Annotated in this window: 52 protein-coding genes and 3 pseudogenes (1 of these 55 only partly in view); 25 read left to right on the forward strand and 30 right to left on the reverse strand. The window is 69.8% G+C overall.

What is annotated here, in order from left to right:
• Positions 1-227 precede the first annotated feature (227 nt).
• From ACFYWS_RS17855 to ACFYWS_RS17875, 5 genes are all read left to right on the forward strand, one after another.
• Positions 228-1,673: a rhamnulokinase family protein gene (locus tag ACFYWS_RS17855; RefSeq protein WP_389276783.1), complete on the forward strand. Its 1,446-nt coding sequence runs from the start codon at positions 228-230 to the stop codon at positions 1,671-1,673.
• Positions 1,674-1,786: 113 nt separating this feature from the next.
• Positions 1,787-2,560, forward strand: a complete 774-nt coding sequence (locus ACFYWS_RS17860) for a (Fe-S)-binding protein (protein WP_389276786.1) — start codon at positions 1,787-1,789, stop codon at positions 2,558-2,560.
• Positions 2,557-4,035 carry a LutB/LldF family L-lactate oxidation iron-sulfur protein gene (locus tag ACFYWS_RS17865; protein ID WP_389276789.1) on the forward strand — a complete coding sequence of 493 codons (1,479 nt, stop codon included), beginning with the start codon at positions 2,557-2,559 and terminating at the stop codon, positions 4,033-4,035. The genes ACFYWS_RS17860 and ACFYWS_RS17865 overlap by 4 nt, the downstream gene beginning before the upstream one ends.
• Positions 4,032-4,679: a lactate utilization protein C gene (locus ACFYWS_RS17870; RefSeq protein ID WP_389276791.1), complete on the forward strand. Its 648-nt coding sequence runs from the start codon at positions 4,032-4,034 to the stop codon at positions 4,677-4,679. Before ACFYWS_RS17865 ends, ACFYWS_RS17870 begins: the two co-directional genes overlap by 4 nt.
• A 23-nt stretch (positions 4,680-4,702) precedes the next feature.
• Positions 4,703-5,866: an ABC transporter ATP-binding protein gene (locus ACFYWS_RS17875; protein ID WP_389276794.1), complete on the forward strand. Its 1,164-nt coding sequence runs from the start codon at positions 4,703-4,705 to the stop codon at positions 5,864-5,866.
• Positions 5,867-5,897: 31 nt separating this feature from the next.
• Here the strand turns inward: ACFYWS_RS17875 and ACFYWS_RS17880 are convergent, their stop codons facing one another.
• The 4 genes from ACFYWS_RS17880 to ACFYWS_RS17895 all read right to left on the reverse strand — a co-directional run bounded on the left by ACFYWS_RS17880 (position 5,898) and on the right by ACFYWS_RS17895 (position 9,466).
• Positions 5,898-7,064: an NAD(P)/FAD-dependent oxidoreductase gene (locus ACFYWS_RS17880; protein ID WP_389276797.1), complete on the reverse strand. Its 1,167-nt coding sequence runs from the start codon at positions 7,062-7,064 to the stop codon at positions 5,898-5,900.
• Positions 7,065-7,140: 76 nt separating this feature from the next.
• Entirely contained in the window at positions 7,141-8,100 is a 960-nt protein-coding gene (locus tag ACFYWS_RS17885; RefSeq protein ID WP_389276800.1) for an ABC transporter substrate-binding protein, read from the reverse strand.
• Entirely contained in the window at positions 8,097-8,774 is a 678-nt protein-coding gene (locus ACFYWS_RS17890) for an ABC transporter permease (protein ID WP_389276803.1), read from the reverse strand. Before ACFYWS_RS17890 ends, ACFYWS_RS17885 begins: the two co-directional genes overlap by 4 nt.
• Positions 8,771-9,466, reverse strand: a complete 696-nt coding sequence (locus ACFYWS_RS17895; protein WP_389276806.1) for an ABC transporter permease — start codon at positions 9,464-9,466, stop codon at positions 8,771-8,773. The genes ACFYWS_RS17890 and ACFYWS_RS17895 overlap by 4 nt, the downstream gene beginning before the upstream one ends.
• A 129-nt stretch (positions 9,467-9,595) precedes the next feature.
• On the opposite strand from ACFYWS_RS17895, the gene ACFYWS_RS17900 reads away from it, so the two are divergent.
• Both ACFYWS_RS17900 and ACFYWS_RS17905 read left to right on the forward strand, forming a co-directional pair.
• Complete coding sequence (locus tag ACFYWS_RS17900) at positions 9,596-10,561, forward strand: pirin family protein (protein ID WP_389276809.1); 966 nt, start codon at positions 9,596-9,598, stop codon at positions 10,559-10,561.
• Positions 10,562-11,025: 464 nt separating this feature from the next.
• Positions 11,026-11,898, forward strand: coding sequence for an SDR family oxidoreductase (locus ACFYWS_RS17905; protein WP_389276812.1), 873 nt, complete (start codon positions 11,026-11,028; stop codon positions 11,896-11,898).
• 12 nt (positions 11,899-11,910) lie between these two features.
• On the opposite strand, the gene ACFYWS_RS17910 is transcribed toward ACFYWS_RS17905, so the two are convergent.
• Both ACFYWS_RS17910 and ACFYWS_RS17915 read right to left on the reverse strand, forming a co-directional pair.
• Complete coding sequence (locus ACFYWS_RS17910; RefSeq protein ID WP_389276816.1) at positions 11,911-12,294, reverse strand: DUF4267 domain-containing protein; 384 nt, start codon at positions 12,292-12,294, stop codon at positions 11,911-11,913.
• Positions 12,295-12,349: 55 nt separating this feature from the next.
• Entirely contained in the window at positions 12,350-12,814 is a 465-nt protein-coding gene (locus tag ACFYWS_RS17915; RefSeq protein WP_389276819.1) for a hypothetical protein, read from the reverse strand.
• A 147-nt stretch (positions 12,815-12,961) separates the two neighbouring features.
• On the opposite strand from ACFYWS_RS17915, the gene ACFYWS_RS17920 reads away from it, so the two are divergent.
• Together ACFYWS_RS17920 and ACFYWS_RS17925 are read left to right on the forward strand one after the other, a co-directional pair.
• Entirely contained in the window at positions 12,962-13,417 is a 456-nt protein-coding gene (locus tag ACFYWS_RS17920) for an SRPBCC family protein (protein WP_389276822.1), read from the forward strand.
• 43 nt (positions 13,418-13,460) lie between these two features.
• Positions 13,461-15,083 carry a phytoene desaturase family protein gene (locus tag ACFYWS_RS17925; protein WP_389276825.1) on the forward strand — a complete coding sequence of 541 codons (1,623 nt, stop codon included), beginning with the start codon at positions 13,461-13,463 and terminating at the stop codon, positions 15,081-15,083.
• A gap of 60 nt (positions 15,084-15,143) precedes the next feature.
• Here the strand turns inward: ACFYWS_RS17925 and ACFYWS_RS17930 are convergent.
• Positions 15,144-15,299 (reverse strand): annotated as a pseudogene (locus ACFYWS_RS17930) (transposase); the annotation flags it as partial.
• 64 nt (positions 15,300-15,363) lie between these two features.
• Here ACFYWS_RS17930 and ACFYWS_RS17935 point away from each other — a divergent pair.
• On the forward strand, positions 15,364-15,801 hold the full coding sequence (locus ACFYWS_RS17935) for a glutaredoxin domain-containing protein (RefSeq protein ID WP_389276828.1): 438 nt from the start codon (positions 15,364-15,366) through the stop codon (positions 15,799-15,801).
• Between the two features lie 111 nt (positions 15,802-15,912).
• Here the strand turns inward: ACFYWS_RS17935 and ACFYWS_RS17940 are convergent, their stop codons facing one another.
• Positions 15,913-17,097: an alcohol dehydrogenase catalytic domain-containing protein gene (locus ACFYWS_RS17940; RefSeq protein WP_389276831.1), complete on the reverse strand. Its 1,185-nt coding sequence runs from the start codon at positions 17,095-17,097 to the stop codon at positions 15,913-15,915.
• Positions 17,098-17,290: 193 nt separating this feature from the next.
• Here ACFYWS_RS17940 and ACFYWS_RS17945 point away from each other — a divergent pair, with 193 nt between their 5' ends.
• Positions 17,291-17,887, forward strand: a complete 597-nt coding sequence (locus ACFYWS_RS17945; RefSeq protein WP_389276834.1) for a flavodoxin family protein — start codon at positions 17,291-17,293, stop codon at positions 17,885-17,887.
• Between the two features lie 64 nt (positions 17,888-17,951).
• Positions 17,952-18,452 (forward strand): hemerythrin domain-containing protein, encoded by a 501-nt coding sequence (locus tag ACFYWS_RS17950; RefSeq protein ID WP_389276837.1) that lies wholly within the window; start codon positions 17,952-17,954, stop codon positions 18,450-18,452.
• Between the two features lie 300 nt (positions 18,453-18,752).
• On the opposite strand, the gene ACFYWS_RS17955 is transcribed toward ACFYWS_RS17950, so the two are convergent.
• The 3 genes from ACFYWS_RS17955 to ACFYWS_RS17965 all read right to left on the reverse strand — a co-directional run bounded on the left by ACFYWS_RS17955 (position 18,753) and on the right by ACFYWS_RS17965 (position 20,616).
• A complete protein-coding gene (locus ACFYWS_RS17955; protein WP_389276840.1) occupies positions 18,753-18,947 on the reverse strand; it encodes a CsbD family protein in 195 nt (64 codons plus the stop codon).
• A 205-nt stretch (positions 18,948-19,152) separates the two neighbouring features.
• A complete protein-coding gene (locus tag ACFYWS_RS17960; protein WP_389276843.1) occupies positions 19,153-20,238 on the reverse strand; it encodes a DUF4037 domain-containing protein in 1,086 nt (361 codons plus the stop codon).
• Between the two features lie 126 nt (positions 20,239-20,364).
• Positions 20,365-20,616, reverse strand: a complete 252-nt coding sequence (locus ACFYWS_RS17965) for a hypothetical protein (RefSeq protein WP_389276846.1) — start codon at positions 20,614-20,616, stop codon at positions 20,365-20,367.
• Between the two features lie 181 nt (positions 20,617-20,797).
• Between ACFYWS_RS17965 and ACFYWS_RS17970 the strand changes: the two genes are divergently transcribed.
• The 5 genes from ACFYWS_RS17970 to ACFYWS_RS17990 all read left to right on the forward strand — a co-directional run bounded on the left by ACFYWS_RS17970 (position 20,798) and on the right by ACFYWS_RS17990 (position 27,507).
• A complete protein-coding gene (locus ACFYWS_RS17970; RefSeq protein WP_389276849.1) occupies positions 20,798-22,054 on the forward strand; it encodes a tyrosine-type recombinase/integrase in 1,257 nt (418 codons plus the stop codon).
• Positions 22,051-23,841, forward strand: a complete 1,791-nt coding sequence (locus ACFYWS_RS17975) for a site-specific integrase (RefSeq protein WP_389276852.1) — start codon at positions 22,051-22,053, stop codon at positions 23,839-23,841. The genes ACFYWS_RS17970 and ACFYWS_RS17975 overlap by 4 nt, the downstream gene beginning before the upstream one ends.
• Positions 23,842-23,910: 69 nt before the next feature.
• Positions 23,911-24,249 (forward strand): hypothetical protein, encoded by a 339-nt coding sequence (locus ACFYWS_RS17980; protein WP_389276855.1) that lies wholly within the window; start codon positions 23,911-23,913, stop codon positions 24,247-24,249.
• A 285-nt stretch (positions 24,250-24,534) separates the two neighbouring features.
• On the forward strand, positions 24,535-25,017 hold the full coding sequence (locus ACFYWS_RS17985; RefSeq protein ID WP_389276858.1) for a hypothetical protein: 483 nt from the start codon (positions 24,535-24,537) through the stop codon (positions 25,015-25,017).
• A 1,395-nt stretch (positions 25,018-26,412) separates the two neighbouring features.
• The gene (locus ACFYWS_RS17990; RefSeq protein ID WP_389276861.1) at positions 26,413-27,507 is read left to right on the forward strand and encodes a Gfo/Idh/MocA family protein; all 1,095 of its coding nucleotides are present in this window, start codon (positions 26,413-26,415) and stop codon (positions 27,505-27,507) included.
• A gap of 131 nt (positions 27,508-27,638) precedes the next feature.
• Here ACFYWS_RS17990 and ACFYWS_RS17995 read toward each other — a convergent pair.
• The 4 genes and pseudogenes from ACFYWS_RS17995 to ACFYWS_RS18010 form a co-directional block, all read right to left on the reverse strand.
• Positions 27,639-28,315: pseudogene (locus tag ACFYWS_RS17995) on the reverse strand (IS701 family transposase); the annotation flags it as partial.
• 135 nt (positions 28,316-28,450) lie between these two features.
• Complete coding sequence (locus tag ACFYWS_RS18000) at positions 28,451-29,194, reverse strand: hypothetical protein (protein WP_389276864.1); 744 nt, start codon at positions 29,192-29,194, stop codon at positions 28,451-28,453.
• Positions 29,193-29,461 (reverse strand): annotated as a pseudogene (locus ACFYWS_RS18005) (transposase); the annotation flags it as partial. The gene ACFYWS_RS18000 and the pseudogene ACFYWS_RS18005, both read right to left, overlap by 2 nt.
• Positions 29,462-29,474: 13 nt before the next feature.
• Complete coding sequence (locus ACFYWS_RS18010) at positions 29,475-29,924, reverse strand: SgcJ/EcaC family oxidoreductase (RefSeq protein WP_389276866.1); 450 nt, start codon at positions 29,922-29,924, stop codon at positions 29,475-29,477.
• 91 nt (positions 29,925-30,015) lie between these two features.
• On the opposite strand from ACFYWS_RS18010, the gene ACFYWS_RS18015 reads away from it, so the two are divergent.
• Positions 30,016-30,516 (forward strand): MarR family winged helix-turn-helix transcriptional regulator, encoded by a 501-nt coding sequence (locus ACFYWS_RS18015; RefSeq protein ID WP_389276868.1) that lies wholly within the window; start codon positions 30,016-30,018, stop codon positions 30,514-30,516.
• A gap of 91 nt (positions 30,517-30,607) precedes the next feature.
• Here ACFYWS_RS18015 and ACFYWS_RS18020 read toward each other — a convergent pair whose 3' ends face one another.
• The 11 genes from ACFYWS_RS18020 to ACFYWS_RS18070 all read right to left on the reverse strand — a co-directional run bounded on the left by ACFYWS_RS18020 (position 30,608) and on the right by ACFYWS_RS18070 (position 44,202).
• On the reverse strand, positions 30,608-32,482 hold the full coding sequence (locus ACFYWS_RS18020) for an alkyl/aryl-sulfatase (RefSeq protein WP_389276871.1): 1,875 nt from the start codon (positions 32,480-32,482) through the stop codon (positions 30,608-30,610).
• 251 nt (positions 32,483-32,733) lie between these two features.
• Positions 32,734-34,563, reverse strand: a complete 1,830-nt coding sequence (locus ACFYWS_RS18025) for an AMP-dependent synthetase/ligase (protein ID WP_389277382.1) — start codon at positions 34,561-34,563, stop codon at positions 32,734-32,736.
• Between the two features lie 135 nt (positions 34,564-34,698).
• Positions 34,699-35,550, reverse strand: a complete 852-nt coding sequence (locus tag ACFYWS_RS18030; protein ID WP_389276874.1) for an enoyl-CoA hydratase/isomerase family protein — start codon at positions 35,548-35,550, stop codon at positions 34,699-34,701.
• A 130-nt stretch (positions 35,551-35,680) separates the two neighbouring features.
• On the reverse strand, positions 35,681-37,009 hold the full coding sequence (locus ACFYWS_RS18035) for an MFS transporter (protein ID WP_389276877.1): 1,329 nt from the start codon (positions 37,007-37,009) through the stop codon (positions 35,681-35,683).
• Between the two features lie 300 nt (positions 37,010-37,309).
• Positions 37,310-38,512, reverse strand: a complete 1,203-nt coding sequence (locus ACFYWS_RS18040; protein ID WP_389276880.1) for a TetR/AcrR family transcriptional regulator — start codon at positions 38,510-38,512, stop codon at positions 37,310-37,312.
• Between the two features lie 100 nt (positions 38,513-38,612).
• Positions 38,613-39,398: an SDR family NAD(P)-dependent oxidoreductase gene (locus tag ACFYWS_RS18045; RefSeq protein WP_389276884.1), complete on the reverse strand. Its 786-nt coding sequence runs from the start codon at positions 39,396-39,398 to the stop codon at positions 38,613-38,615.
• Between the two features lie 56 nt (positions 39,399-39,454).
• Positions 39,455-40,651 carry a CaiB/BaiF CoA transferase family protein gene (locus tag ACFYWS_RS18050; protein ID WP_389276887.1) on the reverse strand — a complete coding sequence of 399 codons (1,197 nt, stop codon included), beginning with the start codon at positions 40,649-40,651 and terminating at the stop codon, positions 39,455-39,457.
• 65 nt (positions 40,652-40,716) lie between these two features.
• Entirely contained in the window at positions 40,717-41,511 is a 795-nt protein-coding gene (locus ACFYWS_RS18055) for an enoyl-CoA hydratase/isomerase family protein (RefSeq protein WP_389276890.1), read from the reverse strand.
• A gap of 53 nt (positions 41,512-41,564) precedes the next feature.
• Positions 41,565-42,755, reverse strand: coding sequence for an NAD(P)/FAD-dependent oxidoreductase (locus ACFYWS_RS18060; RefSeq protein WP_389276893.1), 1,191 nt, complete (start codon positions 42,753-42,755; stop codon positions 41,565-41,567).
• Positions 42,755-42,949 (reverse strand): ferredoxin, encoded by a 195-nt coding sequence (locus ACFYWS_RS18065; protein WP_389276895.1) that lies wholly within the window; start codon positions 42,947-42,949, stop codon positions 42,755-42,757. The genes ACFYWS_RS18060 and ACFYWS_RS18065 overlap by 1 nt, the downstream gene beginning before the upstream one ends.
• 20 nt (positions 42,950-42,969) lie before the next feature.
• Complete coding sequence (locus tag ACFYWS_RS18070) at positions 42,970-44,202, reverse strand: cytochrome P450 (RefSeq protein ID WP_389276898.1); 1,233 nt, start codon at positions 44,200-44,202, stop codon at positions 42,970-42,972.
• A gap of 238 nt (positions 44,203-44,440) precedes the next feature.
• Between ACFYWS_RS18070 and ACFYWS_RS18075 the strand changes: the two genes are divergently transcribed.
• The 4 genes from ACFYWS_RS18075 to ACFYWS_RS18090 are packed head-to-tail and all read left to right on the forward strand — an operon-like array spanning position 44,441 to position 47,312.
• Positions 44,441-45,628 carry a lipid-transfer protein gene (locus ACFYWS_RS18075; protein WP_389276901.1) on the forward strand — a complete coding sequence of 396 codons (1,188 nt, stop codon included), beginning with the start codon at positions 44,441-44,443 and terminating at the stop codon, positions 45,626-45,628.
• Positions 45,629-45,631: 3 nt separating this feature from the next.
• Positions 45,632-46,087 carry a MaoC family dehydratase N-terminal domain-containing protein gene (locus ACFYWS_RS18080; protein ID WP_389276904.1) on the forward strand — a complete coding sequence of 152 codons (456 nt, stop codon included), beginning with the start codon at positions 45,632-45,634 and terminating at the stop codon, positions 46,085-46,087.
• Entirely contained in the window at positions 46,087-46,491 is a 405-nt protein-coding gene (locus tag ACFYWS_RS18085) for a MaoC/PaaZ C-terminal domain-containing protein (protein WP_389276907.1), read from the forward strand. The genes ACFYWS_RS18080 and ACFYWS_RS18085 overlap by 1 nt, the downstream gene beginning before the upstream one ends.
• A gap of 14 nt (positions 46,492-46,505) precedes the next feature.
• Positions 46,506-47,312, forward strand: coding sequence for an SDR family NAD(P)-dependent oxidoreductase (locus ACFYWS_RS18090; protein WP_389276910.1), 807 nt, complete (start codon positions 46,506-46,508; stop codon positions 47,310-47,312).
• A gap of 75 nt (positions 47,313-47,387) precedes the next feature.
• On the opposite strand, the gene ACFYWS_RS18095 is transcribed toward ACFYWS_RS18090, so the two are convergent.
• On the reverse strand, positions 47,388-48,785 hold the full coding sequence (locus tag ACFYWS_RS18095; RefSeq protein WP_389276913.1) for an APC family permease: 1,398 nt from the start codon (positions 48,783-48,785) through the stop codon (positions 47,388-47,390).
• A gap of 15 nt (positions 48,786-48,800) precedes the next feature.
• Entirely contained in the window at positions 48,801-50,162 is a 1,362-nt protein-coding gene (locus ACFYWS_RS18100; RefSeq protein ID WP_389276916.1) for a flavin monoamine oxidase family protein, read from the reverse strand.
• Between the two features lie 193 nt (positions 50,163-50,355).
• Here ACFYWS_RS18100 and ACFYWS_RS18105 point away from each other — a divergent pair, with 193 nt between their 5' ends.
• Positions 50,356-50,979, forward strand: coding sequence for a TetR/AcrR family transcriptional regulator (locus tag ACFYWS_RS18105; RefSeq protein WP_389276919.1), 624 nt, complete (start codon positions 50,356-50,358; stop codon positions 50,977-50,979).
• Here the strand turns inward: ACFYWS_RS18105 and ACFYWS_RS18110 are convergent.
• Positions 50,943-51,536 (reverse strand): acyl-CoA thioesterase, encoded by a 594-nt coding sequence (locus tag ACFYWS_RS18110; RefSeq protein WP_389276922.1) that lies wholly within the window; start codon positions 51,534-51,536, stop codon positions 50,943-50,945. The genes ACFYWS_RS18105 and ACFYWS_RS18110 overlap by 37 nt on opposite strands.
• 19 nt (positions 51,537-51,555) lie before the next feature.
• A complete protein-coding gene (locus ACFYWS_RS18115) occupies positions 51,556-52,722 on the reverse strand; it encodes a thiolase family protein (protein ID WP_389276925.1) in 1,167 nt (388 codons plus the stop codon).
• Positions 52,723-53,132: 410 nt separating this feature from the next.
• Between ACFYWS_RS18115 and ACFYWS_RS18120 the strand changes: the two genes are divergently transcribed.
• Together ACFYWS_RS18120 and ACFYWS_RS18125 are read left to right on the forward strand one after the other, a co-directional pair.
• Complete coding sequence (locus ACFYWS_RS18120; protein ID WP_389276928.1) at positions 53,133-53,999, forward strand: acyl-CoA thioesterase; 867 nt, start codon at positions 53,133-53,135, stop codon at positions 53,997-53,999.
• Between the two features lie 124 nt (positions 54,000-54,123).
• Positions 54,124-54,947, forward strand: the 5' portion of a protein-coding gene (locus ACFYWS_RS18125; RefSeq protein ID WP_389276931.1) for an SDR family oxidoreductase. It continues 79 nt past the right edge of the window; only the first 824 of its 903 coding nucleotides appear in the window; the start codon lies at positions 54,124-54,126; its stop codon lies off the right edge, out of view.

The following is a 54,947-nucleotide window of genomic DNA, read 5'->3' on the forward strand; positions in this document are numbered from 1 at the left end:
CCCGCACGGGGCTCCGCCCCGGACCCCGCGCCTCAATCGCCGGCGGGGCTTGATGGTTGGGGGCGCGGGGAACTGCGCGCGCAACCACGTTGGGCCGCCATGTTCCGACGACGTCCCCATCCCCGGGGGTCCGGGGCTCGCCCCCGGTTTCGGGACGGGAAGGGGAGGAGGGGGCGACCTTCCTCCCCGGCCACCCACCACACCGCACACCCGCAAAGGCCAACCTCATGCCCACGACTCCCCCCTACGCCGCGATAGACCTGGGCGCCTCCAGCGGCCGGGTCATGACGGCCCACGTCACGCCGGACACCCTGACCCTGGCGGAGGCCCACCGGTTCCCGAACACGCCCGTCCGCACCCCCGACGGCCTGCACTGGGACATCCTCGGGCTGTACGCGGGCATCCTGGAAGGGCTCCGCAAGACCGGGCCGGTCCGCTCCGTCGGCATCGACAGCTGGGCCGTCGACTACGGCCTGCTCGACGCGGACCACGTCCTCCTCGGCAACCCGTACCACTACCGGGACACCCGCACGGACCACGCCGCCGAGAAGCTGTGGGCGACGATCCCGCCGGAGGAGCTGTACGCGGCCACGGGCCTCCAGTACGTCCCGTTCAACACGATCTACCAGCTCACCGCGGCCCGAGACACCGCTCAACTCGCCGCAGCCCAACGCCTGTTGATGGTCCCGGACCTCCTCACGTACTGGCTGACCGGCCGGCAGGGCACCGAGCTGACCAACGCCTCCACCACCCAGCTCATCGACCCCCGCACCGGCGACTGGGCCCACGACATCGCCGCCCGCGCCGGCATCGACGTGAACCTCTTCGCCCCGCTCCGCCGCCCCGGCGACCCCGCGGGCGAACTCCTCCCCCACGTCCTCGACGAGACGGGCCTCACAGGCCCCGTCCCGGTGACGACGGTCGCCTCGCACGACACCGCGTCGGCCGTGGCCGCGGTCCCGGCGACCGAGGAGAACTTCGCGTACATCTGCACCGGCACCTGGTCCCTCGCCGGCCTCGAACTGGACGCGCCCGTCCTCACCGAGGAGAGCCGCGCCGCGAACTTCACCAACGAGCTCGGCATCGACGGCACGGTCCGCTACCTCCGCAACATCATGGGCCTGTGGCTGCTCCAGGAATGCCAACGCACCTGGAAACAGCCGGACTTGACCGCCCTCCTCGACGAAGCCGCGAAGGCGACCCCGCTGCGCTCGGTCGTCGACGCGGGCGACCCCACGTTCCTGCCACCCGGCGGCATGCCGGACCGGATCGCCGCCGCCTGCCGCGCCACCGGCCAGCCGGAGCCCCGTACCCGCGCCGAGATCACCCGCTGCATCCTCGACTCGCTCGCCCTCGCCCACCGCCGCGCCATCGAGGACGCGGCCCGCCTCGCCGACCGCCCGGTCGACGTGGTGCACATCGTCGGCGGCGGCGCCCGGGGCGCCCTGCTGTGCCAACTCACGGCCGACGCCTGCGGACTGCCGGTCGTGGCGGGCCCCGCCGAGGGCGCCGCGCTGGGCAACGTGCTCGTTCAGGCGCGGGCCGACGGGGTCATCGGCGACCGGGCCGCGATGCGCCGGCTCGTCGCCGACACCCAGCCGCTGGCGCGCTACGAACCGAGCGGCGACCGTGGCGCGTGGGACGCGGCGGCGGCACGCGTCCGCACCCCGTGACCAACCCCCGTTCACGACGTACGCTGCACCCGTCCGATGATCACCCGTCACCCATCACTCATCACCCACAGCCCAGCCGCGCCACCCGAATCCGACCGACCGAAGGGGCCCCGATGCGTGTCGCGCTCTTCCTGACCTGTGTCAACGACACGCTCTACCCGGATACGGGCCGCGCCGTCGTCAAGCTCCTCAACCGGCTCGGCGTGGAGGTCGACTTCCCCGCCGCGCAGACCTGTTGCGGCCAGCCGCACTACAACACCGGTTACCGCCGCGAGGCCGAACCCCTGGCCACCCACTACGCCGACACCTTCGGCCCCGGCCTCGCCTCTGGTGATTACGACGCAATCATCACGCCGTCCGGATCGTGCGCGGCGATGGTGCGCGAGCTGTACCCGCGGATGGGTGAGCGGGCCCGTTCGGAGGGCCGTGGCGGACGCCTGGCGACGACGCTCGCGCCGGTGATCCCCAAGACGTACGAGCTGACCGAGTTCCTGGTCGACGTACTGAAGGTGACCGACGTCGGCGCGTACTACCCGCACACGGTGACCTATCACCCCACCTGCCACGGCCTGCGCTCCCTCGGCCTCGGCGACCGGCCCACCCAACTCCTCAGCAAAGTCAAGGGACTTGAGCTGGTGGAGCTGCCGGGTGCGGCGGAGTGCTGTGGCTTTGGTGGCACCTTCGCGGTCAAGAACGCGGACGTGTCGACGGCGATGGGCACCGACAAGGTCCGCAACGCCGAATCGACGGGCGCGGACGTGCTGTGCGCGGCCGACAACTCCTGCCTGATGCACATCGGCGGCACCATGTCCCGCCTGAAGGTCGACATGCGCCCCGTCCACATCGCCGAGATCCTGGCCGCCACTCAAGAGGAGCCCCACGTATGAGCGGCACGTACATCGGGATGCCGGCCTTCCCGAAGGCCGCGCACGACGCCGTCCGCAACACCACCCTGCGCGCCAACCTGAAACACGCCACCCACACCATCCGCGACAAACGCGAGCGCGCGGTGGCGGAGCTGGACGACTGGGCACACCTGCGCCAGGCCGGCAAGGAGATCAAGGACCACACCCTCGCCCACCTGGAGCACTACCTCCTCCAGCTGGAGGACTCGGTCACCGCCGCCGGCGGCACCGTGCACTGGGCGCGCGACGCCGACGAGGCCAACCGGATCGTCACCTCGCTGGTGCGCGAGACCGGCGAGTCGGAGGTCGTCAAGGTCAAGTCGATGGCCACCCAGGAGATCGGCCTCAACGAACACCTCGAAGCCGAAGGCATCAACGCCTACGAGACCGACCTCGCCGAACTCATCGTCCAGCTCGGCCACGACAAGCCCTCCCACATCCTGGTCCCCGCCATTCACCGCAACCGGGGCGAGATCCGCGACATCTTCCGTAAGGAGATGGGCAGTTGGGGCCGCCCGGCCCCGGAGAACCTGACCGACACCCCCGCCGAGCTGGCCGAGGCGGCACGGCTGCACCTGCGCGAGAAGTTCCTGCGCGCCAAGGTCGGCATCTCGGGCGCCAACTTCATGGTCGCCGAAACCGGCACCCTCGTGGTGGTCGAGTCCGAGGGCAACGGCCGCATGTGCCTGACGCTGCCCGAGACCCTGATCTCGGTCGTCGGCATCGAGAAGATCGTGCCGACCTGGCAGGACCTGGAGGTGTTCCTCCAGACCCTGCCGCGCTCCTCGACGGCCGAGCGCATGAACCCCTACACCTCCACCTGGACCGGCACCACCGACTCCGACGGCCCGCAGGCCTTCCACCTGGTGCTGATCGACAACGGCCGCACCGACACCCTCGCCGACGAGGTCGGCCGCCAGGCCCTGCGCTGCATCCGCTGCTCGGCCTGCCTCAATGTCTGCCCCGTCTACGAGCGGGCCGGCGGCCACGCCTACGGCTCCGTCTACCCGGGCCCCATCGGCGCCATCCTCAGCCCCCAACTGCGCGGCACCGGCAGCGACATCGACGCCTCCCTCCCCTACGCCTCCTCCCTGTGCGGGGCGTGCTACGAGGTGTGTCCCGTCGCCATCGACATCCCCGAGGTCCTCGTCCACCTGCGCGAGCGGGTCGTGGCGGGTGGTCCCGCCACCCGTAACGGCAACAAGGTCATGCTCCGCCCCGCCAAGGGCCACGCCGCCGAACGCGCCGCGATGCGCGCCGCCACCTGGACCTTCACCCACCCCGCCGCGCTCGCCACCGGCCAGCGCCTGGCCTCACGCACCCGCCGCTTCCACCCGCGCACCATGCCCGGCCCCGGCAAGGCCTGGACCGCCACCCGCGACCTGCCCACGGTGCCCGCGGAACCCTTCCGCGACTGGTGGAAACGGACCAATGGCGGCAAGGAGACGAACAAGTGAGCAGCAAAGACGTCATCCTCGGCCGGGTCCGCCGCGCCCTCGGCGGCCCCGTCGAGGCCCCCGACGCGTACGCCACCGACATCGACCGCGGCTACCTGCGCGAACACGGCACCCGCACCACCGAGCAGACGGTGGAACTCCTCGCCGAGAACCTCGCGGACTACCGGGCCATCGTGCACCGCTGCACGACTGAAGAACTGCCGGACGTGGTCATGCGGCTGCTCGCCGAACACGGGTCGCAGTCCGTCGTGGTGCCGCCCGAGCTGCCGGCGGAGTGGCTCAAGTCCGCCGACCCGGTCCGCATCCACGACCGCGCCACGGACACCCCCGCCGAACTCGACGCCGTCGACAGCGTCGTCACCGCCTGCGCCGTCGCCGTCGCCGAGACCGGCACCCTCGTCCTCGACGGCTCCCCCGACCAGGGCCGCCGCCGCATCACCCTCGTCCCCGACCATCACATCTGCGTCGTCCGCGTCCCCGACCAGGTCGTCTCCTCCGTCCCCCAGGCCCTCGAACGCCTCGACCCCACCCGGCCCCTCACCTGGATCTCCGGCCCCTCCGCCACCAGCGACATCGAACTCGACCGCGTCGAGGGCGTGCACGGACCCCGCACCCTTGAGGTCGTCCTGGTGAGCGGCGGCTGAGGGGCGAGGCTAGCGTTGGTGACATGATCCGGTTCGACCATGTCACCAAGCGGTACGCGGACGGCACGATGGCGGTGGACGACCTCTCGTTCGAGGTGAACGAGGGTGAACTGGTCACGCTCGTCGGCCCTTCCGGCTGCGGCAAGACCACCACGATGATGATGGTGAACCGGCTGATCGAGCCGACGTCGGGTCACATCCACGTCGAGGGCGAGGACATCTCCGGCGTCGACCCGGTGCGGCTGCGCCGCCGCATCGGCTACGTCATCCAGCAGGTCGGCCTCTTCCCGCACCGCACGATCCTCGACAACACGGCGACCGTTCCCGCGCTCATCGGCTGGAAGAAGGCGAAGGCCAGGGCGCGGGCCGCCGAGCTGCTCGACCTGGTCGGCCTGGACCCGTCCACGTACGGGAACCGCTATCCGGAGCAGTTGTCGGGCGGTCAGCGCCAGCGGGTCGGGGTCGCCCGCGCGCTCGCCGCCGACCCGCCCGTGCTCCTGATGGACGAGCCGTTCGGTGCGGTCGACCCGGTGGTGCGCGAGCAGTTGCAGGACGAGTTCCTGAAGATGCAGGCCGCCGTCCGCAAGACGGTCCTCCTTGTCACGCACGACATCGAGGAGGCGGTGCGGCTCGGCGACCGCATCGCGGTCTACGGGCAGGGCCGCATCGAGCAGTACGACACACCGGGCGCGGTGCTCGGCTCGCCCGCCACCCCGTACGTCGCCGAGTTCGTCGGCGCGGACCGGGGCCTGAAACGTCTGTCGGTCACCGAGATCGAGCCGGTCGACCTGGAGCAGCCGTCGGTGGCCCGCTTCGACGAGCCGCCCGCTCGCGCCGCCGCCCGCATGCGCGAGGAAGGGGTGCGGTGGGCGGTCGTCCTCGACGAGGGCGGTGACCTGCACGGCTGGATCGGCGTCGACGAGGCGTCACTCGCCGGTCCCGACGGCCGGGTCGGCGAGCTGGCCCACCGGATGCGGGCGTGGGTGCCGGTCGGCGCGCCGCTGAAGCAGGCGTTCGGTGTGATGCTCCAGCACGACGCGGGCTGGGTCGCGGTCCTCGACGGCGCCCGCTTCCTCGGCGTCCTGACACCGGCGAAGCTGCACGAGGCGCTGCGGCGGTCGGTGGACGCGGACGCGCAGGGCGTGGGGCGGGACGAGGTGGAGTTCGACTCGGTGGCGGACGCGTGACCGGGTGTTACGAACACGGGCCAACATAACCCTAAAGTTGACGTTGAGAGTCCTGTCCGTGGCGGTTCATCGCCCGCAGATTCTCGTCCTGTACATCGCCGCCGTCGATCGCCCGTCCGGGCCGGTACGCGTCCAGTTCCCCAGCCACCCGCCCGCTCGTCATCTCCTGCGCGGCGAGCCTGCCGAGCACCGGGGCGAGCGTCACCGCGCTGTGCGACACCAGGTGGTACAGGCCGGGCGCCGCATCCGCCTCGCCGACCAGCGGAAGCCCGTCCTCCGGCACGGGTCGTACGCCGATGCGCACGTCGGCGATCCGGGCCTCCCCCATGCCCGGCACGACGGTGCTCGCGCGTCGGAGCAGCTCGGAGGGCAGGCCGTCGGTGGCCGTCCCCTCCAGCCGCGCGTCGACCTCCCACGACAGGGCGAGCACACCTCCGTCCGCCGTGGGCCGCAGGTCGATGCCGGGCGCCGAGAGGATCGCGGTCAGCGGCTCCTGCGCCAGCGGCGCGCTCTCGGCGACGAGTCCGGGCACGTGCCGCAGCGGAAGGCGTGCCCCGGCGAGCGCGGCGATCTGGTCGGCGGCGGGCCCCGCACAGTTCACGACGACGTCCGCGCCCCAGTCGCGCTCCCCCGCCTCCGCCCCGACGACCCGCGCGCCGCTGCGGAGCAGGCCGGTGACGCGGGTGCCGTAGTGCGTCTCGGCGCCGTGCCTGCGTACGGCCGCGTCCAGCAGGGTGTGCACCAGGCGCGGAGCGTCGAACCAGGCGGTGCCGGTGTGTACGACGACCTCGTCGACGGTGCAGGCGGCCGGGTCGACGGCGGGTGCCAGGTCGCGCAGTACGGAGGCCGGGGCGCTGCGGCAGTCGTGGCCCCATTCCCGTACACGCGTGGCCCGTTCGTGCAGTGTGCGCTGCGTGTCGTCGCTGTCGGCCCACTGCACGAGCGGCACCGGATGCCGCCAGGTGGGCCCGTCGAGTTCCTCGGCGAGGGCGCGGTGCCCGTCGGAGCCCTGACGGTTCAGCCGGTAGTAGGTGTGCGGGGTCTTCAGGTGGGTGACGTCGGCGGCGAAGGTGGCGCGGGAGGTGCCGGACGCGGGCCCCGCCTCCTCCAGGACGACGACTTCGACGCCCGTTCGGGCGAGGTGGTAGGCGACGCAGGCGCCCAGGACGCCCGCTCCGACGACGACGGCTCGATTCATGGGGCTTCCTGTACGTGTCCAGGTCGCGGACGGTCGGTCAGTCCCCGGTTGCCCGCCGAACCGCGGCACACACCCCTCAACCGCCCTGCCGCAGCAGCCCCTTGTCCTCCAGGTAGGTCCGCGCGACGTCCTCGGGCAGTCGGCGCCAGCTGTCGACCTGCTGGTTCATGGAGGCGAGGTCGTCGGTGGTGAGCACGGAGTTGAGCGCGCCGAGCGCCCCGGCGACCTTCTTGTTGCCGGCCCGTGAGCGGTTGACGACGGGCACGAGGTAGTCGGCGTTCTGGAGCTTCTTGTCGTCGTCGAGCAGTACGAGCCCGAAGTCGCCGAGGGTGGCGTCGGTGGTCGTGGTGAGCACCATCTGGTCCTGCCCGTTCTGGACGGCGTTCTTGGCCTGCGTGGTGCCGACGCCCTTGGGGTCGATCCCGGTGACGTCGATGCCGTAGACCTTCTCCAACCCCGGCTGGCAGTAGGGCCGCTGTACGCACTCGTCGCCGGCGGCGATCCGTACCTTCAGCCCGGAGGCGCCGAGGTCGCTGAGCGTCTTGAGCTGGTGCTTCTTCGCATAGGCCGCGGTCACCGCGAACGCGTTCTGGTCGACGGCCTTCCCCGCGTCGAGCACATCGAGCCCGCGCGGCGCCGCGAGAGCCCGCAGTCTCTTCATGGTGGCGTCGAGGTCGGGTGATCCGACGGGTTTCGCGTCGGCGCCGTGGGCCTTGGCGTTGAGCCAGTCGGCGAAGGTGGCGGCGTACTCGGGCACGACGTCGATCTGCCCGGACTCCAGGGCCGGCTCGTACAGCTCGCGGTTGCCCACGGACAGCAGCTCGGTCTCGTAGCCCGCCTGCTTCAGCAGCAGCGCGTACATGTTGGCGAGCAGATCGCTCTCGGTGAATCCGGCGGACCCGATGACGAGGTGCTCGCTGTCACCGGGCGGCGCGGTCACCTCCCCCTGCTCCTCCAGGGAGGGCCCACTGGCACACCCACTGACGAGCAGCACGAGCCCCAGGAGCAGGGCCACCCGCCGCAAGATCCCGCTCATCCGGCCCTCCTCCCCCGCAGCCACCCGGGCCCGAACCGCTCGGCGAGCTCGAACAGCGCCTCGACGACGAGCGCGAAGACGGCGACGAGTACGGCGCCCGCCACCACCTGCGGCGTACTGGCGAGGTTGAACCCGGCGGTGATGATCCGACCGAGCCCACCGCCCCCAGCGATGGCGGCGATGGTGGCGGTGGCGACAAGCTGCACAGCGGCGATCCGCACACCGTTGAGGATCATCGGCAGCGCGAGCGGCACTTCGACCCGCAGCAGCATCTGCCGCCCCGTCATCCCCATGCCCCTCGCGGCCCGCACGACCTCCCGGTCGACGCCGCGCATCCCGACGTACGCGTTGGTGAGCAGCGGTGGCACCGCGAACAGCACGAGGGCGACGACGGTGGGCCCCTCGCTGTACTGCCCGAGCGGCGTGAGCAGCAACAGTACGAGCACGGCGAAGGTTGGCACGGCGCGCCCCACGTTGGCGATATTGACGGCGAGCGCGCCGCCCTTCCCGAGGTGCCCGAGAACAAGAGCGATGGGCAGCGCGATCAGGCAGCTGATGACGAGACAGACGACCGTGAGTGTGACGTGCTGGGCGAGCCGGTGCCAGACGCCGTTGTCGCCGGCCCAGTGCGCGGAGTCGGCGAGCCAGTTCCAGGAGTCGGAGAGAAGCTTCACGCGCGGCTCGCTCTCGTCCAGGGTGTGAGCACCCGCCCGATGCCAAGGAGCACCACATCGGCGACGAGCGCGATGACGACGCACAGCACGGAGGCGGTGAGCACCTGCGCCTTGAAGTACGTGTTCATGCCGCTGTAGATCAGATTCCCCAGACCTCCGTAGCCGACGATGGCGCCGACGGTCACGAGCGAGACAGCGGACACGGTGGCGATACGCAGCCCGGCGAGCGCGGCAGGCAGCGCGAGCGGCAGCTCGACGGTCAGCAGCAGCCGGATCGGCCCGTACCCCATGCCGCGCGCGGCCTGCCGTGTGTCCTCGGGAACGGACCGCAGCCCGGCGAGAATGTTGCGCACGAGCAGAGTCAGCGAGTAGAGCACGAGCCCGGCGATCACCAGCGTGGCGGACAGCCCGTACACGGGCAGCAGCAGCGAGAACATCGCGAGCGACGGGATCGTGTAGAGCACGGTGGTCAGGGCGAGCACGGGCCCGGCGGCCCACCCCCACCGCCTCGCCAGAAGCGCCAACGGCACAGCGATCACGACAGCGATGGCGACAGCCACGACAGTGATCTCCAGATGCTGCACGGTGGCGTCCACCAGCATGTGCCGACGCGTGCTCAGATACTCGCCGCAGATCCAGTCGTTGCGGGCGAGACAGTCGTCGGGCGGCGAAGTGCCGGACCCACCGTTCACGAGGCGCACCCGACCCATTCCAGTGCCTGGCCCCCGGCCCTGCGCGCCGGGTGACCCGTACGGGCGGCGCTCCGCCTTCCCCGGCCCACACACCTGACGCGGCGCGGCGCCGGGGCTAGGGTCTGCCCCATGAGCAATCTTGACCGCGAGCCAGTGCCCTCTGTGTGCGGCGGACGCGGCTTCGTCGTGTCGGAACCGGTACGCGAACTCCTCAGCCCACGCCGCGTCCGACTCGGCGGATCCACGGAGGTGCGCCGCCTCCTGCCCAACCTGGGCCGCCGCATGGTCGGCGCGTGGGCCTTCGTCGACCACTACGGCCCGGACGACATCACGGACGAGCCCGGCATGCAGGTGCCGCCGCACCCGCACATGGGCCTGCAGACGGTGAGCTGGCTGCACGAGGGCGAGGTCCTGCACCGTGACTCGACGGGCAGCCTCCAGACGATCCGCCCCCGCGAACTGGGCCTGATGACGTCGGGCCGCGCGATCTCCCACTCCGAGGAGAGCCCGCGCTCCCACGCCCGCTTCCTGCACGGCGCCCAGCTCTGGGTGGCGCTCCCCGACTCCCACCGCCACGTGGACCCGCACTTCGAGCACCACGGTGCGCTGCCGACGGTGACGGCGCCCGGCCTGACGGCCACGGTCATCCTCGGTTCACTGGACGGCGCGGCGTCCCCCGGCACGACGTACACCCCCATCGTGGGCGCGGACCTGTCCCTCGCCCACGGCACGGAAACGCGCCTCCCCCTGAACCCGGACTTCGAGTACGCGGTCCTGTCGATGTCCGGCGAGGCCCACGTCGACGACGTCTCCCTGCTCCCCGGCTCAATGCTCTACCTCGGCTGCGGCCGCACCGAACTCCCGCTGCGCGCGGCGTCGGACGCGGGTCTGATGCTGCTCGGTGGGGAGCCGTTCGAGGAGGAGTTGGTGATGTTCTGGAACTTCATCGGCCGCAACCAGGACGAGATCATGCAGGCGCGTGAGGACTGGATGAGCGGGTCGCGATTTGGGGAAGTGAAGGGGTACGACGGGGAGCGGTTGGATGCGCCGGAGCTGCCTCCTGTGCCGCTCAAACCCCGAGGCCGTGTGCGCTGAGCTGCATTTTAGGACTTGAGCAGCGCAGGCCCGGGCGAGCTTCAGGTTGCCCCCCAGCCCTCCAACCGATGCGATCACAAACACTCTTCACGGCACCCGAACGCACGCGTTCGAGTCGCGGGTTTCGCCATCTGTGAGCACGTCTAAGGCTTGTCCCGTAACGCCTGGTCACGGGACAAGCCTTAGCGCCGCTGCGGTCCCGGTGGTCATCGAGAGGATCCCGAAGAATCCTGCGACCGGCGGGATCCACAAGGTGCCGGCCGCAAGGTAGCCGGTGACGGTGGCCGCGTCGCTCCACATGCCAGCCGCGTCAGCCGGCTCCATCGAGCCGGGAGCACGGGGTGGTGCCCCTGCGGAATGCGGCCCGGCACAGTCGCTGACAGCATGCAGGAGAGCGTGGGCCACCATGCCGGATGGACGAGCGTGTTGGCTGTGATCGCCGCCCTCGGTCGTGAGGAGCCCTGATGAAGGCTGGAATGCCGCTGGCCGGCCGTACTGCCGTGGTGACCGGCGCTGCCCGTGGCGTCGGCGAAGGGGTCGCGAGGCTGCTTGCCGAACGTGGGGCCAGGCTGGCACTCGTCGGGTTCGAGGCGGACAGGCTCGCGGCGCTGGCCGATTCGCTACCGACGCCTGCGGGGTACTGGCACGCGGATGTCTCGGATGACGAGGCGATGGCGGCTGTCGCCGGGGAGGTCCGCGACCGGCTGGGGGCTGTGTCGGTGGTCGTGGCGAACGCCGGAGTCGCGGAGGGCGGCCCGTTCGTCGACTCCGACCCTGCCACGTGGCGACGCGTGATCGAGGTCAATCTCGTGGGCAGTGCCACCACGGCGCGGGTGTTTCTTCCCCAGCTGTTGCAGACCCGCGGCTACTACCTGCAGATCGCCTCACTGGCCTCGATCGGCTCCGCACCGATGATGAGCGCGTACTGCGCCTCGAAGGCGGGCGTCGAGTTCTTCGCGCACTCCCTGCGCGCCGAGCTGAACCCGCGCGGCGTGAGCGTCGGTACGGCGTATCTGAACTGGATCGACACCGACATGATCCGGGATGCCGACCGGTACGCGGTGCTGCGGGAGCTGCGGGCTCACATGCCGCGCCCCGCGCGGAAGGTCTACCCGGTCGAGCACGTGGCCGACCGGCTCGTGCACGCGGTGGAGCGGCGCGCCGCCAGTGTCTACGTCCCCGGATGGCTGCGCGGTGCGCAGGCGGTTCGCGCGGGGTTGCCGATGCTGGTCACGCGGCTGTCGCACGGGGCTGTCACGCGGTCGGACTTCACGGCGACCGGTCTGCTCGGAGCCGGAGGCGACGCCGCGCACGACCGCGTGCGCCCCGCCGAATGAAGCCCGTGGGCGTCATGGGTGCGGCTCCCGCTGAGTTCCGCGCAGACTCAGGGCGCACAGCGCGGCCCACGACAGGGCGAATCCGGCGACTTTGAGGCGTGGTTCGCGCTTGTCCAGAAGGCTGCCGAAGACCACGGCGTCGGAGACGTCAGCGGCCACCCGGCACCAGGTGACCGATCGACGGGCACGGCTGCCGGTCGCGGCGACCATGGCCAGCCCGATCGCGGTGTCCCGCGCGCCGATCGCCCGGATCAGCGCACCCGTCCCACGTGGCGTCGTGCCGTCGGGTTCCAGCGGAAGACCGCAGGGCTTGGCGAACCACTGGGGCTTGGCCATGATGGCCACGCTGTACAGCGTGGTCGCGGCGCCCAGCAGTCGATTGAGGTCTGTTCTCATCACAGTGCCAGTCCGTAGTCGGGTCGGGGCCGCCCGGGTTCCCCACGTGATCGTTTCACCCCTGTTCCGGTCCGGCCGTGTGAGCGGGATGGCCCCGGGTGCGGCGCGCCTGCTTCATCTCCGCCTCGTACAGATGCCTACGGCCCGAGGCGAGCTCCTGCCGTACCTGCGCCTCGACGTCGGTGAAGGGACGGTAGTAGGTCGCGTTGTAGGACTCGACGATCTGGTAGGTCCAGTGGTCGGGGATGACGTTTCGCCCCTCGATCTCGTTCTCGACCAGATCCGCCTGCGACGCGTGACCCGCCCTTCGCAACAGTTCGGCGGCCGTCCCCACGGCCAGGTCGGCGCTGCCTGTCAGCTGATGAAAGGCGTACAGGTGGCCACGGGCCCGCTCCACCGTCTCCAGCGCCTCCGAGAGGACACCCAGGGCTTCGACCGTGGCATCGCTGACCCCTTTGGGTCGTACGTGCTCCACGTTCGTGCGGCCGGCCTCTTCCTTGTCGCCCTTGTCGTCGCTCATGAACCGATCCTGCCCCGCCTCCTGCTCGGGCGCCGCCGCACGGGGCCGGGGATCACACGATGGTGCGCGTGGGAAAGCGGCGCGGCGTGGTCCGTTCTACGCTGGAACGCGGTCGACACTGACGCCCGACTCCCGGCTGGAGCTGCCATGGCCGTACGAAACCGGCTGGTCAGGAAGCCGCCTGCGGCGGTGTGGGCCGTCTTGGCCGACGGTTCCCGCTACGGCGAGTGGGTGGTCGGCACGGACTCCTCCCGTCAGGAAGGTGAGGCCTGGCCCGAGCTGGGCGCCACGCTCGAGTACACCGTGCGCGTCGGCCCCTGGACCGGGACCGGCAAGACCACGGTGCGGGACGTCGGCCCACCCCGTCGGATCGAGCTGGAGGCGGACAGCGGACCCCTCGGCTCCGCCCGCATCGCCATCGAGGTACGGCCCTGGGGCGATCAGACGCTCGTCATCATCAACGAACACCCCCTGCGCGGACCGGGCGCGGCCCTGCACAACGCCGCCTTCGACGTAATCCTCCAGCTCCGGCATCGCCGGATGCTGGCCCGGCTGGCCGACGTGGTCGAACGCACACAGCGGCAGACCCCTGCGGAGAGCTGACCCCCACAGGCCCCCACGGTGGCCGCAAGAACAGGAGGCGGCGATGCCGGACGCAGTGGTGATCGGCGCGGGCCCCAACGGCTTGGTCGCAGCGAACCTGTTGGCCGAGGCCGGCTGGAGCGTGGAGGTCCTTGAGGCTCAGGCCGAACCCGGTGGGGCGGTCCGCAGCGACCGCGGTGTCCACCCGGACTACGTGAGCGACCTGTGCAGCGCGTTCTATCCGCTGGCTGCCGCCTCCCCGGTCCTCGCCGGGCTGAATCTGTCGCAAGAGGGCCTCACTTGGACTCACGCCCCGCGTGTCCTTGCGCATCCGCTGTCGGACGGCAGGTGCGCCGTCCTGGAACGCCGCAGCGCCGACACCGCGGCCGGGCTCGACGCGCTGACGCCCGGCGACGGCAGGGCCTGGCTCGATCTGCACGACGTGTGGAGGCGGGTGGGCCCCGACGTCATCAGCGCGCTGTTCACCCCCTTCCCCCCGGTACTGGCGACAGCCAGGCTCGCTTCGCGGCTCAGGAGCGCCGGGGGGCTGCGGTTGGCCAGGTCGCTCGTGCTGCCGGTGCGGCGGCTTGGCGAGGAAGAGTTCCGGGGAGAGGGAGGACGACTCCTGCTCGCAGGCAACGCACTGCACGCCGATCTCGCACCAGAAACGGCGGGCAGCGGTGGGTTCGGCTGGCTCATGGCGATGTTGGGCCAGACGTACGGCTTTCCCGTGCCGGTCGGCGGCGCCGGGCAGCTGACGGCGGCGCTGGTGCGGCGCCTTCAGCGGTACGGCGGTGTGGTGCGCTGCGGGCAGGAGGTGACGGAGGTGGTCGTACGCGGCGGCCGGGCCGTTGGTGTGCGGACCGCGCAGGGTGACGCGGTGTCCGCCCACCGGGCAGTGCTCGCGGACGTGTCGGCGCCGGCGCTGTACTCAGGGCTGGTCGACGAGAAGTATCTGCCCGCACGGCTCCTGGCCGATATGCGGCGCTTCCAGTGGGACTTCGCCACGTTCAAGGTCGACTGGGCGCTTGATGGTCCGGTGCCGTGGACGGCGACGGACGCCGCGGGCGCGGGAACGGTACATCTCGCCGACGGGGTCGACGGGCTCACCCGGTTCGCCGCACAGATCGCCACGGGCCAGGTGCCCGACCGCCCGTTCCTGCTGTTCGGTCAGATGACCACGGCCGACGCCACCCGCTCCTGCGCGGGAACCGAATCCGCGTGGGCGTACACGCACGTGCCACACCACATCAAGGGGGACGCCGGGCCGGACGGCCTGAGCGGAGCCTGGGACCAGCGAGAGCAGGAAGCCATGGCGGACCGGATGGAGGAGGAGGTCGAACGGTGGGCGCCGGGGTTCCGGTCGCTGATCCGGGGCCGCCGTCTCCTCGCACCCCCGACCCTTCAGCGGCTCGACGCCAATCTGTACAACGGAGCGATCAACGGCGGCACGACCGCGTTGCATCAGCAGCTGTTCTTCCGGCCCTCGCCGGGCACGGGCCGACCCGAAACACCCGTGAAGGGCCTCTACCTCGCGTCGGCCTCCGCTCATCCCGGCGGCGGTGTCCACGGAGCCCCCGGCGCGAACGCCGCCCGCGCCGCACTGCACGGCGCATTTACCGAGAGCCTGCTCAGCCGCGCCCGGCGCACGCTCAGTCTCCGCGACAGGTCGGGCGACCGGGCGTGAGCACACCACACCGGCGGGTGATCTCACGTCTCAGCTTGCCTTTTTTTACCGGGTGTTGGGGGGGGGCGGTGCGCGGGCCGGGCAGTGCAGGTGCGGGCGAAGGTTCCGAAACCCTCGGCGGACGCGGGCGGGGGTGAGCCGTGCGGGCTCGGCCGACTTCTCCCAGGGGCGGCGGAGGTCCGCCGCGGCTTTGCGGGTGAGCCGGAGCTGAGTGTGGCGAACACCCAGGCGGACGCCCTAGTTCAAGGAGCAATTCGACTCATCGATAGCCTGCATCACCATGATGCGCTCATGGATCCTGCCGATGCTGTTTGTGTTCAGCGGCTCAGCCGTCGCGACCGGGCAGATCCCCGAGGGGAGCCCCGGCACAGCCGCAGCAATCATGCTGGCGTTCCTGGCGCTCGCCGTCGTGTACTCACCCCTGATCTTCCCGAGGTCGATCGGTGCGCAGGAGGCACAACGCCGCAGCGCGGTCGACGGCCGACCGGTCGTCTTCTGGCGGCCGGGCTGCGCGTACTGCATACGGCTGCGCATCCGGCTGAGCCGCAGCGCCCGCCAGTTGCACTGGGTCAACATCTGGCGCGACCCGGCAGCATCCGCAGCGGTGAGAGCAGCCAACGACGGCAACGAGACCGTGCCCACCGTCGTCGTGGCGGGCCAGCCACACACCAACCCCAGTCCCGAATGGGTGCGCGAACGCCTCTCCCCTTCCGCGTGATCAGAAACCATGACCTACCGGAGAGGCGCCCGCAGGCCCAAGCGCACCGAGGTCAAGAGACAAGCTCAGGGCGCCAGGACCGTCTTGGACGCCGGGCCGACGGCCTCAACCTCAGGGTGTGAGTACGGTCTTGATCATGCCGTCGTCCTTCGCCTGGAACGTGGCGTACGCCGCCGGCCCGTCTTCGAGCGGCAGGGTGTGGGTGGCGAAGTCCTCGACTCCCAGGACGTCTTCGTCGTCGAGGAGCGGCAGGATGTCATCGACCCAGCGCTTGACGTTGGCCTGTCCCATGCGCAGCTGGATCTGCTTGTCGAACATGGTGAGCATCGGGACCGGGTCCACGGCGCCCCCGTACACGCCGATGATCGACACGGTGCCGCCGCGGCGGACCACGTCGACCGCAGTGTTGAAGGCGACCATGCTGTCCACGCCGGCGCGGCTCATCACCTTCTCCCCGAGGGCATCGGGCAGCAGGCCGGCGACCCGCTGGGCCGTTCTCGTCAGCGGGGCGCCGTGTGCTTCCATGCCGACTGCCTCGATCACGGAGTCGGTGCCACGGCCGGCGGTTCTGCTGCGGATCTCGTCGCCGACTCCGTCCTCGTATTCGCGCAGGTCGAGCGTCTGCACTCCGCGCGCCGCGGCGCGGGCGAGTCGTTCGGGGACCAGGTCCACGCCGATGACCTGGCTCGCTCCGCGGTGCAGGGCGATGCGGGCGGCCATCTCTCCGATCGGCCCGAGACCGATCACGGTGACGCTTCCGCCCTGCGGGATGTCCGCGTAGGAGACGGACTGCCATGCGGTGGGCAGGACGTCGGACAGGTAGAGGTAGCGCTGATCCGGCGGCCCGTGCTCCACCTTGATCGGCAAGGTGTTGCCGAACGGGACGCGCAGCAACTCGGCCTGTCCTCCGGGTACTTGACCGTAGAGCTTGGTGAAGCCGAACAGTGAAGCACCCATGCCCTGTTCGGTCACCTGGGATGTCTCGCACTGCGAGTGCAGGCCCCGGCCGCACATCCAGCACGTACCGCAGGAGATGTTGAAGGGCACGACCACACGGTCCCCGGCTGATACGGCGGTGACCCGGGACCCGACCTCCTCGACGATGCCCATGGGCTCGTGGCCGAGGATGTCACCAGGGTCGAGGAAGGGCCCGAGAACCTCGTACAGATGCAGGTCCGACCCGCAGATACCCGACGATGTGATCCGCACGATGATGTCGGTCGGGTCGACGATTCTCGGGTCGGGGACGGTGTCCACCCGGACGTCGCGCCTTCCGTGCCAGGTCAGAGCCCTCATCGCCATCTCCTGTGGTTGACCCCCACTCCTTCAGCCTGGGGCACGCCACGCGACGGTGCCAGCGGTCCTCCGTTGAGCTGGTGTCCGGCACGAAACCTGGGTGGCGGGGGACGGTATTGAGGAGTGAGGTGGGGGTAGTCGTCACGGGCCCTGCCCCGGGCCGCAACCCACCGCACCCTCAGGAGGCTAGTGAATGACTCGCGCTCTCGCCGTCGTGTGCACCCTCACCCAGTCACCCGCCCGTTCAAGCAGCCAGCTTCTCGCCGACCAGGTCATGACCGAGCTGCAGGCGCTTGGAGTGGAGGGGGACACCCTCCGTGTCGCGGACTTCGACGTACGTCCCGGAGTCGCCGTGGACCTGGGGGACGACTGGCCCCAATTGCGCGAGAAGGTGCTCGCCGCGGACATTCTGCTGCTCGCCACGCCCATCTGGCTCGGCCACCCCTCCAGCCTGTGTCAGCGGGTGCTGGAACGGCTGAACGCCGACATCTCCGAGACCGACGAACAGGGCAGGCAACTGCCCTCCGGCAAGGTCGCCGCATTGGCTGTGGTCGGCAACGAGGACGGCGCACACAAAGTGAGCGCCGATGTCTTCCAGGGCCTGAACGACCTCGGGTTCTCGCTGGCGCCAGGCGCGGTCACGTACTGGGTGGGAGAGGCCCAGCACGGCACGGACTACCAGGACCTGGACAACACACCGGAGAGCGTCGCGAAGAACACCCGCACGCTGGCGGCCAACGCAGCCCACCTCGCACGGACCCTCCGAGTGTCGCCCTATCCACCGAACTAGCCGCCGCCCCGACGCCCCGACAACGTCGGCGACAGCACCGTCCGACTGAAAAGGGAGCCACCGCATGCCGGACAGGGCAGCGTCCACTGATGTCGTAGAACTCATCCTCGACGACCACCGGCGGATGGAGGAGCTGTTCCGCCGGATGCGCAGCGTAGAGGCCGAACGTGCTGAAGCGCTCAGGGAGTTCGCCGACCTCCTGGTGGCGCACGCACTCGCGGAGGAGCACGAGGTCTATCCGGCACTCAAACGCTTCCGGGACGTCGACAACGACGAGGTCGACCACGGCGTCCACGAGCACGAGGACGGCAACAAGGCACTGTTGGCCCTCCTTGCGGTGGACGAAGTCGGTGGCGAGGACTGGGACGAGAAGCTGGAGGAGCTCGTCGAGGCTGTCACCCACCACACCGATGAGGAAGAACGGACCATCCTCAACGGCGCCCGCGAGAACGTGCCCATGGAACGCCGCGAAGAACTGGGCGCCGCCTTCACCGAGAGCCGCGCCAAGCACCTCAAAGCGGACTGCGGACACATCGACAACGTCCGCCGCCTCGTCCACCCCTAAGAGGTGCTGACAGAGGCGTTGGACATGGAGGCGTGACCGGGCGGGCGGCGAGACCGAGGAAGGCTTCGAGGGTGTCGTCGCGTCGTTCCCAGCAGTTGCGGGCGGCGTAAGCCATGCAGCGAGGCGATCGTCCGTTTCGCGACCCAGCGCAAGATGCCCGGGCCGGTGTCGTGCGGCCGGCCGCGTTCCGCGATCACCGGACGGATACCAGGCATTGTTGCTGGCCACACCGACAATCGGGCCGTGTCCGGCCGCATGCGTGTGCCCTCCCGCTAGCGGGAGGGCACAGTGCGAGACCGGTTACTGGTCGTCGTCGTTGCGCAGGGAGTCGCGGGCGCCTTTGGCCTTGTCGCGGACGTTCTTGACGCCTTCCTTGGCCTTGCCGCGGGCTTGGTCGGTCTGCCCTTCGGTCTTCATCCGGTCGTTGCCGGTGGCCTTGCCGGTCATTTCCTTGGCTTTGCCCTTGGCCTTGTCCATGGCGCTGTTGTCGCCCATGACTGCTCCTTGCGTGGTGGAGGTGGGGATTGCTGCAACGCTATGGGGGCGTGGCAGGGGGCGCATCTGGAGTGGTTGCTGAGAGTGCCGGAGGGGCTCGACCTGTCTAGGCTGGGGTTTCTCGGGGCCGCCGATGGAAGGCCGCGCCATTCCCCGCCCCGTCTGGTCCGGAGCGATCAGCTTCGGCCTGGTCACGTCTCTGAACTTAAGTCTTGGTAGGTGAAGCGGGCAGTCCCGGCCCGGCGATGTAGCGGATGCGGCGGTCAGTGTGGTTCCGGTCGGTGATTTCGGTGCTGTCGACGTATTGGTCGATCGTGCCGACTGGTGGCAGTGCGCGGAGGGCTGGATCGCTGATCGTGCTGATGAGGGCATCGGTGAAGCGGTGGGCATCCAGGACCAGAAACGGTCTGGTGTGGAAGTGGCGAACGTGCACCTCAAGAGGTTCGGTGAGCCCGAGGTCGTTGTGCATGGCGGCGGCGAGCTCGTAGGCCGGCGACAGGTACTGCTCTCGCTCCTGCCAGCTTCGCGCTGACAACGCGTTCGAAAGCAGCGGGGCGAGCGTCGGGGCGCACGGCAGTGTGGTGAATGCCGTGCCCAGCCACTTGCTGTAGGGCGGATAGACCCGGTGCATCAGCAGGCACAGCTTCGTCAGGTCGCGCACCTGCCGGGCTGCGACCACCGCGGAGCCCAGGTCGTCACCGACCTCACCGCAGCGCCCGACGAACGGTTCTTCCTGCGACAGGCGCATCCACTGGCAGGCCAGTACGTAGCGCCACACGTCGTTGGGGTACCAGGCCAGGGCATTGCGGTAGGACTCGAGCAGGCCGAGGCCGTCGTGGAAGACCGCGCCGCCGGTCAGCTCCCGTAGCAGCTGCGTCGGGATCATCAGCCACTCGCGTGCCGACAACCCCTGGGCGGGGTCGGCGCCGAGCTGATCGGTGAAGAAGGCCCGCAGATCGTTGACGTGTACCCAGTGCCGGGGTGGTGTGTTGTCGGGAAAGGGAAACCGGACCGGATAGCCGTGGAACTGCGTCGGCAGCTGCCGGTCTAGATCCGCCTCCAGTTGCTGCGCGAGAGCCTGGAAGTCTTCGTTGGCGAGGAAGACCTGTACGCGCGGTCCCCAGGCGTGGTCGGTGGAGCGGACGGTGTCAAAACCCTGGACCTCCGAGCCGTAGCCAATCAGCGCCGCGGCGTACGGCACGTCCTGCAGCGTGGTGTCCAGGATCGGGGCGACAACCTGCCTGTAGAACAGCTGGGCGAGCTCGAGTCCGGGTAGAAAGTGGCGCGTCACGCCCGTCACCCTGGCAGATCCATCTGGACGGCAGCCAGCTGTTATTCGTGCGTCCGCGGTCAGCTCACCGGCCGTCATGAGTTGGTCCATGTGCGTTCGCGCGGCGAGTGATCCAAAAGGTTCTGGTCACGGGTGGTCGGCGGTTGAGGTACGTCCGGCGAGGTTGGCAAAGGAGGGCATCCCCAGGTCGACGGTCCGCCGTGTGCGGGCTTGCTCCGCATCGAGCAGGGCGAGTTTGTCCTGGGCTCCGGCGAGGCTGATCTCGAGTCCTTCGATCTCGCCCAGCCATTCTTCGCGTTCGGCTTCGGTGATCCGGGCGAGAAGGTTTTCGCGGATCTCCGTCAGGCGGGCGCGTTGGGCAGGGTCGGGGCGGAGCATGGAGCAGCGGATGTCCCGTTGACCGAACTGAGTTGGACGTCTCCTGGGCTCATGCTGAAGTCAACGCATAGTGATCGCAAGGACGTTGTAGCTGCTTCTGGAGCTCCATGGTGACTGCGTGTGTCCGGGCGAATTTGGTCTCATCGCGTGTCGTCGAGTCGGTCGGCCCGTGGAGGTACGGATGCCAGAGCACAGCACGACGGTCCGGGATGTGGCGGCACTGAGAGTGGCGCGGATCGGACGCGTTGAGAAGAGTGGTGACCCGCTGCGACCGTTCCGGCTCGTGGACGCCGATGGCTCCGAGGTAGTGGCGGTCAGTGAGTTTCTGCACCACATGCTTGCTGACGACGCGAGTCCGGCGTCGCTGCGGTCCTACGCCTACGAGCTGTTGGCGTGGGTCCGGTTCTTACACGCGGTGGACGTGCCCTGGTATCTCGCGAGCCGGGTCGAGGCCCGCGACTTCGCACTGTGGCTGAAGACCACAAAGAAGCCTCCGCGGCAGCGCCGTCCCGACGCGCCTCCACCGGGGTCGGTAAACCCGATCACGGGGAAGGCCGCGCCCGGCGAGAACTATGCCGCTCGGACCAGGCGGCACGCTCGCGCGGTGATCCGGTCGTTCTACGAGTACCACCGAGAGACGCACGGCCGACCGCTGATCAATCCGTTCCCTCAGGGCGGTGCCGCCGAGGAAAGCAGTCCCAACGCGCACCACAACCCGATGCAGCCCTTCCGGCGCCCCGCCCGCCGGGGCACGTATCAACCCAAGGAACCCAAGCCGACCCCTCGGATCATTCCTGACCAGGCGTTCAACGACCTGTTCGTCGCGTTGAAGTGCAACCGGGACAGGGCCCTGATCGCGTTCTACATCTCCACCGGCGCCCGCGCCTCTGAGCTGCTCGGCGTCGAGCAGGGCCTGGTCGCGCCCGAGGACCAGACGATCGGCGTGGTCCGCAAGGGCAGCCAGCCCCTCCAGCACCTTCCGGCCTCCGCGGACGCGTTCGTGTGGTTGCGGCTCTACCAGCAGGAACTCCGCGGCACGGTCCCCAAGGGCCTGTCGGAGCCGTTGTGGTGGACACTTCGCCGGCCTTTTCGCCCGCTGGAGTACGACGCGGCCCGGATGGTCTTCACCCGCGCCAACCAGTTGCTCGGCGCGAACTGGACCCTGCACGACCTGGGGCACAGCGCGGCCAAAAGGATGGTCCGTGATCCGAATCTGACCCTCGCCGACGTGCAGTGGGTCCTTGGTCACGCCCACATCACCACCACGGAGATCTATATCGCTCCCACTCCCGACGAGGTCGTCGCCCAGGTCCTGGCCCACCATGAACGGCAGCGCACCGAGCTGGCCAAACCGCCGGCCCCGCCGGCGCCCGGCTACCGCCCCGAGGTGCTGGCAGCATTGTTCGGCACGTCGACCGCCAACGGGGATCGCCGGTGAATCCAATCGCGCAGGCCGCCGTTGTCGCCACGCCCGTCGAGTCGCCGGAGGAGGACAAGCCGCTGGAGTGGGAACCGCGGGTGTGCGAAGCGAGCTGGTGGCAGACCCGTCAGAGCCGGGAGAGCCTGGTCGAACGGCTACTGGGATTGTTCACCGACCCCAGCGCCAGCCTCGCCCGCGACAAGACGCGGCGGCGGGGCCTGAGCAAGGCACTGGACTGGCTCGAAGGTCAGCCGGGAGAGACCTGGCAGGACCGCTGGATGGCCAGCGGAGCGGACGCCGCCGGCTTCGAGTGGACCGCTTTGTCACTGAAAGGACGCGGTGCAACCAAGCGCCACCAGCGCGATGAGCTGGCCACAGGACTGGCGCTCCTGGTCGCAGGGCAGGCGATCCGCCCCAGCTACGTGTGGCTGCTGCGGCAACGCCTGACAGTGATGCTCACCGAAACCCGGGCCGCCAGCGACCCCGACGCCTTCCGGCGGCTCGACCAACTGGCTCAGCACGCGACAGCCTCGGCCAGGTCCGACGCCCTGAACAAGCTCACCTGGATCGTGATCCGCAAGGGCGGCCGGGTCAGCGACATCACCGTCGGCGACTGCATCGAGCTGACAGCCGCGCTGGAGGAACACCACTTCCGCGGCAGCGCGGGCCGGCCGCTGTTCTACGCCCTACTCAAGGAGACCGGCGTGCTCCCGGCCAGCGCACCACCGCGGCTGCGAGTGCTTCGGATCGAGGGCCGTCGCAGCGTCGAGCAGATCGTCGACGGGTACGGCATCGAGTGCCGGGCAGTCCGCGATCTGCTGGTCGAGTACTTCACCGAGCGGGCTCCCGAGCTCGACCACGTCTCGCTGCGTTCCATCGCCCGCAATCTGTGTCGGCTGTTCTGGCGCGACCTGGAGATCCACCATCCGGGCATCGACTCGCTGCGACTGGCGCCGGAGGTCGCGCAGGCGTGGAAGGAACGTCTGGCACACATTCGTGACGCCGAGGGCCACCCGGTGCGGCCGCGGGTGAACTTCCGCAGCGAGCTGGTGTTCGTCCGGGCGTTCTACCAGGACATCGCCCGCTGGGCAGCCGACGATCCGGCGCGGTGGGCCCCCTGGGTGGCGCCGTGTCCGATCAAGGCGAGCGAGTGCGCGACGAAGAAGTCCAGGTCCCGGGTGAAGTCCCGGATGGACCAGCGGGCCAGGACCCAGCTGCCACTGCTGCCTGCCCTGCTACGCGCCGTCGACCGGCAGCGCAAGGACGCCGAGGCTCGCATCACCGCGGCTCGCGCGACGTCGGCCGGTGGACGGTTCCTCATTGCCGGGGAGGAGTTCGAGCGCTCCCGGTCCGGGCAGGCCGGCCGCGTCTATGCCACCGCGGTGGCCACCGACAGGCGGCGGAATCTGACGCACGAGGAGGAGGCGGCTTTCTGGTCCTGGGCGACGGTGGAGGTGTTGCGGCACACCGGCATCCGGATCGAGGAGATGCTGGAGCTCACCCACCACAGCTTCATCGCCTACAGACTGCCCATCACCGGCGAGGTGGTGCCGATGCTGCAGGTCACCCCGTCCAAGACCGATGCGGAGCGCCGGCTGCTGGTCTCCCCGGAGCTGGCTGAGGTACTGACCGCGATCATCTTCCGGGTTCGGGCCGGGAGCGCCGCCCTTCCTTTGGTGTCGGCATACGACGTGTTCGAGCAGACCTGGAGCCCGCCCATGCCGCTTCTGTTCCAACGCCGGTACGGAACCGAGGACCGGCCGCTGACCCGCAGCTACATCCGCGAGTGCCTGGTCGCGACCTAGCAGTCCGCTCAGATCACCGTGGCCGGCGATCCACTCGAATGGCGCCCCCACGACTTCAGAAGGATCTTCGTGACCGATGCCATCCGCTCCGGACTGCCCCCGCACATCGCCGCGAAGATCTGCGGCCACGCCGCTCTGGACACGACCATGGGCTATGCCGCGATCTACCCGGAAGATGTGATCTCCCATCACCGGGCCTTCATCGCCCGCCGCAGAACCGAGCGACCCAGCGAGGAGTACCGCGAGCTCACCGCCACCGAGTGGGACGAGTTCCTTTCGCACTTCGAACTCCGAAAGGTCGCCCTGGGAACCTGCGGCCGTGACTACGCGACCCCCTGCCAGCATGAAAACGCCTGTGTCAGGTGTCCCCTACTTCTCGTGGACCCGGCCCAGATGCCACGCCTTTAGGAGATCCACGGCAACCTCCTCGACCGGCTCCAGGAGGCCAAGGACCAGGGCTGGCTCGGTGAGGTCGCCGCGATCGAGACCACTCTGGCCGCTGCCGCGCAGAAGCTGGAGGCCATGCGCGACCGTGCAGCACAACCGTCCACCGTCCATCTCGGTATGCCCTACATCCGCCGCGATGCCGGACGAAGCAGCACCAACTCCGAGCACTGAGCGCCGACGCGCTCTCGAGCGTCAGCCAGCGAAATGCCAGTCCCCTCATGGAGTGGGGCCTGGCAGGATGCCCGGATGCAGATCTTGGAGGAAATCGCGCCGTTGCTGCGTTCGCTGGCTGCATCGAGTCATGTCTACGCCAGTTGGGGCGCGATATCGAAGGCCACCGTCGCGGAGGAGGTGTTCGCCCTCGTCATGGTCGCGCAGGACGACTGGGCGCATCAGGCTGTCGCGGGCGCGGTCGGTCCCGCGTCTGCCCGCGAGATCGAGGCAGCGTTTCGGCCCGTGGACGCGGAGGGAGCGATCGAGTTGATGACCAACCTGTCAGCCTTCGATCTCGTCTACTCTCGGAGCCTTCTCCGGGACCGCGATCACGCGGAGCGGGCGGCCACGCGAGTGGCGAAGCTGCTCGGTCGGGGCACGAGCTGGGTCACGAACACGGAGGGCATGGGCAACGGCCGCGCGTGGACGCCCGTCACCCGGCACGGCATCGATGTCGTCGTTGCCGGAACCACCGCAGAGCACTTCGTGATCCTCCTCGCCCTGGGCGACGACTAACGAGGGCCGGGGCATCTCAGAGTGTGACCTCTCATTCTGGCCAATACCTCGGCCGGCCGAAGAGCTCCCTCCTCCATCGTGTCGCCCCCCGCCGCGGCCTCACCGACCCGGACTACGTCGCTCTCAACGAGTGGTTGCACCAGATTCACGGGACAACCCACCCGCATAGCGCTGCTTGAATGCCCGAGCACCAGGCCGCCCGCGACACGAACATGGGCCGTCCCGCTGGCCATCAGTAGCGTCTGTCGAGAGCTTCAACGAGGCAGCGGAGTTCACGTGCCCGCCGTCGGGACATCGCCAGAATCACCGCTTCGAGGTACTCGCGGGCCCGCCACGGGTCTCCGCAACATGCCCACTCCGTGCAGCCGTCGCTCTCGTAGTCCCACAGACGTCGGTTCGGCTGGTGGACGAAGCTACTCCAGCGCACCATGGCCGACCCGATCGAGCCCGGCCACAGGTACTTCTTCTGACGTTCTATCCGTCGAACTTCAGCGAGAGCTGCCGAGGAGAGGCCATGGATGATCGTGAGGTCGTCCTGCATCCGGGGCCGGCGGGGAAGCTCGGCACGGACACGGCCAGGCCGTCTACGCGGCATCGGCCTTTCTGATGATCGTCATGCTGGTCATCATCCCACCAACTGGCACCATCCGACCAGACCAAAGATCGGTCTCATAGTCCTACGGACACGCCCTGGCATCTGTCAGCGGTGCACAAGATGCCCCACGCGCCCCCGCTGGAGTCCTTCGCAACCACTACTCACAGTGAAGAAGGTGCTGGCGACTCCACCCACAAGACTCCGCTGGACAAGTTCGGATAAGCCGGCGTGTTCGTGGATGCATGCGGTGCCGAAGGCGCGGGCGCAGGTTCCGACGGAGAGCTTGCGTCGTTCGAAGTGGCCGAGGAAGGTGTTCCATTCCTCGGAGGTGGGGGTGCGGTATTCCTCGATGGGGCGCGCTCTCCGATACGCATGTGGCCCTCCTCGCGTGACGCCCTGGGCCTCCGGGCTTGACCTTGACACTAATGTCAAGGTTCAAGGATAGGGCCATGACGCACCTACGATCATCCGGCTTCGCGGCATCACCTGGCGCGAGGAACCGGGAGAGGGCGGGGGCGGGTAGCCCTCAGCCGTCCGGACCTGGCAGGCCGGCATCGGCGCCGTCGGCGGGCTCCTCCTCAGCGGCTCTGGCGCGTCATCGCTGACCTGAGGAACTCTCGTCATCCTCCGCATCGCCCTGGACGTGGCCTGCGGCGCACGCAGCCACGGCTTTGCCCGTCCCGGCGCCCGGATGAAGCGCGGCCGGGAAGCGTGTACCGCCCGGCCGCGCCCAGAGCAGCGCACACCCACTGGGCCCGACGATGGGGCCCATACCCACCCACACGTGAAGGAGCAGGGACATGACCACGCAGGCAATCCGGGTCGGGCTCATCGGAGCGGGCGGCTGGGCGAGTTACGGACACATCCCCGCGCTGCGGACGCTGCCGGAGTTCGAGGTGGCCGCCGTGTCCGCGCGCCGCAAGGAGTCCGCGCAGAAAGCGGCCGAGAAGTTCGGCATTCCGCACGCCTATGACGACCCCCACGAGCTGATCAACGACCCGGACGTCGACCTGGTGGCGGTGGTGACGCCCTCCCCCGGCCACGCGCCGCTCGTGCGGGCCGCCATCGAGGCCGGCAAGGACGTCTACAGCGAGTGGCCGCTGACCCTGAGCACCGCGGACTCGGAAGAACTCCTCGCGCTGGCCGAGGCCAAGGGCGTGCGGCACATCGTCGGCCTCCAGCGCCGCCTGGGGCCCGCCAACCGCTACGCGCGCGACCTTCTCGCACGGGGGTACGTGGGACAGGTGCGGGCCGCCCGCATGTCGGTCGGCGTGGACGCGTTCGGACCCGTCATGGCGGACAGGGTCGCGTGGACCATCGACGCCGGCAACTTCACCCACGTGCTCTCCGTCTACGGCGGGCACTTCCTCGACGTGCTGTTCCAGCTCGTCGGCCCGCCCAAGGACGTCACCGCCGTCACCGAGAACCAGTTCCCCGAGGTCACTCTCGCGGAGAGCGGCGAGGCTGTTGTCTCCGTCAAGCCCGATGAGGCCATGGCCATCGGCACCCTGGAGAGCGGCGGCCTGTTCTCGGTCCAGCTGGAGGGCGGCCAGACGTTCCCCACGGGCCTGCAGATCGACATCACCGGCACCGAGGGCGTCCTGCGGATCACCAACGCACGCGCCTTCGAGAACACCGAGGACAACACCATCCACGGCGTCAACGCCGACAGCGCTCCCGGGTCGGCGCCCGCCGTGCTGCCCGTCCCCGAGGCGTACCGCTCCCTCCCGGACACCTCGCTGGACGAGAGCGTCCAGGACCTCGCCCACCTGTACGCCGCGTTCGCCCGCGACAAGGCGACTGGCACCCACGAGGCCACCACCTTCGCCGACGCCGTCAACCAGCACCGCCTCATCGACCGCATCCAGCAGTCGTCCGAGACGTTCCCGGCGTAACCGGGCCTGCGCAGAGCCCTCTGATCACCTTCAGGACACAAGGAACACCCACCATGAATCGCCTCGGCCGGGGCCTGTGCGAACAGACCCTCGATGCGAGGACAGCCCACGGTGAACTGGGACTTGGGCACGGCCAGCACATAGCCGACGCCCGACTGCTCCAGCAACCGACGGAAGCGACTCTCCTGCCCGTAGGCGGAATCCGATGTGACCCAGGCGATGGGCAGCGGTGAGGCGAGGGCACGCAGCACCATGCGCCGCGCCAGTTCGCCCTTGGTGGCGAACGCCGCGCGGCAACGTTCACGGTCCTCGGCCCAGGACTTGGGCAGATACAACTCCCGGTCCACCAAGGCGCGTCCGCGGCCGGAGGCGTAGGCGGCAAAGACGCCGATCTGGCAGTTCTCGGTGCGGCCGGCAGTTCCGGAGTATTGGCGCTGAACCCCGGCGGATGTGGTGCCCTTCTTGACGAAGCCGGTGTCGTCGATGATCAGGACCCCGCTGTCCTCACCGAGCTTGTCGGCGACGTATGGCTGCAGGTCGTCGCGGATGTCGTCGGGCTCCCACTTCGCGTCGGCGAGCAGGTGCTGCAGACCATCGGGGGGTGGCGTGGCCTGCCTGTTCGGCCAGCTGCCAGCTGTTCTTTCGGGCCACCGGGGCGAGCAGTCCGCGTACGTAGTCACGCATGCGGTCGAAGTTCCACACGGCCGAAACGATGGCCGATGGTCACGAAGAGGTCGTCCAGTTCAAGGTCCCACTGCTCGGCAGCGCTCTCGAAGATCACGTGGGGAGCTTTCCCACCCGCTGTCATTAGGTCGCGGCCCACGCGGGCTTCGGTGCAGCCGTATTCCTGCGCCAGCATCTCTCGGCGGCGGTCGGCGCCTCCCCGACCGCCGACCGGTGGGCCTTGACGGGCGTTCTGCCGCTGGTCTGACGGTCGCGGGTCTCAGGCGTCGATGCGTAGCCAGGTACGGCCGGCTCGGAGCCATAGGGTTCCGTCGCGGCCCTGGCCGCAGTTCATGACCACCCGCCCGGGCACCCGCACGCGCTCCTGGCAGGTGGCGACGCACACGTCGCCGACCAGCTCCCCGCGGGTCACGGTGGTGCTGCGCTTGTAGTGGTCGCGGCTGGTCAGAACCATCCGCGTGCCACACACTGCGAACCCGTCCGGGGCCTTTACCGGGCTGCGATAGCTCGTGACTTCGCCGGTGGAGGGTGTGATCCGGGTGAGGAAGGTTCCTTTGGGGCTATACCAGACCAGCCACACCGACTCGCCTTCCGTGGCGGCCGTGCAACCCTCCAGTGGCCAGTCGGGAAGTCTCCCCTCCGGTGTCCACGTGGCGACACCCCGGGTGTTCCAGCCTGCCAGGCCGGCCCCGGACTCCGGGTGGTTGCCGTAGATGCCCTCGTCACCGTAGGCGATCCAGACGCCCCCGCTGCGGTCGGTGACCAGGGCCTGGATGTGGTTGCCGTAGATGCCCTCGTCACCGTAGGCGATCCAGACGCCCCCGCTGCGGTCGGTGACCAGGGCCTGAATGTCGTCACCGATACAGAAGGCCCCCTCCGGCCGGCCCTCTGGGGAGCACACGACGGCGTTCTTCCACCAGGCTCCCTGCGCGTCCCTGCGGGTACGGTCCGACGCCAGCAGGAACCGGGAACCTGGCAGCAGAGCAAGGTGGCTGGGCCGCATGCCGATCCCTTCGACCGTGACCTTCGGCCGTGGGCTTGAGTCCCTCGCTGTCGTGGACGTTGCCGGCCGAGATCTCGACGAGGAGGGGCCGTCCCGTTCGGATCCGACAGGATGTGCATCTTGGTACCCGGCTTGCGCCGGTCCACGGGGCTCGGGCCTGCGTGTTCGCCCCCCCCTGGCGCGGACGTGAGCGGTGTCGAGCACGACGCGGGTGACGTCGATGAGGTCGGCGTCGTCGAGTTGGTGGAGCACGGCCTCGTGTAGCCGGCAGCTTCACCGGTCAATTCTGGGATGCCGGGACGAGAGCGGGCGCGACCTTGAAGGAGATGGCCTCCATCAGCGGCTTGCGCTTGGTGTTGTGAAAGGCCGCGATGCGCCACTGGCCGTCCGGCTCCCGGACCAGGGTGTATGTCTGGACCTTGGTCAGTTTCCTTGGCCTGCTGCCCTTGTAACTGTCGCCGCGGCCGGTGATCACGGCGGTGTCCGGACCGTAGAAGCGGATGTCCAGGATCTCGTCGGCGAGCTGCGTGCCCTTGAGGAATTTGGCGAACAGCGTGCGGTGGCTGTCGATGATGTCGCGGCGGCCCTGGTAGTACGTGCCGACGAAGGTGACGTAGGTGGCGTCCTGCGTGAACTGCGCACCGTACGCGTCGGCGTCGTGGCGACGCCAGGCGTCGACGAGCGAGTCGATCACTGTAGTGACGGCATTCCGGTCGTCCGTGGTGGGCATGGAATCCTCCAGGTAGTTACACTGGTGCAGATATTGCAGATAGACATTATCTGCATACGTGCAGCTAATTACGCAAGGGGCACCCAGGGACATGACAGACCCGACGCCGGCAGACGAACACGTGGTCTTCCGTCAGTACCTCGACGCTGTGGGACTCCACGGCATGGCCGGGGCGGAGGCGGTGGGGCTCAGTGCCTCGGAGTGGTATGCGCTCAGCCAGATCGCTTTGGAAGGCACGCTCACCTCGGGAGAACTGGCCGCACGTACCGGTCTCACTACCGGGGCGACCACTCGCCTGATCGACCGCCTGGAGCGAGCCGGATTCGTCCGCCGGGCTGCCGATCCGAACGACCGGCGCAAGGTCATCGTCGAGCCGGTGGCCGACTCCCTCGACCAGATCGAGAAGCTGGTCGGGCCTGCCCGGCGCCAGATCGCCGAGGTTCTCGGCCGATACAGGCCGGACCAACGCGCCGTTCTCTTCGACTACTTCGCTCACGCCGCCCCGGCCTTCCGTGCGGCCACCGAGGAGATCCGGGACGCAGCAGCACACGGTCGTCAGCGCAAGGGAGGCGCGGCGGCCCGCCGCCCATGAGGGTGGCGGGCAGGCTAGTCGGAACCGGCAGGTATCAGATGGACTTGGCGGTCACTTCGGCTCGGCGCACGCCAGCAGAAGGGGAAGGATGTCATGGCAGCGCGACCGCGAAGGTGGCAATCGGCTGCTCCAGCAGCGACTCGAAGGTGGCCAGGGCCCCGACGTCACCGACCAGTTCGAGGGCGCCGACGGCGACGGAATCGGTGAACGAGGATCGCCCCGACACGATCCGGTCGAGCGCGCTGCGGGCCAGCCGGAGCGTCACTTGCGGCTTCTCGCCGTCGGGCGCGTCCCCGTGCAACGGGGTGAGGACACCGTTGCACAGAAGCAGCGTCCACGTGTCGTCCGGGCCGGTGAACTCCCAGCGCAGGAGCAGACGTTGGGCCGCTGCGCGCGGGCCGTCCACGCACACGGCCAGGCTCTTGAACACCTGCGCGGTCGTGAGCGCGGAGATCATGTCGACGCTCCCGAGGGAGAAGCCGGGGCGCGGCCGGCTCTGTTCCTTCGCCCGCAGCTCCTGGGCTCCGGTGAGATAGAAATTGCGCCAGGTGCCGTTCTCCTGGGCGTAGGCCAACTGCTGGTAGGTCGTGGCCAGGAGCTCACGAGCCTCCGTGTGTGCGGGGTCGGCGAAGACGACGTGGCTGACCACCTCGGCGACCCAGCGCAAGTCGCCCTCCTCGTACGAGACCCGCGCCTTGGCGAGTACTGCGTCGGCGCCGCCCATGTACGCCAAGTACCGCTTGGCCTGTTCAATCGGCGGGTGCTGCCACAGGTGGGCCGGGTTGCCGTCGAACCACCCCATGTAGCGCTGGTAGACGGCCTTGACGTTGTGGCTGAGGGATCCGTAATAGCCGCGCACGCTCCAGGCGCGGCCGAGTTCGCCCGGGAACTCTGTGAGTTCCTCGGCGATCTCCGCTCCAGTGAGTCCGCGGTTCATGAGGCGGACGGTTTGGTCGTGGAGGTAGGCGTAGGCGTCACGCTGTTCCGTGAGGAACCGGTGGATGTTGTCGCGGCCCCAGGTCGGCCAGTGGTGGGAGCCGATGAGGATCTCCGCCTCACCGAAGAGCTGGAGCGACTCGGTGAGGGAGGCCGCCCAGGCGTGAGCGTCGCGCACCAGGGCGCCGCGCAGGGTGAGGACGTTGTGCAGGGTGTGGCTGGCGTTTTCGGCGATCAGCAGGACCTTGTGGTCAGGGAAGAAGAAGTTCATCTCGCTGGGCGCCTCGGTGTCGGGCGTGACCTGGAAGACGAACGGCACTCCGTCGAAGACGAGTCGCTGTCCGGTGTGCTCCACTGTGACCGTAGGCGGGATGAGGCCGAAGGTGCCCTGGGACATTCCCTGGGCGAGTCCGAATCCGACCATGCCCTCGGGCCCGGCGGGCAGCGTCGCGCCGTACATGTAGGCGGCGCGGCGACGCATGGCCGGGCCGGCGAAGACGTTCTCGCCGACAGCGTGTTCCATGAACGCGGCGGGTGCCACGATCGCGCACTCCCCCGCGCCGACCGCGTCCGGATCGGTGACGCCATAAACGCCGCCGAAGTGGTCGCCGTGGCTGTGGGTGTAGACGACGGCCTTGACCGAGCGGCCACCGCGGTGTCGCCGGTACAGCCCGAGAGCTGTCTCGGCGGTCTCCTTCGAACAGAGCGGGTCGACGACCACCACACCGGTGTCGCCCTCGACCAGCGTCATGTTGGAACCGTCCAGGCCACGTACCTGGTACATCCCGGGTACGACTTCGAACAGCCCCTGCAGTGTGTTCAGTTGCCCGATGCGCCACAGACTCGGATGGACCGTGCTCGGGCGGTCCTGCGCCAGGAAGGCCCAGCGGTCGTTGTCCCAGACCGGCCTGCCCCTGCTGTTGCGGACCACGCATGGGTCCAGCGACTCGACCAGCCCACGGGTGGCGTCGGCGAAGTCGTCGCGCTCGTCCGGGCCGAGTCCCGTCGAAGTGGGGTCAGCGCGGTTCATGTGTTCCCTCCTACTGGGCGGGCGTCATGGGATTGTGGGCGGCAGCGACCCACTCGGGGTCGAGGAACTGCCGCTATCCGGCAGCTCGTTCCGCCGAGCAGAGCGGTCACTCCAGCAGAGCAAAGGCGCACGACGGCCGTGCTCGCGGGCGGAAGGCCGGACCGAGGGCGGTCGTCGGACGCGCGGCTGCGGGGCTCTTTGGTGCGATGTGTCGGCTCCTGATGGCGCAGGAGCCGCCGTGGAACCCGAAGCTACCGGGCCACGACGATGTCGCGCTGCTCGGGGCGCGCGTACAGGGCCTCGATCTCCTTGGCGTACTTCTCGGTGACAACCTTGCGCCGCACCTTCATGGTGGCCGTCAGTTCGTCGCCGTTGGCCTCCCAGAAGACGGGCAGGACGGTGAAGTTCCGGACCTGCTCCACGCGGGCGAGCCGGCTGTTGCCGCGGGCGACGCCGTCCGCGACGGCGGCACGGACCTCGGGGTGCCGGGCCAGCTCCTCGGGGCCGATTTCGGTGAGGCCTTGCGCGGCGGCAAAGGCACGCGCCTCCTCGGGGTCGAGGGTGATGAGGGCGGTGACGTGGGGGCGGGTGTCGCCGATCGCGACGATGGATCCGATCAGCGGGCAGGCGAGCTTGACGGAGTTCTCGATGTGGGAGGGCGCCATGTTCTTGCCGGACGAGTTGATGATCACGTCCTTCTTGCGGTCCACGATGCGCACGTATCCCTCGGCATCGATGGTGGCGACGTCGCCGGTGTGCAGCCAGCCGTCGGCGTCGACCGCCTCAGCCGTCTTCTCGGGTTCGTTGCGGTAGCCGCGCATGACACCCGGGCTGCGCAGCAGGAGTTCACCGTCGTCGGCGATCCGCACCTGGACTCCGTGGCGGGCCCGGCCGACGGTGCCGGGGCGTCGGGCGCCCGGCATGTTGGCCAGACCGGCGGCCGCGGTCTCGGTCATGCCCCAGACCTCGCACAGCGGAACGCCGAGCGCCATGAAGAACTCCAGGGCCTCCGGGGCGATCGGGGCCCCGCCCGACGTGGTGACCCACATCTTGTCGAGTCCGAACTCCTCCCGGATCGGGCCGAGTACGTATGTGTCTGCATGGGCCAGCCGCTGCCGGTCCGCCAAGGGCAGCTCCACGCCGGTCACTTCCGCGCGAGCGCCGGCGGTGCCCAGTCGGAAGGCCTCGTCGAACTCGGTGCGGGCCCTTTCGGTCCTGGCCTCGATCGCCTGCTCGATCCGCGCCTTGATCTTGTACCAGATCATGGGGACGCCCATGAATCCGGTCGGATGCACCTCGCGCAGCACCTCTGTGACGGTCTTGCCGTCGCGCACGGTGGTGACGGCGGATCCGGTCGCGATGGGGCCGTAGTGGGCGGACCAGCGGTTGGCGAGGTTGGCGTCGGGGAGGTAGGACACCATGCTGCCGCGCAGGTCGGTGCTCGCGGTGATCTCCTCCTGGGCAGTCATGTTGCTGCTGAGGGAGAAGAGCAGGTTGCCGTGGGTCAGTTCCACGCCCTTGGGGGCGCCGGTGGTGCCCGAGGTGAAGATGAGGGTGAGCAGGTCGTCGTGTGTCACCGCCTGCCATGCGGCGTCGAAGTCGAAGCCGGGGTGCTCGCGACCTTCGAGCGCGTCGAGACCGATGACTTCGTCCGCCTCGGCATCGACGCACACGACGGTGCCCACGCCGGCTTGCCGGCCCGCGTCGAGGACCTTGTCGAGGAACTGCTCCTCGCAGACGATGAGTTGGTTCTCCGCGACGGAGAAGAGATACGCGATCTGGTCGGCCGGATACGTGTTGTAGATCGAGAACGTCGCGGCACCGAGGTGCATCGCGGCCGCGTCGACCAGGTGGAACTCGGGGCGGTTGGTGAGCATCAGCGCCACCGTGCTGCCACGGCCCACGCCCAGTGCGGCGAGGCCGGCCGCGATGCGGCGGACGCGGGCGTCGTACTGGCTCCAGGTCAGGCTCACGGCGCCGTCCGACGAGCGCAGGGCGGGCGCGTCGGGGCCGGCTGCGACCGTGGCCTGGAAGACGTGGCACAGGCTCGCCGCCTCGGCGACCTGTGCGGGCGACATCATGTCGGTCACGTTCTGTTCTCTCCGTTCGATGGACGTCCGGCGAATGGCCGCCCGGTCGATGGATGTCTTGTCGATGGCCGCCCTGACGATGGGTGACCCGTCTATGGCTGTCCGGTCGATGGCCGTCCGGCGCGGTCAGGCGGACGTCTTGGTCAGGGCTTCGTCGGCTGCGGCCCGCTGGGCAGCCTTGGCGGCCTTGGCCTCCGCGTGGGCTTTGCGGAAGGCGTCGACGGCGCGCTGGTGGTCGCCCGACGCGAAGCACTCCTTCTCGGTGGCGAGGGCCGCGTCGAGAGTGAGGTTGGCGGTGTCGAGCCAGATCCGGTTCAGCGCCTGCTTGGTGCCCTGGATCGCCCGGACCGTGGTGCCGGCCAGGCGGGCGGCGAGGGCCTGCGCCTCGTCGAGGAGCAGTTCCGGCTCGACGACGCGGTTCACGAGGCCGATCCGCTCCGCCTCAGCGGCGTCGAGCTTGTCGCCGGTGAGCAGGTACTCCTTGGCCCGCGCCATTCCGACGAGCCAGGGCCAGGCGACCAGGCCGCCGTCGCCCGCGACGACGCCCACGGTCACGTGCGGGTCGGAGATGACGGCGGTGCGGGACATGAGGGTGATGTCGCAGAGCAGCGCCAGGGTCGCCCCGAGGCCGACGGCCGGGCCGTTGATCGCCGCGATGACCGGCTGCGGAACCTCCAGCAAGTCGGTGACGATCTTGCGGGCGTCCTTGAAGAAGGCGTCGAGCACCGGACCGGCCCCCGGCCGGGGGCCCTTGAGGACATTGCCTCCCGCGGAGAACGCCTTGCCCCGTCCGGTGAGCACCACGGCCCGTACGTCGTCGTCCTTGCGGATCTGCGCGAAGACCCGGGCCAGCTCGCTGTGCAGCGGGATGTGGATCGCGTTGTAGTCGTCGGGGCGGTTGAGTTCCACCGTGAGGACGTGTCCGTCCTGGTGCAAGGCGAGGTGTTCGTAGTCGCGGTAGCGCTCGGTGCCGTTCATGCTGTCCTCTTCCAGGGAGCGGGCCAAGCCGATCACTCACGACAGACAGTCGAATTTCAGTGAACTTGTTGCGTCTTCAGGCTTGGCGTTGTGAGCTTCAACTTCTCTACGCACCCTAATGACGGTTAACCTACGCGTCAACGGTCGCTTGCTCCCGACCGGAGGCCGACGCGTAGGCCGCCACGTCCCTTGCGGGCCTGATCAGCCAGATCGCGACCAGCGCCGCGACCAGGAGCAGGCCGCCGAGCCCGGCGAAACCCGTCCGGTAGCCGCCCAGCGGATCCGACGCGCCGTTCACCAAGCCGCCGAGGACCAGGGGCGCGACGACGCCTCCCAGGCTGTAGCAACTGACCATCACGCCCATGACGGTGCCGCGCTGCGCGGCGGGAGTGACGTCGGAGACGAGCGCCCAGGCCACGCCCTGCGCGCCCACGCACAAACTGGCGCCGACCACGAGGACGAGGATCTGCAGCGGCCCGCGGTCGAGGGACGGCCAGGCGATCGTGCACAGCCCGGCCACCGCGACCAGTACGCAGGACAGCACTCCACGGGAGGCGCGAACTCCCGCTCCCCGCAGGGTCATCGCACGGGAGACGGCGCCGAAGAAGATCATGAGCACGCCGCCGCTTCCGTAGGTCAGCGCCACCAGCCACCCAGTGGTGGTCGCGTCGTACCCGAGCCCCTGACGCAGGGCGAGCGGCAGCCAGCTGACCTTGACCGCGACGCTCGCGTACGTAGCGAAGAAGAGCACGGTGAGCCCGATGACGGTGCCGGACGTCAGCAGCCGCCGATAGGGCACGCGCTCCGGGAGTTCAGCGAAGGTTCCTTCCGCGCGTCCGGCCCCCTCGGGGCCGCCGCGTCCGATGAACAGCCAGACGACGACCCACACGAGTCCCGCGACGGCCGTCACGGCGAACGCCGCGTGCCAGTCGAAACGCGCTACCACCGCGGTGATCACCGGAGCGGCGACCAGGGGCCCGAAGGAGGCACCGGCGACGACGAACGACGTGGGCAGCGCGCGCCGGGCAGCGGGGAACCAACTGTGCGCCACACCAAGGGCCATGGCGGCCGACGGCCCCTCCGCGAACCCCAGCAGCATGCGGCTGACCAGGAGAACGGTGAAGCTGGTGCTCCACACCATCGGCAGCAGGCAGAGCACCCACAGCAGGGCGATCCCGCCAAGCAGCCAGCGGGCGGGGACCCGGCCGACGAGGAAGCCGCCGACGATGGCCCCAGCCGCGTACAGCCAGAAGAAGCCGCTCTGCACGACGCCGAACTCGCTCGCGTCGATGTCGAGGTCGCGGAGCAGGTCGACGCCGACGAGACCGACGACGGCCTTGTCCGCGTAGTTCAGGAGCATGAAGGCCAGGAGCAGCGCCACCATGAGCCAGGCCCGACGCCCGGCGGGCGGACGGCGGGTCTCGGTGGAGGCAGTCAGAGGTAGGGATTCGGCAGCCATGGACGACCTTCTTCGGTGGAGGCAGGTCGTGGGTCGAGGGGACACCCACACGGAATCCGCGGCTTCGGTCGTCGCTGAGATGCGCGTCACAGACCGGCCGCTGCCCAGGCAGTGAACCACCACACGAAGACCGAGACAACACTTCTGTCTATCTGCCGATAACTTGCAGACATTTGGCCTACTGGAATGTGGCTGTGACTTCCGATTTACCAGTCACTTGTCGGCCCAGGACGGCAGGCATGGCAACGGGCCCGGCCTTCACCGGGAAGGACCGGGCCCGTTGGTGGGTCTTCGGTGGCGTCAGTCCGCCGGAGGCGCGTCGACGGGGAGGCCGAGCACCGTGCGGCCGAGGGCGACGATGTCCTGGCGCCTGGCACGACTCGTCCAGATCTCGTCCACCTGACTGAGCGTCGTCACCACGCTGTGCGCCGTGTGCACCAGCAACTCGGCCTCGGCGGCAGAGAGTTCGGGCCGGTGACCGGAGAGCAGCGCCGTCCACTCGGCCACATAGTCGTGCTGCATCCGGCGGACGGCCTGCCGGTCCTCGGCCGGTACGTTCACGATCTCGTGGAGCAGGGCTCTCATGGCGTCACCGTGCTGAATGCTGATCCGTACGAAGGAGTACAGGGCCGCGTCGAGTGCCTGCCCGGGTTCCTCCGCGTACTCCAGGGCTGCCGAGAGGTCGAAGAGCATCGCCTCCAGACACCGCGTCAGCGCTGCCACGAGGATGGCCGGCTTGCCCGAGAAGTGGTGGTAGAGGCTGGGTCCGGCCATGCCGGCCGCGGCCGCCGCGATGTCCTCCATCCCGACCGCCTCGTAACCGCGCTCGGCGAACAGCCTGGTGGCGGCGACCAGGACCGCCTCGCGCCGTGAGACCGGCAGCAGCCGCCCGCGCGGCACCGGCCGTCCGCCGTCCGCCGCGCCGTCGCCGGATTCCAGTCCCCGGAACTCGCACAGGAGGACGGCCAGATCGGTCATCATCGGCCGGGCCCGCGCCGGATCGACCTTGCCCGCGTGCTGGCTCATGGCGGCGAACACGGCGATGATCGCGCGCAGCAGTACTTCGACGGCGCCTGCCGTCAGATCCGGGCGGGAGGCGGCGATCGCGGTGCGCAGCGGCTCTATCGTCGCGACATAGCGCGCCCGCAGTTCCTGTCGCTGCTCCGGCGGCAGGTGGGCCAGTTCGCGTTCCCACAGCACGCCTGTGTGCCGTCGCTCCAGGGTGCCCGCGGCGACGGCGTCGAGCAGTTCGCGCAGGTCGGCGTACTCTCCGTGGAACGACTCGGTGTTCTTGTCGATCGCGTCGGCGAGGGTGGCGTGCAGCAGTTCCTGCTTGCCGCGGAAGTGGCGGTAGACGGCGGGGCCGGAGATGCCGACCGCCTCGGCGATGTCGGAGATGCCGACGTTGTGGAAGCCGGACGCGCGGAACTGTTCGGAGGCGGCAGCGATGATCTGCTGCTTGCGGTCCCGGGGGCGCGTGCTCCTCGGCCGGGCTTCGGTCATCGGGTTCGCAACTCCACTGTTCAGTTCCCTGCGTCGGAAACCCGATGGTATCGGCCCGGCCTGCCGGTCGTTCCGTCGACCGGGCCGTCGTGCGTGCGTGTCAGCGGTACAGGTGCAGGATGTGTCCCGACATGAACTGCGACTGCGGCGTGGCCAGATAGCGGACCGCGTTGGCCACGTCCGTCTCGGTGCCGACCCGCGACATCAACTCCTCGGCGCGCGGGGCGTCCCGTTCGGCGATCTCCCGGGCCCGCATCCGCAGTCGGCCCGTCGCAACGGGTCCGGGCGCCACGCAGTTGGCGCGGACCTGCTGCCCGGCGAGGTCGGCCGCGAGATAGCGGGTGTAGTGCATGACCGCCGCCTTACTGACCCCGTAGTGGGTGTAGGAGCCCGTCTCGTTGGGCTGGACGCCGGTCACCGAGCCCATGGTGACGATGGCGGGCCGGTCCGCGCCGAGCATGGCGGGCAGGGCGGCCTGCACCGTCGTGATGGTGCCGAAGAGGTTGCGGTGCATGACCTCGTCGAGCTGCTCCAGGTCGATAGCCGAACCCCGGTTGCTGTCCAACGGGCCCGAACCGCCACCCGCGTTGCAGACCAGGGCGTTCAGGCCGCCCCACTCGCGGGTGATGCGTGCGACGACCTCCTCCAGGGCCGGCGCGTCGAGGGTCGAGGCCTCGGCGGAGATCACTCTGGCGCCCTCGGACTCCAGCTCCGCCGTGACGGGCTGCTTCTGGTCGTCGTCGTAAGCCTGGTAGCCGTCGAAGTCGATGTCGACGACGGCCACATCGTGGCCGTCGCGTGCGAGGTCCAGTGCGACGGCGCGGCCGATGCCGCGTGCGGCGCCGGTGACCAGCGCGGTCCTTCTCCTGCTGTGGGGCTCCTGCATGGGATCTCCCGGGATGCGTGGGTGGGTGTGGCCGGGCGGGGGTTCGCCGGGCCGGGTCAGCGGACGATGCCCTCGGCGCGCAGCCGGGCGATGGCCTGCGGGCCGTAACCGGCCCGGGCGAGGACCTCGTCGGTGTGGGCGCCGACGACCGGAGCGGGCCCCGGGTCGGCGGCGGGTGTGCCCGAGAAGCGGGGTACGGGTGCGGGCTCGATGCCGCCGTCCGCACCGGTACGGAACGTGCCACGGGCCGTGTTGTGGGGGTGCTCGGGCGCCTCGGCCAGCGAGAGCACCGGGCTCACACAGGCGCCCCGCCCCTCGAAGACCTTCGCCCACTCGTCTCGGCTGCGCCCGGCGAAGACGTCCGTGAGCGTCCCGCGCATGGCGGGCCACGCCGCACGGTCGTACTGGTCCGCGAAGGCCGGGTCACCGTCGAGGGCGAGGACCTCGACCAGGGCGGCGTACGAGCGCCGGTCACCGATGCCGAGAGCCACGTGCCGGTCGTCGGAGCAGCGGTACACGCCGTACCAGGGGCAGCCCCCGTCGATGGTGTTGGCCGCGCGCTCGTCGCGCCAGCGCCCCTGGGCGAGGAAGCCGTGGACCATGGCAAGGAGTGAGGCCGAGCCGTCGGACATGGCGGCGTCGACGACCTGGCCGGCGCCCCTGGCGCGGGCGGTGACCAGGGCGCTGACGACACCGAAGGCGAGCAGCAGGCCGCCGCCGCCCATGTCGCCGAGCAGGTTGAGCGGGACGGTCGGGGTGTCGGCCGGTCCGATGGCGTGCAGTGCGCCGGTGAGGGCGATGAAGTTGATGTCGTGTCCGGGCTCCTGGGCCAGCGGCCCGTCCTGGCCCCAGCCCGTCATGCGGCCGTAGACGAGTGCGGGGTTGCGGGCGAGCAGCGTATCGGGCCCGACGCCGAGGCGTTCGGCCACGCCGGGGCGGAAGCCTTCGATCACGATGTCCGTGTCGGCGGCGAGGGCCCGCACGATCCCGGTGCTGTCCGGGTGTTTGAGGTCGAGGGTGAGGGATCGCCGGCCGCGGTGCAGGACTGGTGCGGGGTTGTCCAGGCCGGCGTCCTGCGGCCGGTCGACGCGGATCACGTGCGCGCCGAGGTCGCCGAGCAGCATGCCCGCGTACGGTGCGGGGCCGATGCCGCCGAGTTCCAGGACACGGACGCCGGTCAGCGGTCCGGCGGTGTGTGATTCACCAGTGTGTGATCCGGCGGTGTCATGTCCCGTCCGGGTCGGGGAGTTCATGGATACGGTTCCTCGTTCCGTGGGGCCCGGTCCCCGCCAGTCGTCGGCGGGCGGAAGTCGGGTGGTCAGGCGGTCGCCCCGAACCGCGGGGCACGCTTCTCGATGAACGCCGCGCGCGCCTCCTCGGCGTCGGGCGACGCGGCGCACGACGCGTACGTCTCGGCCTCCAGCGGCAGGTAGTCGCCCAGCGACAGCGTCTGCGCCGCCTGGAGGTTGCGCCGGGTCGAGGCGACCGCGTGCGGGGACAGCGCCGCCAGCCGCAGCGCGGTGTCACGGACCTTCGCGGTCAACTCCTCAGGCGGCAGCACCTCGTTGACCAGGCCCCAGTCGGCGATCTCACGGCCCCTCAGTTTCGGGGAGAGCAGCATGAGTTCCTTGGCTTTGGTGGGTCCGACCAGCCTGGTCAGGTGCCAGCAGGAGCCGAGGTCGCCAGCGAAGGCGACTTTGACGAACGCGGTGCTCATGACGGCGCTCGTGTCGGCGTACCGGAAGTCGCATCCCATCGCGAAGGAGAGGTGCGCGCCCGCGCAGCCACCGCGGATCTCCGCGATCGTCGGGGTGTTCATGTCGTACATGAAGTGAACGAGACGCGTGTAGTGCAGCAGCGCTGTGCGGCCCTTGAGGTGGTCGCCCGGCGGATACGGGGGCGGTGCGGTGTCGGCGTTGTCCCGGCCGACGCCCCAGTGGGCCCCCGTACTCGTGAGGACGACCGCGCGGACCGCCGGATCGTTCTCCGCGCGTTCCAGTGAGTCGAGCAGGCCGTCGGCCATCTCGACGGTGAAGGAGTTCCGGCGCTCGGGGCGGTTCATCGCGATGGTGGCGACGCCGTCGGTGACGGTGAGGACGACGGTGTCCGTCATGGTGTGTCTCTCTGTTCGAAGGACGCGGGCACACGGCCGGGGCACGGGGATGCTCAGGCGTGCGCTACCGCGGGGCGCGGCCAGGGCTCGCGCTCCAGGACCTGGGCCCGCAGGGCGCGGGCCTGGCGGGGCATGTTCCAGGTGACGGCGGCGGTGGTCCTGCCGTCCTGTGCGTAGACCGCGGCGAAGGGGCCTTGGTCCGGGTCGCCGTCCACGACGGTGAAGTCGGCGTCGGCGGACGGGCGTCCGTATGCCTGGATCTTCACGTCGTACTGGTCGGTCCAGAAGTACGGCACGGGGGCGAACGGTTGACGTCGGCCGAGCAGGGTGCGGGCGGCCGCCATGCCCTGCTCCGTGGCGTTCATCCGGTGCTCCACGCGGATCCGGCCGTGGTCGGGGTGGAGCCAGGAAGCGACGTCGCCCGCCGCCACGATGCCCGGCGCTGCCTCGCAGAACGCGTCGCAGAGCAGCCCGTCGCCGACCGGCAGTCCGCTGTCGCGCAGCCAGTCGACCGCGGGCACGGAGCCGATCGCCACCAGGACCACCTCGGCGGCGAGCTCCGAGCCGTCACCGAGGCGGACTCCGGCGACCCGGCCCCGGTTCTCGCTGAAGCCGACGACTCCGGTGTCGCAGCGCACGTCGACGCCGTGGGCCGTGTGCAGCGCGGCCACGCGGGCGGCGACCGCGCTCCCCAACTGCCGCACCATGGGCGCTTCGAGGGGGTCGACGAGGGAGACGGAGCAGCCGAGTTCACGTGCTACGGCCGCGGCCTCGGCGCCGAGGAAACCTGCCCCGACGACCGTCACGGAGCCCGCGGAGCGCAGGGCGTCGCGCAGCGCCAGGGCGTCGTCCAGATCGCGCAGTACGTGCACACCGGTGAGGTCGTGGGCGAACGGGAGGCGGCGCGGGCGCACCCCGGTGGCGACGACGAGTCCGTCGAAGGCGACCCGGGAACCGTCCGCCAGAGCGACGGTGCGCCCGGCGACGTCCAGGCCGACGGCCTCGCGGCCGAGCAGCCACTCGGCGTCCAGGTCGTCGAGCGCCGCGGAGGTGCGGAGCGCGAGCCGCTCCGGTTCCCACTCCCCCTTGAGGACCTGCTTCGACAGGGGCGGCCGATCGTAGGGCAGGTACCGCTCCTCGCCGATGAGGGTCAGCCGTCCGGTGTACCCCTCGCGCCGCAGGGTCTCGGCCGCGGTCAGGCCGGCCGCCGAGGCACCGACCACGACGACCTCGGACAGCGTCATCAGCCGTCCACCTCGATGGCCAGCGCGGGGCACAGGAGCGCCGCCTCGCGGACCGAGGCGTGCAGCTCGGGTCCGGGGTCGTCGACGAGCAGGAAGGCCACGCCGTCCTCGTCGCGCTGGTCGAAGACGTCGGGCGACGCGACCACGCACTGCCCTCCGCCGACGCACTTGCCCTCGTCGATGTGGATCTTCATGAGCAGGGGTCCTCTCGGTGTTACCAGGTCACCAGGAGCGAGTGCGCTCCGTAGATCGACATGTCGTTCTTGAAATCGATGTCGCTCAGCGGCTGGGCGAGCGCCAGGGTGGGGATGCGCCGGAAGAGCGTGCCGAAGACGACCTGCAGCTCCACGCGGGCCAGTTGCTGCCCCAGGCACTGGTGCACGCCGAAGCTGAAGGCGAGGTGGTGGCGGGCGGGACGGGTGATGTCCAGGTCGTCCGCCGGGAGCGTGCCGTCGGTCTCGAACGCCGCGGCGTCCCGGTTGGCGGCATCGATCGCGCAGACGATGCCCTCGCCCTTGCGGATGAGCTGCCCGCCGATCTCCATGTCCGCCCCGGCCACGCGCCGCAACCCGCTGTGCACGACGGTCAGATAGCGCAGCAGTTCCTCGACGGTGTCGGCGATCAGCGCCGGGTCGTCTGCGGTCCGCACCTTCTCCAGCTGTTCCGGGTGGGTCAGCAGGGCCGCCGTACCCAGCGCGATCATGTTCGCGGAGGTCTCGTGGCCGGCCGTGAGCAGCAGGAGCGCCATCTTGGCGAGCTCGTCGCGTGAGCGGATGCCGGGCTTCAACTGCTCCTGTGCCAGGCGGCTCAGCAGGTCGTCGGCGGGTTCGGTGACCTTCTTCTCGAGCAACCCGCCGAGCAGTTCCAGCAGTTGATCGGTGGCGGCGACGGTGTCCTCAGGGGTGGAGGAGCGGTCGACGAACGCCGTGGTGAGGCGGTGGAAGCCGGCCTGCTCGCTGAACGGGACACCGAGCAGCTCGCAGATCATCAGCGAGGGCACGGGAAGGGCGAACGCCTCCACGAGGTCGACCGGCTTCGGCCCGGCCAGCATGTCGTCGATGAGCGTGTCGGTGATCCCCTGGATGCGGTCGCTGAGCGCCTGCATCCGGCGCGCGGTGAAGTCCCGGGCGAGAACGCGTCGGGGCTCGTCGTGCTCGACGGGCCCGTCGCTGTTGAAGAAGCTCTTCGCGCGCTGGCGGCGGGCCTGAATCGCGGCCGACTGGTGCGGGAAATCCGGGTTGTCCGTGTCGGAGCTGATCGCGGGGTGGCTGAGCACCGCGCGGATGTCCTCGTGGCGGGTGACGAGCCATGGCTCACCGCCGTTCCAGATGCGGACCCGGGTGACGGGCCCGCTCTCCTGGACGCCGCGGAGGGCCGGCGGCGGATCGAAGGGGCAGCGGGCATCGCGTTCCATCGGGAACGCGGGAGCCGCGGGGGTGTCGGCCATGGGATCTCCCTGGAGTCACGAGCGGAGCACCGCCCCTCTCGATCACTACCTACGTTCGAACCATAATTAACTTAATGCTGTGGATGTCAACCCCTTCAAGGGTCACCCGCCCCTGCGGGGTCAAGCCCATCTAATGACAAATCACATGTGACACCCCCTCCAGACCCGCCGACCCCTTGACGCGGACACCCTCGCGAGCTGAAAGTTAACAGCGATTAGACACGATCGAGGAGGTCTCGTGAGTCGCAGAGTGCTGGTGGCGGGCGTCGGCATGGCGTCGTTCGCCAAGCCGAGCGTCGCCAAGTCGTACGATGAATTGGGGGCAGATGCCGTCAGATCGGCGCTCCAGGACGCCGGTCTCCCGTACGCCGGGATCCAGCAGGTGTACGCGGGCTATGTGTACGGCGATTCGACCTGTGGACAACGGGTGGTCTACCGCTTCGGCAAGACCCGGGTGCCCGTACTCAACGTCAACAACAACTGCGCCTCGGGCTCCTCCGCACTGTGGCTGGCCCGCCAGGCGGTCGAGAGCGGAGCGGTCGACTGCGCCCTCGCCGTCGGCTTCGAGCAGATGCCGCCCGGCGCGCTCGGCGCCAAGTGGGCCGACCGGCCGGCCCCGTTGACCGACTTCGCGAGCGCGCTCGGCGACCTCTACGCCGTCGATCCCGAACTGCCGATGACACCGCAGTACTTCGCCGCCGCCGGGGCGGAGTACATGGACCGGTACGGGATGGCCCCCGAGACCTTCGCGAAGGTCTCGGTCAAGGCACGCGCCCACGCCGCGAACAATCCGAACGCCGTCTTCCGCGACCCCGTCACGCTCGACGACGTACTCGGTTCACCCACCGTCGCCGGCATGCTGACCAGGTTCCAGTGCTGCCCGCCCACCTGCGGCGCTGCGGCTGCGATCGTCTGCTCGCAGGAGTTCGCCCGCGCCCACGGCCTGCGCTCCGACGTCGCGATCGCCGCTCAGAGCCTGCAGTCCGACGCGGATGACCTCTTCGACAAGAAGAGCGCCATGTCCCTGGTCGGCACGGACGTCACGCGCGCCGCGGCCACCGAGGTGTACGAGAAGGCCGGGGTCGACCCGCGCGACATCAAGGTCGTCGAACTGCACGACTGCTTCACCGTCAACGAGGTCCTGTCCTACGAGGGCCTGGGCCTGTGCGAGGAGGGCGGCGCGGAGGAGTTCATCCTCGCCGGCGAGCACACCTACGGAGGGCGTGTCGTCACCAATCCCTCGGGCGGCCTGCTCTCCAAGGGCCACCCGCTGGGCGCGACGGGCCTGGCGCAGACCGCCGAGATCACCTGGCAACTGCGCGGTGAGGCGGGCGCACGCCAGGTCGAGAACGTCTTGCTGGGCCTCCAGCACAACCTCGGTCTCGGCACTGCCGGAGTCGTCACCCTCTTCGAGAAGGTCTCCTGATCCATGCCCATCGACCGCACCATCATCGGTAGCCGTACACCCGCGTTCTCCACCGTCGCCGAACGCGGCAGGCTGCGCTTCTTCGCCGACGCCACCGGGCAGGAGGACCCGGTCTACAGCGACGTGGACGCCGCCGAGGCGTCCGGCCACCGCGATCTGCCGATACCGCCGACCTTCCTTTTCTGCCTGGAGATGGACGACCCGGACCGGGGCTCGTTCCTCACCGGGCTGGGCATCGACATGCGCACGATCCTGCACGGGGGCCAGCGGTTCGACTTCCACGCGCAGGCGTACGCCGGGGACGCACTGACGTTCAGCACCGAGGTCAAGGACGTGTACGCGAAGAAGGGCGGCGCGCTGGAGTTCATCGTCCGCGCCACCCACGTGACCCGGGACGACACACCGATCGCGACCCTGACCAGCACCATCGTCGTGCGCGACCCGAAGGCGGGCCAGTGATGACCACCCTGACGCCGGGCGCCACGCTCACCCTGGAGTGCCCGCGGATCACCCGTACCACGCTCGCGCTGTACGCGGGCGCCTCGGGAGACCACAACCCCGTGCACATCGACATCGACGCCTGCCGGGCCGTCGGCATCGACGACGTCTTCGCCCACGGCATGCTCTCCATGGCGTACCTGGGACGCCTGTTGACCGAAGCGGTGCCGCAGGAACGCATCGCCTCGTATGACGTGCGCTTCACGTCGATCACCCCGGTCAACGCCACCCCCACCTGCACCGGCACGGTCACCCGGGTCGAGGACGGCCTCGCCCACCTCGACCTCATCGTGTCCCTGCCCGACGGCACCGTGACCCTCCGGGGCTCCGCCGTCCTCACCACCGACGTCCCCACCACCGACTGAGAAGGAACCACAGCATGGGAACCCTGGACGGCAAGGTCGCCCTCGTCTCCGGATCCGGCCGCGGCATCGGCCGCGAGGTCGCCCTCAAACTCGCCTCCGCAGGCGCGGCGGTCGTCATCAACGACCTCGACAAGGAGCCCGCCGAGGAGACCGTCGCGGACATCGAGGCCGCCGGCGGCAAGGCCGTCGCCTGCGTCGGCTCGGTCGTCGACGAGGACTTCGCCACGCGGTTCGTGAACACCGCCGTCGACTCCTTCGGCGGGCTCGACATCATCGTCAACAACGCCGGTTACACCTGGGACACCGTCATCCAGAAGATGTCGGACGAGCAGTGGGACGCGATCCTCGACGTGCATCTCAAGGCGCCGTTCCGGATCCTGCGCGCCGCCCAGCCGTACATCAAGGCGAACCCGACCGAGTACCACCGCAAGGTCGTCAACGTCTCGTCGGTCTCGGGCGTCTACGGCAACCCTGGACAGATCAACTACGCCTCCGCCAAGGCGGGCGTCATCGGCCTGACCAAGACCATGGCCAAGGAGTGGGGCCGCTACAAGGTCAATGTCAACGCCGTGGCCTTCGGCTTCATCCTCACCCGCATGACCGAGGCCGTCGCGACGGACGGGGACACCACGGTCGAGATCGAGGGGCGCCGGATCAAGGTCGGCGTCAGCCAGGCGGCGATGGACTCGGTCAAGCGCACCAACCCCCTGGGCAGGCCGGGCACTCCGGCCGAGGCGGCCGGCGCGGTCTACCTGTTCTGCACCCAGGACTCGAACTACGTCTCCGGACAGGTGCTGACCGTCGACGCAGGCAGCCGCTGACACAGGGAACCACGCCCGACGGCCCGCCTCCTCGTCGAAGGGGCGGACCGTCGGGACGTGCCCCTCAGCGTGGGGCTAGGACGCGGAACGGTCCGCGCGGAGCCGCAGGACGCGTCCGAGGCCGGCGCACACGGCGACCGGGATCAGCAGGGGCAGCGAGTTGACCACCGGGGAGTCGGTGCCGGTCAGATCGGCGTAGTGGACGATGACCAGCACGATCGCCCCGCCCAGTCCGCACAGGGCGAGGACGGGCGCGAGCGCGGTGCGCCACCAGTGACGTCCGGCGGGATCACGGGCGAAGAAGATCGTCACGGCCAGCGAGGTGGCCGCCAGCAGGACCATGATCCCGACGGTGCCCAGGGTGATCAGGCTGATGCCCACGGTGGTGTAGGGATCCAGGCCGGCGACGACGGAACCGGCGATCACCACCACGGCGAGCAGGCTCTGTACGGCGCTCGCACGGTGGGGCGAGTGGTACCGGGGATGGGTGGCCCCCAGGGAGCGGGGCAGCAGGCCCTCGCGGCCCAGGGCGTGGAGGTAGCGGCTGGTGGCGTTGTGGAGAGCCACGACGGAGGCCAGCACACTGGTGAGCATGAGCAGGGCCATGACCCCGGCGACCCACTCGGCCGTGTACCGGACGGTGAGGTGGAAGACCAGATCTCCCAGCTCCTGCGCGGCCCGCTCACGGACCTGGTCGGGGCCAACGCCTCCGACCGCGATCCAGCTGGTCAGACCGTAGAAGAGGGTGACGATGCCGACGGCCCAGTACGCGGCGAGGGCCACCGCCCTGCGGGGGTCTCGCGCCTCCTGCGCATACAGCGCCGCGGACTCGATCCCGGCGAACGAGGTGAAGGCGAAGGAGAGCGCGACGCCGAGCCCCGCGCCCAGGGCGACGCGGGGCTCGAAGGAGACGGCAGGCAGCGCCGCGATCCCCTTGTGCGCGACGACTCCGGCGTCCATCACGAACAGCACGGCGACCTCGGCGATCATGAGGACGCCCAACACCCTTGCGGAGAGGTCGATCTGACGGCGTCCCAGGAAGGCCGTGAGCGCGATCCCCGCGGCGGTGTACCAGTGCCAGCTCGGGCCGCCCAGCACGAGGTGGGTGAAGTAGCCGAGGGCCGCGAACAGGCCGATGGTCAGAGCGTTGTACGACAGGACCGCGACGTAGGCGGCCGCGGCGCCCGGCATCCGTCCGAGGCCGACGCGGATGTACGCGTACAGCGCGCCCGCGTCGGTGATCCGGCGGCTCATCGCGGCGTATCCGGCGACGAAGCAGAACATGATCAGCCCGGCGATGACGTAGGCGGCGGGAACGCCGGCGCCGGTGCCGAGGGCGAAGCCGTAGGGCACGCTGCCGACCATCGCGGCCAGGGGCGCCGTCGCGGCGATGATGAAGAAGGTGATCCTGGGCGCCGTGAGGGTGCCTCTGACGGGCGGCGCCTCGACGTGCGAGGTGGAGGTGTCCGGCATGGCGGGGTCTCCCTGTCAGCGGGTGTCGGCGGTGAAGGCGGTGTGGATCTCGTCGGCGGCCCGGTGGCCCGAGCGCACAGCGCCGTCCATGTAGCCGTTCCAGACGGCCGCGGTCTCGGCCCCGGCCCAGTGCACGAGGCCGACCGGCTCGCGCAGCTGCGGACCGTACGCCGTCCAGACGCCCGCGCCGAGCCGGCCGCCGTAGCAGCCACGGCTGAACTCCTCGGCGCTCCAGTCGAGTTCGAGGTACTCGAGCGGCTCCCCGGCCTCCGGCCCGAAGTAGTCCACCAGGCACTCCAGAGCGGCGGCGCGGCGCTCCCGCGGGCTCAGCGCGCCGAAGCGGCGGGCGTGGGTGCCCTCGAAGAAGCCGACCAGCACGCCGTACCCGGCCCCCTCGGGGGTGTTGTCGGCGACGGCGGACAGCGGACGGTCGGGGGCGGAGACCAGGCCGCTGAAGCCGGCCGCGCGCCAGAACGGCCGGCCGTAGCGGACGTTGACCTTGATGACCGAGCCCATCGGCACCTGCTGGGTGAGCTGGTCGCGCAGAGCGGGCATGGCCGGGGCGTAACGCAGGCGTCCGGCCAGGGTCGGGGGCAGGGCGACCACCACCCGACGGGCCGACACCTCGCCGTGGTCGTGACGGACCACGACGCCCTGGTCCCCCTGCTCGATCGTGTGCACGGGAGACGAGAGCCGGACGGCGTCCCCGAGCGTCGTCGCCAGCGCCTCGGCGATCAGATGGGCGCCGCCGGCGACGCGGCGGTCCTGGGCGCAGCCCTCCAGGCCGAGCAGCGTGTCGAGCGTTCCGCCGGAGGCGGTGTAGAAAAGGAAGTGGAGCAGCGACATCTCGCTCGCCTCGGCGGCGAAGACGCCGGGCACGACGAACCGCCAGAAGGCGAGGGCCCCTTCGTCACGGGTGGCGGCCCGTAGATGGCCGTGGAGGGTGATCGCGTCCCATTCGGCGGCGTCCGGCGCGGCCCACGGCTCGTTCAGGTCCAGCGTGGCGGCCATCTTCTCGAGTTCCGTCTTAGTGCGGAGGAACTCGGCGGCCGACTCCGGTGCGAGCCGAGCCTCGCCCTTGCCGTACCGGCGGACCTCGCCTTCCCAGGTGAAGACGTGGTCGCCGGTCCCGTACTGCGGATAGGTCCGCAGGCCGTGGGTTTCGCAGAGTGCGAGCACCGCGTCCTGGGTCGGCCCCAGCCACTGGCCGCCCATCTCGATGGTCCGCCCGTCGGCCAGCACCCCTCCTGCCGTCCGGCCGCCCACCCGGTCCCGCGCCTCCAGGACGACGACCCGATGGCCGTGGTCCACCAGGTCCGCCGCGGCGGTCAGGCCGGCCAGCCCCGCACCGACGACAACAACGTCACAACGTTCCATGGTCAAACTCCTCGTGAGATCGAGAGAAATCCAGGGGGAACCGCGGGGGTCCGCAGGCAGGAGGGAGTCCGCAGAAGAAGAGGGACGGACCAATTTTCGGTCGGACGTCCGACTTTCGAGAGACTGGCACGACTCCGTTCCACCCGACAAGAGGTGTGCCGGATAATCTGCGACGACGGAGGGAAGACGGCCTGTGACGACGGTGTACGTGAAGGCGGAGGAGCGACGACGACAACTGGTCGCCGCGGCGCGGCTGGTGCTCGCACGCTCGGGGGTGGCGGGCAGCACGCTGCGCGCCGTCGCCACCGAGGCGGGGGTCGCGCTGGGAACGGTGCACTACGCCTTCCCGAGCAAGGAGCAGCTTTTGCGCGCGGTGCTTGAGGATGTCGTCGAGGAGATCTCCACCGTGGTCCGCGAGGCATCGGACACCGCGGACCACCTTCAGGGCGCCGTCCTCGGAGCCGCCCGGACGGTCTGGTCCCGGGTGGCTGAGGCCGAGCCCGAGGAACAGCTGATGCAGTACGAGCTCTCGCTGTGGGCCCTACGGACGGAGGGCATGGCGGAACTGGCACAGTGGCAGTACGAGCGCTATCTGGACCTGCTGGACGAGCACTGGCGGCGGGCGGCCGCGCGCACGGGCGTCACCCTGTCCGTCCCCGCCCGCCAACTCGCCCGCCTGCAACTCGCCGCGCTCGACGGCCTGTTGCTCCAGCACCTCACCTCGCGCGATCTCGACCGGACCCTGGCCGACGTCGAAGCACTGCTCCTCCAGCTGGTCCGCTACGCCGATCCGCGGCCGGCCGCGACGGGGCCGTGATGTTCCCGGCCCGGGGCGAGACCGACCCGGCCGCGGAAGACGGGCCGCGGACCGGTGTACCGGCCGAGGACCTCCCGGGCCGCTCCGTCCATGGGCCACGGCCGGCCGGTGCCGGAGGCCAGCAGGACGGCGCCGGACTCGGCCACGACGGCGGGATCGTCGTATCCGTCCTCGAAGATGGCGGCGGCCAGCGCCAGACTGCTGCTCCCCAGCACGGGGACCCACAGCCGCACCAGGAGCGAGCGGACAGGGGGCCGGACCTCCCGGCGATACTCGACGACGTGCTGGCCGATGACCAGCCGGGCACGACCGCCGAGCACGTCCAGGATGCCGCCCCCTCGCCCCGCGGGGCCCGGTCCGAGGAGCCGACTGCGCGCCTCGTCGAGCAGACGCAGGTGGGCGACGTTGTTCACGTGTCCGTCGGGTCCAAGGTCGGAAACCCGGACGTCCAGACGGACGGCGAGTCCGGTGGGCGCCATATCGCTCACCGGAAGGCTTCCTGACCGGTCAACAGCGCGGCGGGCCTCGTACTCCTCGGTGTGGACGGCGCGCTTCATCGGGTGCCTCCCCTCGGTGCTACAGCAGTTCCAGGACCGTGGCGTTGGCCATGCCGCCGCCCTCGCACATCGACTGGAGGCCGTAGCGGATGCCGTTGTCCCGCATGTGGTGGACGAGCGTGGTCATGATGCGGGCGCCGGAGCCGCCGATCGGATGTCCGATGGCCATGGCGCCTCCGTTGGGGTTCATCCGTGCAGGATCGGCGCCGGTCTCGCGCAGCCAGGCGAGGGTCACGGAGGCGAAGGCCTCGTTGATCTCGTAGACACCGATGTCGTCGAGGGGCAGGCCGGCCTTCTTCAGCGCCTTGGCGGTCGCCGGGATCGGCCCCTTGAGCATGGTCACCGGATCGGTGCCGGTGACCACCGCGGTGTGGATGCGTGCCATCGGGGCCCAGCCGCGGGCCTTCGCGTACTCGCTGGTGGTGATCAGCAGCGCTCCGGTGCCGTCGGAGATCTGGGAGGCGTTGCCGGCGGTGATGGAGCCGCCTTCCTGGAAGGCAGGCTTCAATGCGGCCAGCTTCTCCAGCGTGGACCCGCGGCGTACCCCTTCGTCGGTGTCGAAGACGCGCTCCGTACCGTCGGGGTCCATGACGGTGATCGGCGCGATCTGCCCCTTGAAGCGGCCCTCGTCGATGGTGCGGGCGGCCCGAGCATGGGAGTCCAGGCCGTGCTGGTCCAGCTCGGTCCGGGTGATGCCGTACTCGTCGGCGATCATTTGGGCGCCTACGCCCTGGTGGAAGCGGACGCCGTCGTAGCGCTCCCACACGTCCGGGCCGTGCGGCTCGCCGTACCTGCCGTCGAGGGCGGTCAGGCTCGGCGGGACGGCGCTCATCATCTCCACGCCGCCGGCGACCGCCACGTCGTACTGCCCCGACACGACACCCATCGCGGCGAAGTGGACGGCCTGCTGGGAGGAACCGCACTGCCGGTCAATGGTGACTCCGGGCACGGATTCCGGCCAGCCGGCGGCCAGTACGGCGGACCGGCCGATGCAGCCGGTCTGCATGCCGACCGGGGCCGCACAGCCCCAGATGACGTCGTCGACGTCGACCGGGTCGAGGCCGGTGCGCTCAGCCAGCGCCTTGAGGACGTGGGCGGACAGCGAGGCCGAGTGCAGCCTCGCCAGCGCCCCTCCCCGCTTTCCTACGGCGGTACGGACGGCGTCAACGATCACTGCGTCTCGCATGGTTGCTCCTTGCTGGAGGTGAGGGGGACCACGGAGAAGCTAAGTTAATTACAATTAGCCCTTGTGTCTACGGGGTGAGGGGTGCGCCATTCACGAAAGTCGACGGACCAACAGGCGTGAGCCATGCCGTCGAACGGCGCGACACCCCCCGAACAATACGTCAATCAACACCAAGGAAAACCATTCCCACCTGGTCTTTTACCGATCACTTCACGCCCGTGTGACTACCGAACCACACACCAAGCCACCCCACAGGCCACCGTCCACCTCTCAACGCCAGGGGGTAGACAGTTACCCTATTGGCAATTAACTTAATGGCGTCCGGGTAGCACCATCCCCGGCGAGCGAAGGGTCTGTGAACCGTGTACCTGACCGGGTCTCCCCCCAGTGGAGGCGAGTCCTCCGACACCATGCCGACGTACGCCTCGCGCGCTCTCGTCGACTTCCTCAGCCTCGATCCAGCGGATGCTCCGGACGTCTTCCTCGGGCGGTGCCACGCCGGGGTCCCCCGGCAGGCGTTCGGCGGCCAGGTCGTCGCGCAGGCGCTGGCCGCCGCGGGGCGCACGGTCGAGCCCGACCGGCCGGCGCACTCCCTGCACGGCTACTTCCTGCGCGGTGCGAAACCGACCGAGCCCGTCGCGTACCGGGTCGAGCGGCTGCGCGACGGCCGGCGGTACAGCTCCCGGCGGGTCACGGCCACCCAGGACGGCACGATCGTGTTCACGCTGTCCGCGTCCTTCAAGTACCCGGAGAAGGACGAGCCGGAGCGCCGGCCGGTCATGCCGGACGTGCCGCCGCCCGAGGAGGTGCCGGACGCCTTCGAGCAGTGGGCGCGGCACGACCCGGTGCGGCATCGCGAGGCGGGCCATGCGCAGGTGGTGTCGATGCGCGTCGTCGCGGACCCGCCGGACCAGACCAGCGCGAACGGCCAGAGCGTCTGGTTCCGTCCGCACCGGCCACTGCCCGATGATTCGCTGCTGCACTTCTGCGCCCTGACCTACGTCTCGGACCTCACGCTGGGGTCGACCTCGGCGTTGGACTTCGAGACCCTCTACCCCCTGCGGCGAGGACCGTCACAGGCGGTCCTGGCCTCTGTCGACCACGCGCTCTGGTTCCACCGTCCGTTCCGCGCGGACGACTGGCTGCTCTTCACCCAGCGCAGCCCCTCCGCGAGCGACGGACGCGGGTTCAACACCGGCGAGTTCTGGACCCGGGACGGCGAGCTGATCGCCTCCGTGGCGCAGGAGACCGTCCTGCGCCGCGTCGAGCCCCGCTGACACCGGCTCCGCCACACCCTCTTGCCGGACGCCACCAACACCCGCCCGCCGAGCGGGCCTTCCCCCACCACAGATCGCGGCCAGGGACTCCCCGCGCCCCGGCCCCGTACGAAAGCGAGCACTCATGGGACAGCTGGACGGACGCACCGCGGTAATCACCGGGGCCGGTGGCGGTCTCGGCCGTGAGCACGCGCTGCTGCTCGCCGCCGAGGGCGCGAACGTCGTCGTCAACGACCTGCACGGCGCCGCGGCGGTGGTCGAGGAGATCACTGCAGCGGGCGGCGAGGCCGTGGCCGTCGAGGGCAGCGTCGCGGACCTGAAGGTCGGTCGTCGGCTGGTGTCCGCCGCGGTCGATTCCTTCGGCGACCTGCACATCGTGGTGAACAACGCGGGCGTCGTCCGCGACGCCATGCTCTGGAACATGACGGAGGACGACTTCGACCTGGTCCTCGACGTCCACCTCAAGGGAGCGTTCTCGGTCTCCCAGGCCGCCGCCCGGCACTGGCGGGCACGCGCCAAGGAGGGGGCGGCCGCCGACCGGTCGATCGTCAACACCACCTCCTCCGCCGGTCTGCACGGCAACGTCGGTCAGTGGAACTACGCGGCGGCCAAGGCGGGCCTCACCGCCCAGACACTCACCGCCGCCCTGGAGCTGGGGCGTTACGGCGTGCGCGCCAACGCCATCGCGCCGATGGCCCGTACGTCCATGCTCGCCGGCAACCCGGGCTTCAGCGCCGCGGTCGCCGCGCCCGAGCGGGAGGACCTCCTGGACCGCTACCACCCCAAGCACGTCGCTCCGCTGGTCGGCTATCTCGCCACCGCCGACTGCCCGTTCACCGGTCAGGTCTTCTCGGTGACCGGCGGCCACGTCGGCCTGTACACAGGCTGGTCGCTCACCCACCAGATCGACGCCGACCGGCAGTGGACCGTGCGGGAACTGGCCGACGA

The organism is Streptomyces sp. NPDC002795, from assembly GCF_042888725.1.
GTDB lineage: Bacteria > Actinomycetota > Actinomycetes > Streptomycetales > Streptomycetaceae > Streptomyces.

Excerpts from the sequence above, each read along its gene's own strand:
- ACFYWS_RS17880 (WP_389276797.1), bottom strand. The coding sequence starts at position 7,064 with ATGAATCGAGCCGTCGTCGTCGGAGCGGGCGTCCTGGGCGCCTGCGTC.
- ACFYWS_RS18100 (WP_389276916.1), bottom strand. The coding sequence starts at position 50,162 with ATGGAACGTTGTGACGTTGTTGTCGTCGGTGCGGGGCTGGCCGGCCTG.
- ACFYWS_RS17925 (WP_389276825.1), top strand. The coding sequence starts at position 13,461 with ATGCCGGACGCAGTGGTGATCGGCGCGGGCCCCAACGGCTTGGTCGCA.
- ACFYWS_RS17885 (WP_389276800.1), bottom strand. The coding sequence starts at position 8,100 with ATGAGCGGGATCTTGCGGCGGGTGGCCCTGCTCCTGGGGCTCGTGCTG.
- ACFYWS_RS17860 (WP_389276786.1), top strand. The coding sequence starts at position 1,787 with ATGCGTGTCGCGCTCTTCCTGACCTGTGTCAACGACACGCTCTACCCG.
- ACFYWS_RS18035 (WP_389276877.1), bottom strand. The coding sequence starts at position 37,009 with ATGGCTGCCGAATCCCTACCTCTGACTGCCTCCACCGAGACCCGCCGT.
- ACFYWS_RS17915 (WP_389276819.1), bottom strand. The coding sequence starts at position 12,814 with ATGAGCGACGACAAGGGCGACAAGGAAGAGGCCGGCCGCACGAACGTG.
- ACFYWS_RS17935 (WP_389276828.1), top strand. The coding sequence starts at position 15,364 with ATGATGCGCTCATGGATCCTGCCGATGCTGTTTGTGTTCAGCGGCTCA.
- ACFYWS_RS18095 (WP_389276913.1), bottom strand. The coding sequence starts at position 48,785 with ATGCCGGACACCTCCACCTCGCACGTCGAGGCGCCGCCCGTCAGAGGC.
- ACFYWS_RS18010 (WP_389276866.1), bottom strand. The coding sequence starts at position 29,924 with ATGCCCACCACGGACGACCGGAATGCCGTCACTACAGTGATCGACTCG.
- ACFYWS_RS17900 (WP_389276809.1), top strand. The coding sequence starts at position 9,596 with ATGAGCAATCTTGACCGCGAGCCAGTGCCCTCTGTGTGCGGCGGACGC.
- ACFYWS_RS17940 (WP_389276831.1), bottom strand. The coding sequence starts at position 17,097 with ATGAGGGCTCTGACCTGGCACGGAAGGCGCGACGTCCGGGTGGACACC.
- ACFYWS_RS18085 (WP_389276907.1), top strand. The coding sequence starts at position 46,087 with ATGACCACCCTGACGCCGGGCGCCACGCTCACCCTGGAGTGCCCGCGG.
- ACFYWS_RS17905 (WP_389276812.1), top strand. The coding sequence starts at position 11,026 with ATGAAGGCTGGAATGCCGCTGGCCGGCCGTACTGCCGTGGTGACCGGC.
- ACFYWS_RS18055 (WP_389276890.1), bottom strand. The coding sequence starts at position 41,511 with ATGACGGACACCGTCGTCCTCACCGTCACCGACGGCGTCGCCACCATC.
- ACFYWS_RS18110 (WP_389276922.1), bottom strand. The coding sequence starts at position 51,536 with ATGAAGCGCGCCGTCCACACCGAGGAGTACGAGGCCCGCCGCGCTGTT.
- ACFYWS_RS18060 (WP_389276893.1), bottom strand. The coding sequence starts at position 42,755 with ATGACGCTGTCCGAGGTCGTCGTGGTCGGTGCCTCGGCGGCCGGCCTG.
- ACFYWS_RS17970 (WP_389276849.1), top strand. The coding sequence starts at position 20,798 with ATGCCAGAGCACAGCACGACGGTCCGGGATGTGGCGGCACTGAGAGTG.
- ACFYWS_RS17910 (WP_389276816.1), bottom strand. The coding sequence starts at position 12,294 with ATGAGAACAGACCTCAATCGACTGCTGGGCGCCGCGACCACGCTGTAC.
- ACFYWS_RS17855 (WP_389276783.1), top strand. The coding sequence starts at position 228 with ATGCCCACGACTCCCCCCTACGCCGCGATAGACCTGGGCGCCTCCAGC.
- ACFYWS_RS18015 (WP_389276868.1), top strand. The coding sequence starts at position 30,016 with ATGACAGACCCGACGCCGGCAGACGAACACGTGGTCTTCCGTCAGTAC.
- ACFYWS_RS18020 (WP_389276871.1), bottom strand. The coding sequence starts at position 32,482 with ATGAACCGCGCTGACCCCACTTCGACGGGACTCGGCCCGGACGAGCGC.
- ACFYWS_RS17955 (WP_389276840.1), bottom strand. The coding sequence starts at position 18,947 with ATGGGCGACAACAGCGCCATGGACAAGGCCAAGGGCAAAGCCAAGGAA.
- ACFYWS_RS18065 (WP_389276895.1), bottom strand. The coding sequence starts at position 42,949 with ATGAAGATCCACATCGACGAGGGCAAGTGCGTCGGCGGAGGGCAGTGC.
- ACFYWS_RS18050 (WP_389276887.1), bottom strand. The coding sequence starts at position 40,651 with ATGAACTCCCCGACCCGGACGGGACATGACACCGCCGGATCACACACT.
- ACFYWS_RS17875 (WP_389276794.1), top strand. The coding sequence starts at position 4,703 with ATGATCCGGTTCGACCATGTCACCAAGCGGTACGCGGACGGCACGATG.
- ACFYWS_RS17965 (WP_389276846.1), bottom strand. The coding sequence starts at position 20,616 with ATGCTCCGCCCCGACCCTGCCCAACGCGCCCGCCTGACGGAGATCCGC.
- ACFYWS_RS18090 (WP_389276910.1), top strand. The coding sequence starts at position 46,506 with ATGGGAACCCTGGACGGCAAGGTCGCCCTCGTCTCCGGATCCGGCCGC.
- ACFYWS_RS18115 (WP_389276925.1), bottom strand. The coding sequence starts at position 52,722 with ATGCGAGACGCAGTGATCGTTGACGCCGTCCGTACCGCCGTAGGAAAG.
- ACFYWS_RS18120 (WP_389276928.1), top strand. The coding sequence starts at position 53,133 with ATGCCGACGTACGCCTCGCGCGCTCTCGTCGACTTCCTCAGCCTCGAT.
- ACFYWS_RS17985 (WP_389276858.1), top strand. The coding sequence starts at position 24,535 with ATGCAGATCTTGGAGGAAATCGCGCCGTTGCTGCGTTCGCTGGCTGCA.
- ACFYWS_RS18045 (WP_389276884.1), bottom strand. The coding sequence starts at position 39,398 with ATGCAGGAGCCCCACAGCAGGAGAAGGACCGCGCTGGTCACCGGCGCC.
- ACFYWS_RS18025 (WP_389277382.1), bottom strand. The coding sequence starts at position 34,563 with ATGATGTCGCCCGCACAGGTCGCCGAGGCGGCGAGCCTGTGCCACGTC.
- ACFYWS_RS18080 (WP_389276904.1), top strand. The coding sequence starts at position 45,632 with ATGCCCATCGACCGCACCATCATCGGTAGCCGTACACCCGCGTTCTCC.
- ACFYWS_RS17920 (WP_389276822.1), top strand. The coding sequence starts at position 12,962 with ATGGCCGTACGAAACCGGCTGGTCAGGAAGCCGCCTGCGGCGGTGTGG.
- ACFYWS_RS17865 (WP_389276789.1), top strand. The coding sequence starts at position 2,557 with ATGAGCGGCACGTACATCGGGATGCCGGCCTTCCCGAAGGCCGCGCAC.
- ACFYWS_RS17950 (WP_389276837.1), top strand. The coding sequence starts at position 17,952 with ATGCCGGACAGGGCAGCGTCCACTGATGTCGTAGAACTCATCCTCGAC.
- ACFYWS_RS17990 (WP_389276861.1), top strand. The coding sequence starts at position 26,413 with ATGACCACGCAGGCAATCCGGGTCGGGCTCATCGGAGCGGGCGGCTGG.
- ACFYWS_RS18000 (WP_389276864.1), bottom strand. The coding sequence starts at position 29,194 with ATGCGGCCCAGCCACCTTGCTCTGCTGCCAGGTTCCCGGTTCCTGCTG.
- ACFYWS_RS18070 (WP_389276898.1), bottom strand. The coding sequence starts at position 44,202 with ATGGCCGACACCCCCGCGGCTCCCGCGTTCCCGATGGAACGCGATGCC.
- ACFYWS_RS18030 (WP_389276874.1), bottom strand. The coding sequence starts at position 35,550 with ATGAACGGCACCGAGCGCTACCGCGACTACGAACACCTCGCCTTGCAC.
- ACFYWS_RS17945 (WP_389276834.1), top strand. The coding sequence starts at position 17,291 with ATGACTCGCGCTCTCGCCGTCGTGTGCACCCTCACCCAGTCACCCGCC.
- ACFYWS_RS18040 (WP_389276880.1), bottom strand. The coding sequence starts at position 38,512 with ATGACCGAAGCCCGGCCGAGGAGCACGCGCCCCCGGGACCGCAAGCAG.